The 57671-nt window shown below is 40.9% G+C and carries 65 protein-coding genes (1 of these 65 only partly in view); 31 read left to right on the plus strand and 34 right to left on the minus strand.

Translation table 11 applies throughout. The features are described 5' to 3' along the window. Positions 1 to 150: 150 nt before the first annotated feature. The 6 genes from AABS66_RS14560 to AABS66_RS14585 are packed head-to-tail and all read left to right on the plus strand — an operon-like array spanning position 151 to position 5607. The gene (locus AABS66_RS14560; RefSeq protein WP_206085928.1) at positions 151 to 1338 is read left to right on the plus strand and encodes a phage tail sheath subtilisin-like domain-containing protein; all 1188 of its coding nucleotides are present in this window, start codon (positions 151 to 153) and stop codon (positions 1336 to 1338) included. Positions 1339 to 1341: 3 nt separating this feature from the next. Then, the gene (locus tag AABS66_RS14565) at positions 1342 to 1854 is read left to right on the plus strand and encodes a phage major tail tube protein (protein ID WP_210848729.1); all 513 of its coding nucleotides are present in this window, start codon (positions 1342 to 1344) and stop codon (positions 1852 to 1854) included. Positions 1855 to 1908: 54 nt separating this feature from the next. Further along, entirely contained in the window at positions 1909 to 2208 is a 300-nt protein-coding gene (locus AABS66_RS14570) for a phage tail assembly protein (protein ID WP_222960034.1), read from the plus strand. 44 nt (positions 2209 to 2252) lie between these two features. Next, the gene (locus AABS66_RS14575) at positions 2253 to 2360 is read left to right on the plus strand and encodes a GpE family phage tail protein (RefSeq protein ID WP_264967369.1); all 108 of its coding nucleotides are present in this window, start codon (positions 2253 to 2255) and stop codon (positions 2358 to 2360) included. Beyond that, positions 2357 to 5173 carry a phage tail tape measure protein gene (locus AABS66_RS14580; protein ID WP_430225075.1) on the plus strand — a complete coding sequence of 939 codons (2817 nt, stop codon included), beginning with the start codon at positions 2357 to 2359 and terminating at the stop codon, positions 5171 to 5173. The genes AABS66_RS14575 and AABS66_RS14580 overlap by 4 nt, the downstream gene beginning before the upstream one ends. A gap of 5 nt (positions 5174 to 5178) precedes the next feature. Then, positions 5179 to 5607 (plus strand): phage tail protein, encoded by a 429-nt coding sequence (locus AABS66_RS14585; protein ID WP_165880252.1) that lies wholly within the window; start codon positions 5179 to 5181, stop codon positions 5605 to 5607. 34 nt (positions 5608 to 5641) lie between these two features. Here AABS66_RS14585 and AABS66_RS14590 read toward each other — a convergent pair whose 3' ends face one another. From AABS66_RS14590 to AABS66_RS14670, 17 genes are all read right to left on the minus strand, one after another. Next, positions 5642 to 6286, minus strand: a complete 645-nt coding sequence (locus tag AABS66_RS14590) for a tail fiber assembly protein (RefSeq protein WP_430225076.1) — start codon at positions 6284 to 6286, stop codon at positions 5642 to 5644. Continuing rightward, on the minus strand, positions 6283 to 8061 hold the full coding sequence (locus AABS66_RS14595) for a phage tail protein (RefSeq protein ID WP_430225077.1): 1779 nt from the start codon (positions 8059 to 8061) through the stop codon (positions 6283 to 6285). The genes AABS66_RS14590 and AABS66_RS14595 overlap by 4 nt, the downstream gene beginning before the upstream one ends. Next, positions 8058 to 8669 carry a phage tail protein I gene (locus tag AABS66_RS14600; RefSeq protein WP_430225078.1) on the minus strand — a complete coding sequence of 204 codons (612 nt, stop codon included), beginning with the start codon at positions 8667 to 8669 and terminating at the stop codon, positions 8058 to 8060. Before AABS66_RS14600 ends, AABS66_RS14595 begins: the two co-directional genes overlap by 4 nt. Beyond that, positions 8662 to 9570 (minus strand): baseplate assembly protein, encoded by a 909-nt coding sequence (locus AABS66_RS14605; protein WP_430225079.1) that lies wholly within the window; start codon positions 9568 to 9570, stop codon positions 8662 to 8664. Before AABS66_RS14605 ends, AABS66_RS14600 begins: the two co-directional genes overlap by 8 nt. A 3-nt stretch (positions 9571 to 9573) precedes the next feature. Next, on the minus strand, positions 9574 to 9909 hold the full coding sequence (locus tag AABS66_RS14610) for a GPW/gp25 family protein (RefSeq protein ID WP_430225080.1): 336 nt from the start codon (positions 9907 to 9909) through the stop codon (positions 9574 to 9576). Continuing rightward, positions 9909 to 10538: a phage baseplate assembly protein V gene (locus AABS66_RS14615; protein WP_430225081.1), complete on the minus strand. Its 630-nt coding sequence runs from the start codon at positions 10536 to 10538 to the stop codon at positions 9909 to 9911. Before AABS66_RS14615 ends, AABS66_RS14610 begins: the two co-directional genes overlap by 1 nt. Continuing rightward, positions 10535 to 11176: a phage virion morphogenesis protein gene (locus AABS66_RS14620; RefSeq protein WP_430225082.1), complete on the minus strand. Its 642-nt coding sequence runs from the start codon at positions 11174 to 11176 to the stop codon at positions 10535 to 10537. Before AABS66_RS14620 ends, AABS66_RS14615 begins: the two co-directional genes overlap by 4 nt. Before the next feature lie 13 nt (positions 11177 to 11189). Next, positions 11190 to 11600, minus strand: a complete 411-nt coding sequence (locus tag AABS66_RS14625; protein WP_430225083.1) for a phage tail protein — start codon at positions 11598 to 11600, stop codon at positions 11190 to 11192. Beyond that, a complete protein-coding gene (locus tag AABS66_RS14630) occupies positions 11600 to 11755 on the minus strand; it encodes a hypothetical protein (RefSeq protein ID WP_430225084.1) in 156 nt (51 codons plus the stop codon). Before AABS66_RS14630 ends, AABS66_RS14625 begins: the two co-directional genes overlap by 1 nt. Continuing rightward, complete coding sequence (locus tag AABS66_RS14635; protein ID WP_430225085.1) at positions 11752 to 12156, minus strand: lysis system i-spanin subunit Rz; 405 nt, start codon at positions 12154 to 12156, stop codon at positions 11752 to 11754. The genes AABS66_RS14630 and AABS66_RS14635 overlap by 4 nt, the downstream gene beginning before the upstream one ends. A gap of 94 nt (positions 12157 to 12250) precedes the next feature. Then, positions 12251 to 12796 carry a lysozyme gene (locus AABS66_RS14640; RefSeq protein ID WP_430225086.1) on the minus strand — a complete coding sequence of 182 codons (546 nt, stop codon included), beginning with the start codon at positions 12794 to 12796 and terminating at the stop codon, positions 12251 to 12253. After that, the gene (locus AABS66_RS14645) at positions 12796 to 13077 is read right to left on the minus strand and encodes a hypothetical protein (protein WP_430225087.1); all 282 of its coding nucleotides are present in this window, start codon (positions 13075 to 13077) and stop codon (positions 12796 to 12798) included. The genes AABS66_RS14640 and AABS66_RS14645 overlap by 1 nt, the downstream gene beginning before the upstream one ends. Before the next feature lie 2 nt (positions 13078 to 13079). Then, positions 13080 to 13280, minus strand: coding sequence for a tail protein X (locus AABS66_RS14650; RefSeq protein ID WP_206085895.1), 201 nt, complete (start codon positions 13278 to 13280; stop codon positions 13080 to 13082). After that, a complete protein-coding gene (locus AABS66_RS14655; protein ID WP_430225088.1) occupies positions 13280 to 13765 on the minus strand; it encodes a head completion/stabilization protein in 486 nt (161 codons plus the stop codon). The genes AABS66_RS14650 and AABS66_RS14655 overlap by 1 nt, the downstream gene beginning before the upstream one ends. Positions 13766 to 13858: 93 nt before the next feature. Beyond that, a complete protein-coding gene (gene gpM / locus AABS66_RS14660) occupies positions 13859 to 14656 on the minus strand; it encodes a phage terminase small subunit (RefSeq protein WP_430225089.1) in 798 nt (265 codons plus the stop codon). Between the two features lie 53 nt (positions 14657 to 14709). Further along, the gene (locus AABS66_RS14665; protein WP_430225090.1) at positions 14710 to 15762 is read right to left on the minus strand and encodes a phage major capsid protein, P2 family; all 1053 of its coding nucleotides are present in this window, start codon (positions 15760 to 15762) and stop codon (positions 14710 to 14712) included. 29 nt (positions 15763 to 15791) lie between these two features. After that, positions 15792 to 16640 carry a GPO family capsid scaffolding protein gene (locus AABS66_RS14670; protein WP_430225091.1) on the minus strand — a complete coding sequence of 283 codons (849 nt, stop codon included), beginning with the start codon at positions 16638 to 16640 and terminating at the stop codon, positions 15792 to 15794. A gap of 147 nt (positions 16641 to 16787) precedes the next feature. Between AABS66_RS14670 and AABS66_RS14675 the strand changes: the two genes are divergently transcribed. Together AABS66_RS14675 and AABS66_RS14680 are read left to right on the plus strand one after the other, a co-directional pair. Then, positions 16788 to 18506 (plus strand): terminase large subunit domain-containing protein, encoded by a 1719-nt coding sequence (locus AABS66_RS14675; RefSeq protein ID WP_430225092.1) that lies wholly within the window; start codon positions 16788 to 16790, stop codon positions 18504 to 18506. Next, positions 18507 to 19538, plus strand: coding sequence for a phage portal protein (locus AABS66_RS14680; protein ID WP_430225093.1), 1032 nt, complete (start codon positions 18507 to 18509; stop codon positions 19536 to 19538). A gap of 372 nt (positions 19539 to 19910) precedes the next feature. Here the strand turns inward: AABS66_RS14680 and AABS66_RS14685 are convergent, their stop codons facing one another. The 10 genes from AABS66_RS14685 to AABS66_RS14730 form a co-directional block, all read right to left on the minus strand. Next, entirely contained in the window at positions 19911 to 20549 is a 639-nt protein-coding gene (locus AABS66_RS14685) for a hypothetical protein (protein ID WP_430225094.1), read from the minus strand. Between the two features lie 3 nt (positions 20550 to 20552). After that, complete coding sequence (locus AABS66_RS14690; RefSeq protein ID WP_430225095.1) at positions 20553 to 21548, minus strand: ImmA/IrrE family metallo-endopeptidase; 996 nt, start codon at positions 21546 to 21548, stop codon at positions 20553 to 20555. A gap of 267 nt (positions 21549 to 21815) precedes the next feature. Continuing rightward, positions 21816 to 24212 (minus strand): replication endonuclease, encoded by a 2397-nt coding sequence (locus tag AABS66_RS14695; RefSeq protein WP_430225096.1) that lies wholly within the window; start codon positions 24210 to 24212, stop codon positions 21816 to 21818. Next, complete coding sequence (locus AABS66_RS14700) at positions 24205 to 24528, minus strand: DUF5405 family protein (protein ID WP_094961855.1); 324 nt, start codon at positions 24526 to 24528, stop codon at positions 24205 to 24207. Before AABS66_RS14700 ends, AABS66_RS14695 begins: the two co-directional genes overlap by 8 nt. Continuing rightward, positions 24528 to 25334, minus strand: coding sequence for a DNA adenine methylase (locus AABS66_RS14705; protein WP_369110075.1), 807 nt, complete (start codon positions 25332 to 25334; stop codon positions 24528 to 24530). Before AABS66_RS14705 ends, AABS66_RS14700 begins: the two co-directional genes overlap by 1 nt. Before the next feature lies 1 nt (position 25335). Then, positions 25336 to 25557: a TraR/DksA C4-type zinc finger protein gene (locus AABS66_RS14710; RefSeq protein WP_210847152.1), complete on the minus strand. Its 222-nt coding sequence runs from the start codon at positions 25555 to 25557 to the stop codon at positions 25336 to 25338. After that, positions 25550 to 25771 (minus strand): DUF2732 family protein, encoded by a 222-nt coding sequence (locus AABS66_RS14715; RefSeq protein ID WP_165880734.1) that lies wholly within the window; start codon positions 25769 to 25771, stop codon positions 25550 to 25552. The genes AABS66_RS14710 and AABS66_RS14715 overlap by 8 nt, the downstream gene beginning before the upstream one ends. 71 nt (positions 25772 to 25842) lie before the next feature. After that, positions 25843 to 26277 carry a DUF5347 family protein gene (locus AABS66_RS14720; RefSeq protein WP_377146347.1) on the minus strand — a complete coding sequence of 145 codons (435 nt, stop codon included), beginning with the start codon at positions 26275 to 26277 and terminating at the stop codon, positions 25843 to 25845. A 1-nt stretch (position 26278) separates the two neighbouring features. Then, positions 26279 to 26461: a hypothetical protein gene (locus AABS66_RS14725; protein WP_219245085.1), complete on the minus strand. Its 183-nt coding sequence runs from the start codon at positions 26459 to 26461 to the stop codon at positions 26279 to 26281. Between the two features lies 1 nt (position 26462). Then, entirely contained in the window at positions 26463 to 26735 is a 273-nt protein-coding gene (locus AABS66_RS14730; protein ID WP_231068613.1) for a Cox family DNA-binding protein, read from the minus strand. Between the two features lie 129 nt (positions 26736 to 26864). Here AABS66_RS14730 and AABS66_RS14735 point away from each other — a divergent pair, with 129 nt between their 5' ends. Next, a complete protein-coding gene (locus tag AABS66_RS14735) occupies positions 26865 to 27158 on the plus strand; it encodes a helix-turn-helix transcriptional regulator (RefSeq protein ID WP_430225097.1) in 294 nt (97 codons plus the stop codon). A gap of 66 nt (positions 27159 to 27224) precedes the next feature. Next, positions 27225 to 28202: a phage integrase gene (locus tag AABS66_RS14740; protein WP_430225098.1), complete on the plus strand. Its 978-nt coding sequence runs from the start codon at positions 27225 to 27227 to the stop codon at positions 28200 to 28202. Between the two features lie 274 nt (positions 28203 to 28476). Here AABS66_RS14740 and AABS66_RS14745 read toward each other — a convergent pair whose 3' ends face one another. Further along, positions 28477 to 29052, minus strand: coding sequence for a Spy/CpxP family protein refolding chaperone (locus AABS66_RS14745; protein ID WP_206085858.1), 576 nt, complete (start codon positions 29050 to 29052; stop codon positions 28477 to 28479). Between the two features lie 150 nt (positions 29053 to 29202). Between AABS66_RS14745 and cpxR the strand changes: the two genes are divergently transcribed. The 19 genes from cpxR (at position 29203) to AABS66_RS14840 (ending at position 49721) form a co-directional block, all read left to right on the plus strand. Beyond that, positions 29203 to 29901 (plus strand): envelope stress response regulator transcription factor CpxR, encoded by a 699-nt coding sequence (cpxR, locus tag AABS66_RS14750; RefSeq protein ID WP_206085856.1) that lies wholly within the window; start codon positions 29203 to 29205, stop codon positions 29899 to 29901. Continuing rightward, complete coding sequence (cpxA, locus tag AABS66_RS14755; protein WP_047756819.1) at positions 29898 to 31268, plus strand: envelope stress sensor histidine kinase CpxA; 1371 nt, start codon at positions 29898 to 29900, stop codon at positions 31266 to 31268. The genes cpxR and cpxA overlap by 4 nt, the downstream gene beginning before the upstream one ends. A gap of 485 nt (positions 31269 to 31753) precedes the next feature. Beyond that, positions 31754 to 33193: a capsule assembly Wzi family protein gene (locus AABS66_RS14760; protein ID WP_404461701.1), complete on the plus strand. Its 1440-nt coding sequence runs from the start codon at positions 31754 to 31756 to the stop codon at positions 33191 to 33193. Positions 33194 to 33971: 778 nt separating this feature from the next. Then, the gene (locus tag AABS66_RS14765; RefSeq protein ID WP_430225099.1) at positions 33972 to 34937 is read left to right on the plus strand and encodes a hypothetical protein; all 966 of its coding nucleotides are present in this window, start codon (positions 33972 to 33974) and stop codon (positions 34935 to 34937) included. A gap of 13 nt (positions 34938 to 34950) precedes the next feature. Beyond that, positions 34951 to 36759, plus strand: a complete 1809-nt coding sequence (locus AABS66_RS14770; protein WP_430225100.1) for an aminotransferase class I/II-fold pyridoxal phosphate-dependent enzyme — start codon at positions 34951 to 34953, stop codon at positions 36757 to 36759. Continuing rightward, positions 36760 to 37149: a ParB N-terminal domain-containing protein gene (locus AABS66_RS14775; RefSeq protein WP_272539876.1), complete on the plus strand. Its 390-nt coding sequence runs from the start codon at positions 36760 to 36762 to the stop codon at positions 37147 to 37149. Positions 37150 to 37173: 24 nt separating this feature from the next. After that, a complete protein-coding gene (locus tag AABS66_RS14780; protein WP_430225101.1) occupies positions 37174 to 37812 on the plus strand; it encodes a LicD family protein in 639 nt (212 codons plus the stop codon). 36 nt (positions 37813 to 37848) lie between these two features. Next, positions 37849 to 39087: an oligosaccharide flippase family protein gene (locus AABS66_RS14785; RefSeq protein WP_430225102.1), complete on the plus strand. Its 1239-nt coding sequence runs from the start codon at positions 37849 to 37851 to the stop codon at positions 39085 to 39087. A gap of 15 nt (positions 39088 to 39102) precedes the next feature. After that, complete coding sequence (locus AABS66_RS14790; protein ID WP_430225103.1) at positions 39103 to 39930, plus strand: glycosyltransferase family 2 protein; 828 nt, start codon at positions 39103 to 39105, stop codon at positions 39928 to 39930. 1 nt (position 39931) lies between these two features. Then, positions 39932 to 41188, plus strand: a complete 1257-nt coding sequence (locus tag AABS66_RS14795; RefSeq protein WP_430225104.1) for a hypothetical protein — start codon at positions 39932 to 39934, stop codon at positions 41186 to 41188. After that, positions 41172 to 42020 (plus strand): glycosyltransferase family A protein, encoded by an 849-nt coding sequence (locus AABS66_RS14800; protein WP_430225105.1) that lies wholly within the window; start codon positions 41172 to 41174, stop codon positions 42018 to 42020. The genes AABS66_RS14795 and AABS66_RS14800 overlap by 17 nt, the downstream gene beginning before the upstream one ends. Continuing rightward, on the plus strand, positions 42017 to 43183 hold the full coding sequence (locus AABS66_RS14805; protein WP_430225106.1) for a nucleotide sugar dehydrogenase: 1167 nt from the start codon (positions 42017 to 42019) through the stop codon (positions 43181 to 43183). Before AABS66_RS14800 ends, AABS66_RS14805 begins: the two co-directional genes overlap by 4 nt. Before the next feature lie 6 nt (positions 43184 to 43189). Beyond that, positions 43190 to 43942 carry a glycosyltransferase family 2 protein gene (locus AABS66_RS14810; RefSeq protein WP_430225107.1) on the plus strand — a complete coding sequence of 251 codons (753 nt, stop codon included), beginning with the start codon at positions 43190 to 43192 and terminating at the stop codon, positions 43940 to 43942. 115 nt (positions 43943 to 44057) lie between these two features. Further along, positions 44058 to 45209 carry a polysaccharide export protein gene (locus tag AABS66_RS14815; RefSeq protein ID WP_375083795.1) on the plus strand — a complete coding sequence of 384 codons (1152 nt, stop codon included), beginning with the start codon at positions 44058 to 44060 and terminating at the stop codon, positions 45207 to 45209. A 5-nt stretch (positions 45210 to 45214) separates the two neighbouring features. Further along, on the plus strand, positions 45215 to 45643 hold the full coding sequence (locus AABS66_RS14820; protein WP_430225108.1) for a protein tyrosine phosphatase: 429 nt from the start codon (positions 45215 to 45217) through the stop codon (positions 45641 to 45643). Positions 45644 to 45678: 35 nt separating this feature from the next. Further along, positions 45679 to 47757, plus strand: coding sequence for a polysaccharide biosynthesis tyrosine autokinase (locus AABS66_RS14825; protein WP_430225109.1), 2079 nt, complete (start codon positions 45679 to 45681; stop codon positions 47755 to 47757). Positions 47758 to 47774: 17 nt separating this feature from the next. Continuing rightward, the gene (galE, locus tag AABS66_RS14830) at positions 47775 to 48800 is read left to right on the plus strand and encodes a UDP-glucose 4-epimerase GalE (protein ID WP_430225110.1); all 1026 of its coding nucleotides are present in this window, start codon (positions 47775 to 47777) and stop codon (positions 48798 to 48800) included. A 142-nt stretch (positions 48801 to 48942) separates the two neighbouring features. Further along, positions 48943 to 49446, plus strand: coding sequence for a tRNA (uridine(34)/cytosine(34)/5-carboxymethylaminomethyluridine(34)-2'-O)-methyltransferase TrmL (gene trmL / locus AABS66_RS14835; RefSeq protein ID WP_430225133.1), 504 nt, complete (start codon positions 48943 to 48945; stop codon positions 49444 to 49446). 110 nt (positions 49447 to 49556) lie between these two features. After that, entirely contained in the window at positions 49557 to 49721 is a 165-nt protein-coding gene (locus AABS66_RS14840) for a hypothetical protein (RefSeq protein ID WP_272681558.1), read from the plus strand. Positions 49722 to 49772: 51 nt separating this feature from the next. Here AABS66_RS14840 and cysE read toward each other — a convergent pair whose 3' ends face one another. From cysE to AABS66_RS14860, 4 genes are all read right to left on the minus strand, one after another. Beyond that, positions 49773 to 50594, minus strand: a complete 822-nt coding sequence (gene cysE, locus AABS66_RS14845) for a serine O-acetyltransferase (protein ID WP_206085795.1) — start codon at positions 50592 to 50594, stop codon at positions 49773 to 49775. Positions 50595 to 50656: 62 nt separating this feature from the next. Next, the gene (gene gpsA / locus AABS66_RS14850; RefSeq protein WP_206085793.1) at positions 50657 to 51685 is read right to left on the minus strand and encodes an NAD(P)H-dependent glycerol-3-phosphate dehydrogenase; all 1029 of its coding nucleotides are present in this window, start codon (positions 51683 to 51685) and stop codon (positions 50657 to 50659) included. Beyond that, positions 51685 to 52161, minus strand: a complete 477-nt coding sequence (secB, locus tag AABS66_RS14855) for a protein-export chaperone SecB (RefSeq protein WP_206085785.1) — start codon at positions 52159 to 52161, stop codon at positions 51685 to 51687. Before secB ends, gpsA begins: the two co-directional genes overlap by 1 nt. A 241-nt stretch (positions 52162 to 52402) precedes the next feature. Continuing rightward, positions 52403 to 52840, minus strand: a complete 438-nt coding sequence (locus AABS66_RS14860) for a rhodanese-like domain-containing protein (RefSeq protein WP_206085783.1) — start codon at positions 52838 to 52840, stop codon at positions 52403 to 52405. A 435-nt stretch (positions 52841 to 53275) separates the two neighbouring features. Between AABS66_RS14860 and envC the strand changes: the two genes are divergently transcribed. Both envC and AABS66_RS14870 read left to right on the plus strand, forming a co-directional pair. Beyond that, on the plus strand, positions 53276 to 54568 hold the full coding sequence (gene envC / locus AABS66_RS14865) for a murein hydrolase activator EnvC (RefSeq protein ID WP_430225111.1): 1293 nt from the start codon (positions 53276 to 53278) through the stop codon (positions 54566 to 54568). 37 nt (positions 54569 to 54605) lie between these two features. Continuing rightward, positions 54606 to 55655, plus strand: a complete 1050-nt coding sequence (locus AABS66_RS14870; RefSeq protein WP_430225112.1) for a divergent polysaccharide deacetylase family protein — start codon at positions 54606 to 54608, stop codon at positions 55653 to 55655. A 66-nt stretch (positions 55656 to 55721) separates the two neighbouring features. Here AABS66_RS14870 and tdh read toward each other — a convergent pair whose 3' ends face one another. Continuing rightward, positions 55722 to 56747, minus strand: a complete 1026-nt coding sequence (gene tdh, locus AABS66_RS14875; RefSeq protein WP_430225113.1) for an L-threonine 3-dehydrogenase — start codon at positions 56745 to 56747, stop codon at positions 55722 to 55724. A 10-nt stretch (positions 56748 to 56757) separates the two neighbouring features. Continuing rightward, positions 56758 to 57671: the 3' portion of a glycine C-acetyltransferase gene (locus tag AABS66_RS14880; protein ID WP_272681562.1), read on the minus strand. Its footprint extends 283 nt past the window's final position; only the last 914 of its 1197 coding nucleotides appear in the window; its start codon lies off the right edge, out of view; its stop codon occupies positions 56758 to 56760.

Consider the following 57671-nt stretch of genomic DNA (forward strand, 5'->3'; position numbering starts at 1 on the left):
TCTCCCCGTATGCCGACACTTTCCCACATCGCGCGCGCGAGTTGGTATAGCTTTTCCTTGTCGTGTGAATGTGACAAGTCAAACCGCATGATTTTACAGGTTTTTATTAAGACAATAGTGTGACTGATATTATTCTAGTGAGGCTCAATTATGACTTATCATCACGGCGTGGAAGTCAAAGAGACAACAAAACTCACCACATTAATTCGTGACTTAAACACCTCAACCATTGGTGTTGTCTGTACGGGTGATGATGCGGATGAAAGCTTGTTTCCTCTCGATACGCCCGTATTAATTACGCGTATTAATAATGTGTTAGGTAAAGCAGGTAAAACCGGCACATTGTATAAAACGCTCAAAGCGATTTCTGACCAGTGCAGCCCTAAAGTGGTTGTTATTCGTGTTGCCGATGCTGCCAATGTGAAGCCCGAAAATGGCGAAACAAAAACACAAGACCAACTTGTGATTGGCGGCAATGGTGCAGACGGACGTTACACCGGTATGTATGCCTGGTTAACTGCAAAAGCAAAAGTGGATGAACAGCCACGCATTCTTATTGCACCTTGGCTAGATACAAAACCCGTAGCGCTGCAAATGGCTATCTTTGCCGAAAAACTTAAAGCGTTTGCTTATGTTTCGGCAAATGGCTGCGTCACCATTTCAGAGGCGAAAGAATACCGCAAAGACTTTAGTCAGCGTGAAGTGATGGTGATTTACCCTGATTACTTAGGGTTCAACACTGAAACGGGTAAAAATGAAGTCATTGCAGCGCCGGCTATTGCTGCTGGCCTACGTGCCCGTATTGATGATGAGCAGGGTTGGCATAAATCACTATCAAACGTGCCGGTTAATGGCGTTCTCGGCATCTCTGCTGATGTTTACTGGTCATTGCAAGACAAAGACACTGACTCAAACGACCTTAACGAAAAAGGCATCACCACCTTAATTAAGTACCAAGGTTATCGTTTTTGGGGCAACCGTACGTGCGATGAAGATATTTATGTTTTTGAAGTGTATACCCGCACGGCGCAAATCTTAGCTGAAATGATCGCAGAGGCGCATTTTGCCTATGTTGATAAGCCACTCACTCCATCATTGATAAAAGATGTGATTGACGGCATTCAAAAGAAAGGGGATCAACTGGTTACACAAGGTCGCCTACTTGGTTTTAATTGCTGGTATGACCCATCGGCAAACCCAACAACCCAATTACGTGATGGTCACGCCATCATTAAATATAAATACACGCCAGTACCACCGCTTGAGCGTCTTGGATTAGAGCAGACCTTCACCGATGAGTATTTCGCCGTATTCGACCAATTAGGCTCAGGAGCGTAACACATGGGAATGCCTAAAAAACTCTATATGTTTGACCTTTTCATTAATGGTCAAACCTACCTTGGACAAGTAGAAGAGGTCACGCCCCCGAAACTTACGTTAAAAACGGAAGATTACCAAGGTGGGGGAATGCTCGGCGCCGTTGCACCGCAATTCGGCTTTGAAGCGGGCGCGTTAGATATGGATATCACGATGGGCGGTTTAAATATTGAACTTATCAAAGATTGGGGCGGCACGATTGACGGTACACAGTTCCGTTTCGCTGGCTCTTACTACGATGATTCAACGGGTGAAACCACGGCCTATGAGCTTCAAACCCGCGGACGCTTCAACGAACTTGACCAGGGAACCGCAAAAGCCGGTGATAACACTCAGCATAAATACACTCTGAAAAACACCTACTGCAAGATCACTGCAGATGGTGAAACGCTTATTGAGATTGATTTGCTCAATATGAAATGGATTGTTGGCGGTACAGATCGCCTTGCCGAGCACCGCGCCAATATTGGTCACTGATTTCTGATAGCGTCATGCGTGGCGCTAATACCTTTTTTTGTTGGAGAATAAATAATGTCTATTGTTAAATTTAATACCCCTGTAAAAATCCAAGGTGGACGTGAAATTACAGAAGTCACGATCACTGACACAATGCGCCAAGCGGGTGCATTGCGTGGTTTAAAATTGTGGGAAGTTGCAACCGGTGATGTTAATTCACTGATCACGCTGTTACCTCGCGTCACTCAACCTCGCCTCACGGAACAAGATATTGCCTCAATGCCTATTGATTGTTTTGCTCAGTTAGCCAATGAGGTCGCCACTTTTTTAGCGCCGAGTGCCCCACTCGAAGAGACGGACGCACAGGAAAACTAATCCCCGAAATACCCGCAATCGATATTGATGACATCATCGCCGATATTGCGATGGTGTTTCACTGGCCTCCGGCTTCTTTTGATGAAATGACAATTTCAGAATTGATAAAGTGGCATAGGCTCGCGGCGGCTCGCATAGGACAAAACGAATGACAGATCGCAATCTCAACATTCGGGTATCTCTCAGCGCCGTAAATCGTCTTACATCACCGGTTAGTGCTGCACAACGCAGTGCTGCCGGTTTTGCTTCTCAAATCAGGGCCACACAAAACAGTATTCGAAACCTGGCAGGCCAAGCGAGCACATTTGACCAGCTCTCACAGTCTGTTAAACGTAATAACACGGCGTATGAAGAAGCAAAAACGAAAGTTAAGGCACTACGTGATAGTTACCCCGCATTAAACCAACGCACCGAAGAACAAAAACGCGCACTCGATCAAGCGAGGCTCGCCCGTGACCGTCTAGGCCGATCACTGGATAGTGAAAAAAGAAAGTTACAAGCAACTGCAGCACAGCTATACCGACACGGTATTTCTATTCGCAATAGCGATAACGCTACCGCCCAAATCACTAGACGAACAGAAGCATATAACCGACAACTTGACATGCAGCGGCAACGGCTTACGGCGGTGACTCGCGCACAATCTCAATATCAAAAAGCCAAAGAAACCCGTAATAAGTTAGCAATGGGCGGTGCAACTGCGGTTGCTACCGGTGGCGGGGCACTTTATGCAGCCTCGCGCGTCATGGCACCTGGTCGTGATTTTGACGAGGGTATGTCAGGTGTTCAAGCCCTCACCCGACTAGATAAAAATTCGCCTCAACTGGCGATGCTACGCCAACAAGCGCGTGAACTTGGCGCAAGTACAGCTTATACATCAACGGATGTTGCCTCCGGTCAAAAGTTTCTAGCAATGGCAGGTTTTACCCCCGAGGCCATTAAATCCGCTTTGCCTGGTGTTTTAAATATGGGTTTAGCCGGTGATATGGATCTCGGCGAAGCCTCAGACATTGGCTCTAACGTTCTAACACAGTTCAAGCTTGATGCTGACCAAATGAACCGTGTATCAGATGTCCTTACCGCCACATTCACCCGAAGCAATACCGACTTACGAATGCTCGGCGAAACGATGACGTATGCTGGCCCCGTTGCTGCGCAACTTGGCGTTAGCCTTGAAAGCATGGCAGCAATGGCTGGCACAATGGCAGATAACGGTATTCGTGGCTCTATGGCGGGTACATCCATGCGAGCGGGCTTATCTCGACTCGTAGCCCCATTAGGCAAAGGGCAAGCCGCTATGAGTGCCCTAGGCGTTTCTGTAAAGGATGCCAACGGTAAATTACGTGATACCGGCGATATTTTAAAAGATGTGGGTAAGGCGCTGCGGAAATATGACCAAGCTAGCCAGATCCGCATTAAAAAAGACATTTTCGGTGAAGAGGCTATGGTGGGTATGGGCGCCGTCATTGATGCCACTCTCAGCGGGCGATATGACGAACTTCTCAAAGCCAACCAAGGCGCACTTGGTGAAGCCGATAAAAATGCAAAAATAAAAATTGATAACTTAAAAGGTGACTTGAAACAACTGGAATCAGCCTGGGAAGATCTCGGCATTCAAATGCAAGAAAGTGTTGATTCCCCGCTACGTAGCTTGACACAAGGCATAACCAACGCTGTCTCCAGTATTGGCAAGTGGATGCAAGCCCACCCGCAATTAACTTCTATGTTGATAAAAGCAGGGTTACTCATTGCTGGCCTGACTGCAGCATTAGGAACATTGGCAATTGGCGCCGCCGCAGTGATGCTTCCATTTGCTGCCTTGCGTTTAAGCCTCACACTCTTAACTGGAGGGCAAGGCCTATTAGGTGCTCAAGGTGCATTCTCTAATTTCTTCAATGTGATAAAAATCGGTAGCTCTATTGCTCGTGTTGCATTAACAACAATGTTTGGCCCAATTGGCTTAGTTGTTACCGCCCTAGTCATTGCTGCACTCACTATTTATAAGTATTGGGATCACATCAAGGCTTTCTTTAGTGGTTTCTTTGATGGGCTTATGATTGGCCTTGCCCCAATAAGAGAGGCATTTAGTGGTGCATTTTCTGCCGTTGCCCCTCTTTTCGATGCAATTTGGAACGCTATTAAAAAAGCGTGGCAATGGTTAACTGAATTATTTGCACCTATTAAAGCCTCCGATGAAGCACTAAAAGGTTGTACCGAGGCGGGCAAAACCTTTGGTGAAGTTGTTGGTTTCGCCATTTCTGCATTGATGACGCCGATAACGATGGTTGCCAAAGGGATTAACTGGATACTTGAAGCGCTAGGCATGGCGCCGCAGGTTGCCAGTGATACGGTAAATAAGATTAATAAAATGAAGCCTGTTGAACTGACAGCGGAAACTAAAGCTGTCATGGATTCGTTTAGCTCTCCGCTGCAGGGTATTGCCGCCGTTATCAAAGCAGGAAACCAGGAGCAAACCAAAACAAGTAAAGAAACGGCGAAACACAATGAGAATGTCGAAAACGGCAATATCACACCACCAAAAGTTAAGACCCCTGATTTTGGTACAAAAGTTTATGACCCTGGCGAAGCCAAAAACAAAGGTTCTAGTGGTGGCGGTATCTCCACACCCGATAAAGAAGTGCGGGACCCAAATAAACTGGGTGAAATTGTTTTTAAAAACTTCCCAGCTATTAAAGCGGTCGATGGACTTTACCAAGACCCAACCGTGCGCGGAGTATCAGTACCTAATGTGCTCGCAGCTTCTGACGTTGCGCCGGCTAAAATGGAAATGCAGCGCCCTGTTAAGCAAGATATTAAGCAGGATGGGGACAAATACGAATTTCATTTTCACGGTGTTGATATGAAAGATGCCAAAAGTATCGCCTCCATTGTTCGCCAGGAACTGGAAAAACTTAAACGTGAAACGGATACGCGCCGGCGTTCTCTGTTAACCGATATAGGATAATCATTATGATGATGATTTTTGGTATGTTTGTTTTTATGTTGGAAACCATACCGTATCAAAACTTACAACGTTCAATGAATTGGCGCTATGCCAAAAATGACCTTATTGGTCGTTCGGCATCTTATCAATACATTGGCGCCGGTGAAGATAAGATCACATTAACCGGTGTACTGGTTCCCGAAGTGACCGGCGGTGATATTTCCCTGGAACTATTACGCACATCCGCTTATCGCGGGCGCCCTTATCCACTGATTGAGGGCACAGGCTTAATTTATGGTATGTATGTCATGGATAGCATGAGCGAGGGCAGAACGTTATTTTTTGGTGACGGTAAAGCCAAGCGAATCGAATTTACGATTACGTTGACCAGGGTAAATGAAGATTCAAGAGAGAAGTTAGCCGGTATGGATTTAAACGATATACTTTCACTTTAGTTTATAAATAGTTAAGGGGCGAGAGCCCCTTTTTTTATGCAGGTTTTACAGGCCAATCAATGTCGGGTGCGAGTGAAGTATCGATACGGTTAAGTAAGACTCGATATGTTTTCCATTCGGTTAATTGTGCTTTTTCTTCACCTGTTGCCATACCAAGGTCAACCGCATCTTGCAGAGGTGCAATCGCATTATTCGCCTCTATTAAAAGTGATTGCTTTTTCTGTTCAGCTTCTGCAATTAACTGCTCTTTAGATACTGGAGGATTCAAATACGCATCAACTTCTTTTGCTGTCATTTTTTTCATTACACTGATATTTTCACGCACTTCAAAAAATACAGGCAAAATAGCGTCATATTCCATTTTCAAAGGTTGATATTCAGACTCAATTGGAGCGAATATTGCCATTGCCTGATTATAAACCTCGGTCGTTTTATCGATGTTATTTGTTAATTCTAAAATAACAACCTCAGACTCTTCATTCTCTACAGCATTATTGAGTTGGTTTTTCAATTGCTCAAGCGTATTCGATGCCTCATAGACATTATTACGGGCGGCGATGTACTGTGGCTCAATACCTTGAATGAGCAGTTCTAACTCGCCCATTCTAGCGACTGTAGCAAGCTGCTCATCATCATACGCATAGACTTGCCCCTCTTTTTTATCTCTGTAGTAATTCATGATAATTCACTCCATGCAGTAATAATCGCAGTGCTTTCAACAAAGTATTTACTTCCCGCAGGCACAATGAATGATATACCGCGATTAATGGAATATATTTTAATCCCCCCCAGCGTTGCCACCGTAACATTATCTACAGTGATTTTCGCTGAGCCATCCCCCTCCGCTTGACCTGTTAATGCAACGAAAATTGGTTTTTTCGTCGTGTTTGTGTAAGACACACCAACATTACGGGCACTCGTCACATTTTTCCATGATTGATTAATACCCATAGTTTGTTCAACAAGTGCAATTGTTCCACCTTGATAGGGAACCTCTACAGTACCGCCATAGGTGTTATTGATACGCTTTCTAAAGCCAAAAGCGCCACCCCAAGTGACTAACCCCAACAAGTCACTGCCTGCACCATCACTTGTGACATAAAACGCAGAGTTAACAGCCATGGAGCCTTTAATTACTTGCTCACTCGTCGTCGTTTTATCAACATAATCACCTTTAGGTTGATAATTACCTTTTGGCTGAAACTTATTGTCGGCCTGTGGGATGCTATATACGTTTAATTCCGCTGGCGTTGGAGAATTTAATTTTGTGTAATCTTCATCCCACTTTTCGGCCCATGTTTTTGTAGAGCCGTTATACCGTCGAGTAAACGTTTTTAAACTATGCCACGTTGTGTACACCTGTTTTACACTTGAACTACCCGTTCTAACCACCTCTAGTGAACCCGCTTCACTCATCGGATAATTTTTAGCATTTTCGCCCTGATTACCTGATGCCTGATAAAACAAACCTGCATTTGTGTAATCATTTAAATCCGCATTTAATGGAATACTAACGGCCTGATTAAAAACATCATCGGGTGTAATCGTGATATCTTCCCCTTGACCATAAAAGATATGGCCCGCGATTCGACTGGGTTTTTCAAGTTTCTTCGCTGATGTTGCGGGGTTTTCTATCCGCAAATAAACGCTATCTAACCCCAAATCATTATGTGTTGGCTTATTTTGGGTTGTATAAGTTTCTTCCCAGCCATACCATTTTCTTGCCCCCCCATCATAACGACGGGTAAATGTTTTGAAACTTATCCATGCGGTATATACCTGTTTAACGCTAGTGTTCCCTGTTTTAACAACTTCAAGTGATCCCGCTTCATCTATCGGGTAGTTTTTGGCATTAGTACCAACTTTGCCTCTAGGTTGAAAATATAACCCTGCAATTAGATAGTCATTTAAATCCATATCTACAGGTATTTCCAATGCACTTCTATAGATAACTTGCGAATTAATTGATTGTATTTTTAAATCAACCGCACTAATTAAATTATCAACATATTCCCGCGTCGCCAGTACGACCGATGGGTCAATTTTTAATGTGACCGATTCCGTGTGACTGACAATCAATACCATTCTGATAGATTGCGTACGACCTGACCCCTCGGCAAGCTGTGGCTTATACGTTTCAGGGCAATTCGCTACTGCAATTAAATTACCGGCTTTATCAAATAAGCCAATCTCCCGTATCCACCAACCACCCTCAGATTCAGGGATAATTTGTTCCGCAACAATTTGATTTTTATTATTATCATCAATGAATAATGTATTAATCGCCGCTCGGCGCTTTTCGGCAATCAGCCTTGTTTGATTGGTGTCAGGAGTTGGTAATTTACCGCCACCATCACCCACTGCCATTTGAGTCAATTCAATCTTTGTACCAAGTGCGGTTGCCTGGGCGAGCAGGTTTTCACCCAACTTAGTCAGTAATGCAAAATATTTCATAATGGGTTAATCCTCATTTCGTCAATCAGGTGTACTGCAGCACCTTGAACATCAAGGCCAGAAACAGAAATCAAAGGTGGTGTATAGGCATAAACAGTGAGTGAGTCACCGGTATAGCTAGAAGCTGCACAAAAAAACTTACCGCGTGTTTCAAGTTGAATCGTTAACCCAACAAGGTGACGGCTCACGGGTTTAGCATCAAAAATAAGCGCTTCTAACTCTTGATACATTTTCTCGGTAATACCGGTTTCAAGTACCCCGATATCAAGGCGAAAAGTGCCTGGTGTTTCGTTGGTTTTCCACCATTCAACAACACGAATTAAATAGCCCAATGGCTCAACCACACGGCGTAATGCCCCTATCGTGCCTTTATGTTTATGAATAAACATCGCGGATTTAATCGCATCCCGCTTGGCTTTTTCAGTCCAGTTTTTATCCCAACGGTCAACACTGAACGCCCAAGCTAAATAGGGAAGTAAATGTACAGGGCATAAATCGGGATTCCATAATTCACGAATAGGTACAGGGACTTTCTCAATTTGAGCGCAAGCCTCAGCCGCTGCAATTTCTAGCTTTGATGAACCAACGGGTAACAATTGGCTACTCATCGGAACCACCTAACATCACATTAATATTGGTGCAGTAACTGGCCTGCGTTTTATCCAATTTAATATCGGCGGCAGGTTTCTTAATTTCAACCCGCTGAACACCTTGAACGTGCAAGGCTGCATAAATAGCACTCAGTACAATGTCACGGCCTAACCGGTGTTGTTGTGTGGTATAGCGCTTTAATTGCGCCTCTGCCGCTTCGGTGATGGGTTCATATTCAGGCGCCGGATAGCAATAAATCACTGCCTCAATTTCGTAATTCACTATTGTTGCCGATTGAACGGTCACACGGTCAGCCACTGGCCTAACATCTTCATCGTTTAAAGCCACATTCACTTTTTCAATCAAATCAACCGGTGCGGTGCCGTTCCCCTCACGAGATAACACCGTAACAGTGACATAAGCCGGCTTTGGGCTAATCACGGATGCATCGGCGATACGACCATCAGCGCTACGGGCATGATATTCATAACTGCCAATAGGGCCAGCGACACTTAACGCTTCAAATGCACCAGGTATACGCACACGGAGATCAGAATCGGATTCATACACTGGCGCGATAGGTGGAATAGCAGTTTCATCACCGGCAAATAGTACCAAGCGCTTAACACCATTATTTGCTGCCAATTGGTCAAGGTCTGCCCCTGTTGCAAAGGCTACCATTGAAGCCCTTGCCGCTTCATTCACACGTTGCCGTAAAAGTAACTCACGGTAACAGTTAACTTGTAATAGCTTAACTAGCGGCTCAGACTCTAATTCTAATGTTCGTGCAATAGCGGCTCGCTGTTCTTCTGGCGTGGCTTCAATCAATGCCGCCTTGTGCTCTGCAAATAAAATCTCAAAATCAAGCGATTCCACAACATCCGGCGGCGGTAATAAACTTAAGTCAATAGTTGGCATGGCTTACCTCACGGGGATTGTTGTTGCTAAAGGTTGACCGTCATTTTTCATGCACTGCAGGTAAAGCGTTGTAACGCCCTCATCATTTTGTTTCACTTCAATTTTTTGCAAACTTACACGAGGTTCCCAACGTAATAACGCCATATAGCAGGCACTCATTATTTTTAATCGCAGCGGCTTGTTATCTGCTTGGTCAATCAATTCCATCAAAAACGAACCATATTCACGGCGCATCACTCGCGAACCAATTGGAGTAATCAAAATGTCATTAATGCTTTGGCGAATATGCGCATCATCATTAATTCGTCGCCCTGTATTTCTATCAAATCCGCTATACATTATTTTGGCCCATCCGTTCTACTACCGCCGCTTTGCACACCGCCGTGATCGTGGTCATCAATAACAACACCGTTAGAGGAAAACGCACCGCCTGTATGGGTAATATTTCCGCTCATTTCTCCACCTTTTGTCACATTCAACGTGGCGCACGTGAGGTTATCCGAACATATAACAGTTGGCGTTTTGAAATTAATCTGACTGCTCGCATTAACCGTGACGGTTGGCGCCGTTGCGTCAATGGCATCACTGGCATTAACAACGGCTTGTTTAATACCGGTCACTGATAATTGCCCCGTAGCTGGCTCATATTCAATCACGGCCCCATCACTAAACGTCTTGTGCATTGCCTCTGCTGAATGGCTTGGCGCATCATGAGTAAAGCTATACAACGAGCACAAAATAAATGCGGTGCTTAGTTCACCACCAATCGCACCAATCAACACTTGCTCGCCAACACTTGGCGCCCACCAAGAACGACCCGCACCGGCTCGGTCTGCACCAAACATGATCCAATCGGTGAGATTTTCACCCGTTCTCACGCGACACACTTTTTTCTCCAGGTCGATTTCTTCAACAATACCAACCCGCAAAATATTTGAAATTAGGCGCTCAAGTTCAGTAATACTCATTTTGCACTCATTAGATCGTGGTAAATGATTTCCAGTAATCCAATTCGTTCATGAGGTGATAGCCCCAATAACTCACGTTGTGGATACTGTGTTTTTGCCAGTTCGTTAATCGTTCCGTTAAGCCCGTATTGGTGCTGCCTTGCAATCGCTGCAGCACGACCTTGAAAACCGACAACGGCAGCGGCTGGCGTTGATTGCATCCGTAGAAATCTGGCGGTGCGTAACCGTTGAAACATGGGATCAGGTCGCTTAGTGCTACGCCGTGTTTCTGATAAATTAATCGCTAAAAATCGGTCAATATCACTACGGTAGAATGACCTTAGCGCGCCGCGCTCCTCATCAAATCCTGTTATCATCCGACCATTACGACCTTTCGTACTGCGCCAGCTACGTAACCGGCGAACCTCGCCTTTATACAAAAATTCAACACTTTGCTTTGACCGAAGCACTTTTGTTTTTCGTGCCTGGTACGCTGACCCGTCAGGATTTTTTTGGCTACGAATACGTTTTTGTTGATCTGTTCTAATCGCTTTTGCCAGCCTGGCAGATAATCGGCGACGATAAGCGGGGCTTGTTGTTGAAAGCAACCGTGATAATTCATCATCTAGCTGTGCAAGCAGTGAATTTTCATTACTCACGATTTACCCCACGTTATTTAGGTTGAAATTTCGGTTCCGGTAAGTGCGTGATCACATCTTCACCGCTGGAACTGTCAACGGTGACACGTTCAGTCACTTGCAAAACAATCAAAATGTCGGCGGTATCGTTATCTAAAATATCTGCATCAAAACGAATGCCAGCTTCACGTTTATCTGGGTTGAATATTAAATCAGGCTGCTGTTCACGAACCCACTTCATCACCGGTAACGTTAAGTTATCCAAGGGGTTCGGGTAGTCCATTGCCAATACATTCAATTTGTAGCGATACAAAAATGAATTGCTCGCTGTTCCAGTGGCAATGACTTGCCCCTCAGTCACATAGACTTCAAGTGCTTCGACACTTTGCTGAAAAAAGAGATCGCTTTTTGCGATAAACTCCCTTAATAATTTCGGCTTTAACATCACTGCCCCCTATAATGTTCAATGGCACGAACACAACGTTTTTCAAGGCTTGGCTTATCCACTTTGCAACTGTTATCGATGGAAATGAAAAAGCTAAATCCCCAAAAAATGCACAAATATAAAATGATGCCGATTGCACAAAGTGCTTTTTTCATGGTGTTAACCTGCATTGCTTTTCAAGCTTTATCGCCCTGGCTTGCCAATAATCTAGTTTGGCTTGGTCACTGATAATGCCGGCTCGGATATCGTAAATAAGCTGTCCAGCTTCTGCAGAGAATCGGATTTCGGTTCCATCGTCCACGCTGCCGCTGCTGGTATTTCGACTTGCTGACAACTTACAGGTAGCAAGGTCGGCTTTGGCGAACCGCAACCGCTTATCACCATTAGCCAGGGAACGACGAAGACGATCATTTTCATTAAGTTCATGCTTAAGTTTTCCTGAATATTCCGCATCTAATTCAGCGGCGGCACGTTGTGCTAACTTCATACGCTCAATCACGGCATCACTGTGCATCTTCGCCTCAAGGGCTATCGCGGTGATGGTTGTTTCATGCATTGCCGTTTGTACCGCTATCTTCTTGTCGTAGTGCCATTTGCCTACGATCACCAACAAGGCCAGCCCAATAATGAGGTACGTTGAAAGACCACTTTTATTCATCATCAAGCCCCCAACACGCTAACGCTGATTCTTGCTCACGGCGTAGCACCTGCCCGTAACACCCGTTTTTCTGCCCTTTTGTTTGACGACAATCCTTGCCACCATCAAAAATCCAACGTTTGATTTCTTGGCAAGCCCCTTTTTTATCGCCGCTATTGAGCTTTTTATAAAATGTCGAAGTAAAGCATTTACCAGGGCCGATATTGTAGGGGCAAAAACTGGCAATACCGGCAACCTGTGCATCTGTTAAGGGGACTTTGATATTACGTAGCACCCAGTTAACCGCCTTTTCAGCTTCAATACGGTTAACCTTGGCGCACTGTTCATCGGTCATCGTCATGCCTTTTTGTACGGGCTTACCCTCTATTCGTGCAACACCTCGGCATATTGTCCAGATACCGCCCGCATCTTGGTAAGACGTCAGCAAATTCCCTTCTTTTTCATCAAGGAATTGGTCAAGGATTGCTGTTGCACCAGCTCCACCTAATAACAAGCCAATCATGGCTTTACTGAATAAGTTCACGTTATTTTGTCGCATTACAAATCCTGTTTAGGTGCGGTAATAAAGTCTTTCACTGACTCGGAGGCATTACCTAATTCACTTTGTGTTTTTAAGGTGTTCACATAATCGGCCCATATTTCCGTCCTTTTTTGCTGTGAACGGCGATTAAGCAAATAATTCAGAACACCCAAAACAACACTGACAATAAGCCCAAATAGAAAGCCAACTTCATAAAGTGTAAAACCAGAAAAGAACGCGCCAACGGTGGCAAAAAAATAAGTAAGCTTGCTGTGAAGTTCGCTGTAAAGTTCGTCCATCCCTAATCCCACAATTGAATAATGTCTTTCTGTTTAGGCTCGGTAATGTCGGGCATATCAACCCATTGACCGGCATTTAATTCAGTTGTCAGGCACAACCCCGGGTTAGTTTCTAAAACCTGCTCAACGACACCGTGTGTTCGCCCGTAATAGCGGAAGCACAACAAATCTACGGTATCGCCTTGATGTGCCTGAATTTTCATTACGCTAACTCCGCAATCATGCGTTTCTCGCCGGTCAAATCACGGATTGCATTTTGGGTATCACGTTTTAAATCATCAATTTGCGTGCTCAACGCCTCGGCGTGCTTTTCACCATCTCGCGTTGTGTCAATATCACGATAGTTTTCAATCAAGTACGCTTTGGTATAGCTGTACACCGCATGACGATACAAAAAAGTATGATTGGTTTCGTTATTCACGGGCGGCGACGGTATTTTTTCCAATGCATCAAACGCTTGCTGACTTTGCCAGCGACTTAATAAATTATTGACATAGATAACCGAATTCGTGGTGGCATGTTTTAGCCTGGCAGTTGTAACAGTGCCATTGATACGCATCGCCCAGCGGAGATCTGAAAGCTTAATCTCAGGGTAAAAAGGGATGCTTTTAACCGTTTCGCCCTGGTCATTGATATCGATGGTTTCATCTGTTGTCGCAATGGTTTTCTTAGCAACTAGCCCGTTCATTGGGTCACCTCAATAAAAAACGGCGGTGGACGATGAAACAACGTTATTTACCCTGTTTCACCGTGCCGCCGTGGCACACGGGGGTGCATTCGGTTAAGACGCGGCTTTTTTCCGTGTCGTTGTTGTCTTTTTCGTGGTGGCTTTCTTCACTGCCGCCTTTTTAGGCTCTGGCTTTTCGGCAATGACAGGTTCTTGTGGTGGAGTATCATCTTGTTTTACTGTGACTTTTTTGATTTCTCGCTGCAGTAATTCAATATCACGCTTAACACCCACTTTTTCATGCAGTAACACTGCGCTTTGCATTAATTCAACGGCGCGCGCCTTGTCGTTTAAATCATCGTTTAGTCGTAACGTATAAGCTAATGATTTATAGAGCTTTGCCCGAACTTCATTAGGCACATCGTATGATTTAGTCAGGCCATTTAAACGCTCTAATACATTGATAGAAATTAATTTTTCTTTATCAACACCCGCCGCAAACAGCGTCAGTGCTCTATCACAAATTTCATCAATCACCATCGTTGCCGGTGTGCGGTTATAACGTTCTGGCAACGGCAAGTTATAGGCGAGAACGTAATCAGCCATATCAAGCGCACGGTCATAGTTTTCACAATCAATTTGCCAAACAAGGAGCGTTGTAAAGACTTCGTCTGATTGCCCTGTATTGGCAGATAACACGCCGTCAATCCAAGGTTCGTACTGTTCAAGTATTGTTTTTTTATACTCAACCTTAAATTCCGTCCCTTGAATATTGCTAAGTCGGGTTTGGTCGTGACGTAAACGATGTAAAATTTGTTCGTATGCCGTCATGTTTTCGGTTGTCTGTTCATCGCCTCGGCGTTCTGCCATTGTCTGGCGCCAGTGTTTCTGCGCCGGTGTGAGTTGTTCCATTGCACGCTCCCCGTTAAAATACCGGTGCCACAATGACACCGGTGGTTTTACTGTTACTCGCCGCTGTTAGCACCGGCAAAGGTAATATCTTCAATCAGACAACCTAAGCCGTAATCTTCAACCGCATAGCCGTCATTGCTTTGTGCATAAGTTGCAATACGGTTATATTCCGGTTCATTTTTGATGAAGCGGGTTAACTTCCCTTTCTGCCAGTACAACGATAGATTTTTCATGGTCGTGATAAATACTGCACCATCAGGCATATAAGGCACTTGAACCGTCGGGATTCCCCCCAGGGCGCTGAGTTTTAACAACTCATTACCGGCGAGCAGTTCCATATTTGGATTTTGCTGGCTATGCTGATTGATAACCTTGAAGTTTTTCTGTGTGACCAGTTGGCGACCAACAATTGCAACAAGCCCCACGGCTTGTCTGTGCCAAGGATCAAGCAAGCTATTCACAGCATCGAATACAACTGCATCAATATTGGCATATTGCCCTTTCGTGATAATTTTCCCGTCCTCATCACGAGAAGTCAGGGTGATACCTTTCATCACTCGTTGGGGCGCACGTTCACGCATTAATTGCAGCCAACCGATATTGACATCTTGCAGTAATGGGTAGGTGTTACGGTCAGATTTCAGCGCACATTTCTCACCGTTAAAACCAATCATCAAGCGGTCTAAAGCTTCACGCTGTAAAATTTGCTGATTAATCAAATTCTGAAACTCAGGGTGACCCGCCCAGGCATCTAACTGCGTATAAGAAATCATGGTGTCAAAGTTGGTTTGCTCACATGAATATCGATTTGCAGTTAAATCATGTACCGACTGTGGTTCACGGCGATCAGTTGTCGAAGTGTTGCGACCCGCAATAGGCTTATTTACAGCGATTAAAATCGTTTCGCCTTTTTGCTCGGTGACACCGAACGAGTTGATTTCTTTTAGAAATGGGTGATTTTCCATCACCGCTTTTTCAATTTTTTGCTGTACAGACGGATCAACCGAAAACTGCAGCTTATCATCAGTTCTGACGGTGTTATTTAGACGCGCTTGGTTATCCAAATAGGATAAAAACGCCTTTTGTACTTGTGGTGTATATGACATTGAGGCCATTCCTTAATAGTCGGGTTTAATTAATACTCAGACTGAACAAACCCGCCGTTACCGGTGGAAAGTTGACGTTGTTCACCGCCCGCATCAGAATTACTCAGCTGCGTTTTCAGGGCTTCAAGCTCTTGCGTAAGCTTGCTGATATCACCCGCTTGAGTTTCATTTTTCGCCGTGAGAGCTTCCACCTCTTTTAACGCATTGGCACACGTTGTTGCCGTGAGGTTAATCCCCTCTCTTAGAGCTGAAATTTCTTGTGATGCCGTATCACGCTGAATACCTAATACTTTCTTTATCCCATCCAAGAATTGCTCTGATAATGATTGCTTATCCGCTTTATCTTTCACTGCCGCCGCCGTTAGCTTTACAACGGTTTCCAGGGATGCCGTATACGTGTTGTTTGCATCATCCGGTAAGCCACGTTCGCGATTACTCAGTTTGATAACTTGCGTACCAAATGCCGCCGGTGTGTCTGTTAACGCAACACCAGTCAGATAAGCCCCTTTTGCGGCATCATTCGGGCAATCTGGTAAAAATTCGATACTCGAAAAGATTTTTTGACCACTTTGATTAAGCGCTAATAATCCAGCGTCTTTTACGGGATCAATGGTCGCGGTAATTTCTAATGCTAATTTCCCTTTTAATGGCCCATCTTCCAATTCAAAAGCACGAGCGGAATCAACCATGGAAAAATGGCGCCATTGGCTATCAGGAAAAATACTGGTGATGTGTTCTAAGTTAATTCGTGCAGCATAAAGTTGCGGGCTGTAGTTGTCCGCCATCTGCTGGATTTGGTCACGCGATACAGCAAAGCCGTTAAGCGTTCCACCCTCCGTACAGACGATGACTTGTAGTGTTTTATTGTCCTTTGGCATTGGGTTTTTACTCCGAAGATAGCGACAATTCTGTGTGCTTATATCTTCGCAAGTGATTGTTTATGATTCAAAACCTTTGCCTTGTCGTGTCAATGTGACAAGTTAAAACCGTGGAGGACTACGCGCGCGATGTGGGAAAGTTGATACATGATGACAGACTCATTACGCGATCCGAGACAGGAAGCGAAAAGCCTCTACTGGCAGGCCTACAGCATTTCACAAATTGCCACTCACTTAAATGTGAGTGCGAATACTATTTATTCATGGCGCCGGCGGGATAAATGGGATGAAACCGAGGTAATGCAACGCCTTAGCGGTGAAACCCATGTTCGTATATTGCGTTTAATGTCAAAAGAGAATTTGACCGCTCATGATTTCAAAGTCATTGATTTTTTAGGGCGTCAACTAGAACGCTTTAACAAATCGAATGAGCAGCACGAAACAGAAAAGAAACCGAAAACCCCGAAAAACCATTTCACCGATGAGCAAATAGACCAATTGCGCGACCTCGTATTGGATTCACTCTATGAACATCAAAAGAAATGGTACAAACAAAAACACCGCCGTAACCGGATGATTTTAAAGTCACGGCAAATCGGGGCGACTTGGTATTTTGCCAGGGAAGCATTAATTCATGCGCTAGAAACTGGAAATAACCAAATATTTCTATCGGCTAGCCGCGCCCAGGCATTGCAATTTAAGGTTTTTATTCAGGCCCTCGCACGGCTTGTCGGTGTTGAATTAAAAGGCGGCGATAAAATTATTTTAGCCAATGGTGCAACGCTGTTTTTCCTTGGTACATCGGCTGCTACTGCACAGTCATACACTGGCGATCTCCATTTTGATGAGTTCTTTTGGACAGCTAATTTTATGGAGCTGCGTAAAGTCGCTGCAGCAATGGCAACACAAATTGGCTTGCGCCGTACTTACTTTTCGACGCCTTCATCAGAAGAACATGAAGCTTATCCGTTCTGGACAGGTGATTTCTTTAATAATGCACGTGCTGAAAGTAAAAAAATTCTCATTGATACCAGCCATAAAGCATTAAAAAACGGGCAGTTAGGCGGTGATAATATCTGGCGTCAAATCGTCACGATTCATGATGCGCTTAACTCTGGCTTTGACCTTGTTTCCCTGGAAGAAATCGAAAGCGAAAATACCCCTGATGATTTCGAAAACCTGTATAACTGCCAGTTTGTTAAAGCCGGTGAACGGGCCTTTGATTACAACGCCCTTATTTCCCGTGGTGTTGACGGGTATAACCGTGACGTTTGGCCTGATTGGAAACCTTATACTCACCGCCCTCTTGGCAATAAACCGGTGTATATCGGTGCTGACCCGACAGGCACCGGCGGCAATGGTGACGGCTTAGGGATTGCCGTTCTTTCTCCACCTGCGGTCACTGGCGGTAAATGGCGAGTCGTTGAAGCCCTGCGGTTTCGTGGTATGGCCTTTGAAAAACAAGCCGAGGAAATCAAAAAATTAACCCTGCGCTATAACGTTATCGGGATCACGATTGACGGAACTGGCGGGACAGGTGAAGCCGTCTATGAATTGGTTAAGAAATTCTATCCCGCAGCAACCATGATTGGTTACTCCGCACCGGTTAAACGGCTAATGGTCCTCAAAACACAAATGTTAATTCGTAATGGTCGCCTTGAATATGATGCCGGCGCACAACACATTGCCTCATCGTTTATGACAATTAAAAAGGTAATCACCCCAGGCGGCATTGTTACCTACGTATCGGAAAGAACACGCGGCGTTGATCACGGTGATATTGCCTGGTCAATCATGAATGTTTTATATGGCGAACCTATTGGCAGTGAAACTGCAAATGAAGGTTCCTGCATATCGGAGTTTTAAATGGAAACTGAATTACCCGTTGTCACCAACACAACAAACTTACCTGCTGAAAATCAATGTGCCGCATTCACTTTTGATAACCCCATACCCATTATGGGCGCCTATGATTTACTGGATTGCATGGAGTGTGCCAAAAATGGCAAGTGGTATGAGACACCGCTGGATTTTTACAGCATTGCGCGCGCCTTTCATTCTGCAGTGCATCACCAATCACCGCTATTTTTTAAGCGTAATGTGATAATGAGTTGCTTTATTCCACATAAGGCACTGACCTATAAAGAAATGAGTGCCTATGTTCTTGATTACTTAGTGTTTGGAAATGGGTATTTTGAAAGGCGCAATAATCGCCTAGGCGGTTTGCTGCAGCTAAAACGATCTCCAGCCAAATATACTCGCCGTGGTGTTGACCTGGATAACTATTTTTTCGTTCAAAACTTTCGTGACGCTCACGAATTTAAACGCGGTGATGTGTTTCACTTAATCAATCCAGACATTAACCAAGAAATCTATGGTCTACCTGAATATCTTGCTGGTTTAATCTCCGCTACGCTCAATCGTTCAGCCACAACCTTTCGTGTTAACTATTATGAAAACGGTTCACACGCCGGAGTGATTGTTTATCTTAATGACACACTCGCAGATCCCAACGGTGTCAATGATTTAAAAGAATCGTTGCAGAAATCACGGCAAGGCGGTGCGTTTAAAAATCTCTTTGTCTACGCTGCCGGCGGTAAGAAAGACGGGATTCAAATATTACCGTTCAGCCAAATCGCGGCAAAAGATGAATTCATGAGCGTAAAAGACACAACCCGCGATGACTTGCTCGCCATGCACCGCGTGCCCCCTCAACTTATGGGTATCGTGCCAAGTGGCTCAAGTAACTTTGGCGATATAGAAAAAGCCGCTAAAGTCTTTTCTATCAATGAATTATCCCCCATCATTGAAAGCTTGAAGTCAATCAATGAATGGCTAGGCGAAGAGGTTGTACGCTTCAATACGTACGCTTTGTTAGATGCCCTGGGTAGCAAGTGATAGCGAGATAAAAATACTTATCCTCTGTATCAAGCTGTACGCTATCACACCGCTTTCAATTATTACTTATAGCTAACCTCGTTTTAAATCAAAACGTACCAACCTACCCCACACAGGCGCAAAAAAGCGCCTTTTTTTATGCCTCAAACGTGCGAAAAAACAACCCCACCTACAACCCATTGCGCGCGATTGCTCCCCCGCCTCGCCCGCACACAAAAGGTGTGCTTTTTTGTGCAGTTGTGCCGATCACCAAAACCCGCACCAGTACAGGCACCGAGTAGCAAATCGATTAACGTTAAATTTGTGCAATTTGATGCGAAATTGTGAGGTTATTTTAGGAAATAAAAAAGGGCTCTCATAGCCCTTAATTTTTCACATTCCCCACTCTCTCTCTGGAAGCCGATCCTTGAAAGCGAGGTAATCATAAAACGGACGGGTATAGGAAAAAATGCATTCACACATTGCAGAACCCGAATTTGAAAGAGCCAATGCCAACATACCGTCAGGTTTAGGGTTGGTCACCAAATTCTCATAAACATTAGCTTGTCCTGTATTGTGAATACATAACAAGAGTGACGACTCAAATGTAACGACTGAATCCAGTAAACGCTGATGAACGACAGAAAGAGCTTGTTGGTTGGTAATAATTGCATTCAAACAATTACGATCTCCAGTCATGAAAATTGCACCAGGATTCTCTATGCATGACGCGAGTAATAACTGTTCACCAACATCAATTTTAGGAACGCTCCCTAAAAGTTCGATTAACTGTGAGTCCTGAACCTCTGGAATATCCTGTACAGATTCGATGAAAGCCCCCAACTGTTCATAAACAGCCTCGTTACCACATTTCTTAATTGCCTTATCAGTATTTCTTGGTAGTAGCTGAAAACGAGCAGCAGGATTAATAAAGATCTGTTCGGGTGGCTGATTAAAAACTACTGGCAGTTGTGAAAGTAAATTGCATTGAGCCAGCTTCAAAATGACATCATTGTCAGAAAGAACAATCACTTATTACTCCCCGATTAGATTTTCTAAAACCTTAAGGTCGTCTTCGTTTATATTTTCTAAATCCATCTCGCTTTTCATCATCGTTCTCACTAAATCCTGATCAGGCAATTTACCGGCACGTAACGATTTAACCGCATTAATAGCAGCGCCCCAGCAGTTTTGTGCGAAACCATAATTTAAAGCAATATGAGTAGGGTCAATGTGATTGTCACTACCATACTGTTGAGCAGCCCTAGCTAAAGCAGGTCCTCTCAACAAACCAGCAGTAGGGGCAATACGCAAAGATTTCTGCCCTGAAATGACTTGAAAAGCAAACTCGTTGGCTTCTTTCTCTATATCGTCAGTTGAAGCATTCTCAATTTTCACATCAACATGGCATTGACCGTTTCCTGCGTTTAGATGGCCCCTAGCAATGTGGCCTAACTCGTGCGCAAGATCAAACAGCATATAGCCATACTTTTGTGGTTGAGTAAGGACTATTACTGGACGCCCGTGACTTATCAGTGCTAGTCCTGCCATTTTCTTGGCTGCTTTAGGGAATGATTTTAGATAAACAACAGGGATGCCGATTGAATGACAGTACGATACTAGGCTATCCAATGATACCCATGTTTCCTCAGTAAGGATTTGAGCTCTTATCGCCAGAGGATCCAATACTGCTTTGCTATCATAAGGAACTTTGAAATTAGATGCGACAATTCCTGCTGCAGTATAAGCTACAGCCGTCGCAACATCTAAATCGTTCTCATCTATATTTTGGCGGTGTTTGAATTTATGGTTACCACCAAAATTGAAGCATACCCCTTCACTGCTATCTTTTAAGCTATCTGGAGTAATACTAAACATACGTGCAAGGTGTAGGCACGCATACTGCCGCCCTGATGGGGTTTCTGCAAGCTTTTCATCCCACCATTCTGGTAATAATTTTTTTACATATGAAAGATTAAATCCAGCACTACTGACTCTTTCATATAAGTGACTCATTGGCTTATTAGTCATAAGAGCCTCCTTGTTAGTTCCATATCGGTACTAAAATCCAGTTTCGAATATTCAGTAAACAAAATAGCTGAGTTACTTTATAAAAGTTGCTCAGCTATTTACATTATTTTTATTATGTTGTTATTAATATTATAACCTTTATGGCTTATTTTTACACCACAATCTTCACAAACTCCAATATTTTCACCTTATTATTGCGCTTTTTTTCTCCGGATCACAATATATTGTGTCTTCGAGCTAATATCACCCATAAATGATAGATAATAATTAATTACCCCCTATCAATTTTGTGACTCGTGCCAATGTATCAGCGCACCGTTGTTTATACTTCCGAATCCTAACCTCATTTTGGGCTGCTATTTCTCGTTTTCTTTGCTCTTTTCCATCTTCTGTTAATTCTAACCTCAACCGTTCCCCGTCTAATTTCAGATAATAGTTACCATCACTAACCCCCATGCCTTTCGTAAACATGGTTTCAACGTGCGGAATATCGAAATCAATGCCGACCTCATTGGCAAAAGAGACTATTTCAGACTGAATTTCTTTATCACTCTCACTTAATTCAATTTTTGATATCTGTCTTTGCTGATTACCCTGTGATATTTCGCTGCCTGCGGCGTTATTAGCGTCCGTTTCTATAAACGCGAAACCGTATTCCTTAATGTTGCATACTTCACCTGAACCCTGTTCAGGCTCGTAAAATTGCACATCTGATAGATTGGACGTGATCCGCGATCTACAGTTATTGACAGGACTCCGAGGCGCTCCGCTGTCGCTTCTTAAAAGATTAAGGTCAACGTCAACGGCGCTTTTCTTGACGATTTGATACTTTCTGTCGCGCGTTTTAATGACTGGGGCGCCGGCTTTTAATTGGTTGTAGATACCAACAACTTTCTGAACATCTTCACCGTAGACATTTACATCACTGACTTCACGGGCAACACGTATTGTTTCTTCGCGCCGGCGAATACATGGGCCACCTTGTGACATAACATATTCAAAGAAATCACCACTATCTGCTGCCGCACGTACGCGCTCTGCAACTTCACCAAGCTGATCTGCAATAGAAACACCACGCAAACAAGAACGACGACACTCTCGATAAGCGCCTTTTGATGGAAGTTTATAGAAATGAAATTGTGGTATACGCCAAGTTGAAGCCCACGCGGTAACTGCCGCCGCCATACTTTTTAAATCTTTGCCGGTTTCGTGATCTATCTCACCATCAAGCGCGTAACCATCAATGTTTTTAGCAATATATTTTGCGATATAGCCTACTGCACCACCGCGATTCATGTGTTTACATTCAAAACGGTATTTATGCGCGCCGGCCTCGTCACCATCTTCTTTTAATGCGCGTTTGCGCATGATCTCAATGGCTTTTGCCCGACTTGCTTTATCAACAAATAACAACATGTGCCAATGTGGTGTGCCATCATGATGCGGTTCGACAACACGAACACCATAAACATCAATGTTATTGTCATTAAATGCAGAACGAATACGCGACCAAACTTTAACTAAATACTGTTGCCCGTCCTTTGGTGTGTAAGCCTCATTTTTCCACTTGCTGTTAAGTACTGCGATCACATCTTTTTTGCGTTTACGTAACTTTGTTGGGTGATATTTTGACGGGCAAGTCATAGTAATAAACATACCGATATCACCACGCTCTTTCGCTACGCGTTCAATTCCCGCCATTTGAGCCATAAGCTCCATGCGGCGAATTTCAGGATTTGAAACACTTGCCATAACCTTATCGAACAGATCAAAGCGCTCACCGGTATCAACATCCTGAATATCCATGCCTTGCAGGTATTGCATATTAGATAAACGCTGCGCTTGCACTGCGCGAATAGCTTGTTTACTGGCATATGGGTTGCGATTTTGGCAAACATCCATATTGGCAATCATTAAAGCTTCTAGCCATTGAGTGCGGTGGGCTTTTAACTTTCGGCACCAAAAGTCTGCATTAACCAAGCGCTGTACAGCCGCTATCACTTTTCGAATTTCTAGATTTTGTTTACCTTTGCCTTTTTTGCGATTTTTCAAAACTCGGCAGTAGGCTTTATAATGAAGCGGTGCAATATGTAACCCTTTCACCAACTCAGCCAAACGTCCGTAAATTTCTGTTTGTACTGAATCTTGATAGATAACTTCACGATCACCGTTATTCTGTTCTGTAAACTTATCGCAATATGTTTCATACAAATTAGAGAAACCGGCAGCAATAATTTCAGCAAGCTTTTTCACCGATTTATCATTCAAATCAAACAACCGGTTATATTGGCTAACATCAGGCGATAAACGAGTTGAGATTGTTAATAATGCTTTTGTTTCAATTTCATAACGTGTATTGATAACTAGCAATCTTTGCCATATTTGCTCATGAAAACGGTAATATAAAAAGTCGTAGGCTTTACGTACCCCACTTTCTTTTAATAAGTTGTCATAGTGTTTTTGATAGCGATAGCGCAGAACGCGCGGCAAGGTTTGAATATCATTTAAAATCGCTTGCCCCTGAACAATCTGTTCACGGGTAAGCGGTCTTTCTATATCAGATTTATAGTAATCATTATCTTTTGGCTTATTCCACGGATAAGGAAATACCATATCCGCGGTATAAGTCAGCGGTAACGTAGTGAAATCTAATACCTTAGACATTAAGCGCCCCGCCTAATGTTTCAGGTCTTAAAAGATTAATCGCCGTTTCACACCGGCGAGAAATGATATCTACCGCCTCACGATAAACATCTAATGTTTTAATGCCTCGCCCTTTAACGTTTTGAACATGATAAGAAACTAAATCAATTGCCAGCATCCACGGATCAGAATGACAGCAAACAAGGCTATAACAACGATTACGGCGGTTATATGACAGCAACCGCCAGATAATTTTATTGTTTTCAGTATCAACATGCCGCTGAATAGCAAAACGTGTGCCGCTAATGTAAACACCATTAATGGGATCAAGCATCATTACTTAACCCCCTCTAAAACCGCGATAATTTCTTTTGCCGGTTTACGGCAACCGCTAGCCGCAATCGTGCGGGGCGCTTCTATTTCATGAATAGTGAAACCAAGGTCAGCGTAAAGCGATTTTGCAAGCACGGAATTAGAAACAGTAATCGGATTGCCTTGACTATCATTAATATCTTTTAATGCTATCGCTAACGCTTCATGGTCAGCATCGGTAAAGCCGGCAGTATGATATTGAGTGAAACAATCACGCTCAGCCATATACGGCGGGTCACAATAAACACCATCACCATCATCAACCAAAGAAAGCGTGTCTTGCCATTCAAGACAAACAATGCTTGCATCCATCGCCTTATCGTAAAAAGCAAGGATTTCATTTATTGGATAATATGATTTTTTATAGTGCCCGTAGGGTACATTGAATTCCCCTCTTGAGTTATAACGACACAACCCATTGAAACAATGACGATTTAAATATAGAAACCGAAATGGATGATTGAAACCATCTTTATTCAAGGTATTAAATAAAATACGTTGAGCTTTATAGTTAAACTCAGTATTTAAACTGGGCCATTCAAGTTCTTTTTTTAAAAAATACTCAGTATCGTTCTGTATCATTAAATACAAGTTGATTAAGTCGTCATTAACATCCGCAATTAAATACTGCTCATAGTCAGTATTCATCATCACAGCGCATGAGCCTGCGAACGGCTCGACTAAGCGTTTAGTTTTTGGTAAGTGCGGGCGTAATTTCTCCATGATACGAACTTTAGAGCCAGCCCATTTAAGTATTGTTTTATTAGCCACTTCACACGCTCCGATAATGTTTGCTTTTAAGTTCGGATACCGTTTGGCAGTCAATGCACAAAGTGCAACCAATGGACGCAATACGGCGGCTTTCAGGGATTGGCTTTCCGCAACATTCACAAAAGAAAGCAGACACGCCACGCGGGCGATCAGTAATTGCTTTTATTTGTTGTTCTCGGATTAACATTTCGTGGTCGCTAGCGCGGTCAATTTCTTTAGACATGATTTAGCTCCGCCGCTTGGTTTTCTAAATAGTCAGCTTCACTCATCAATAACTGATGTATTTCTCCATAACTCAGTTTTTCACTTAAAACCTTGTAAGCTAGTGAACGCTGGCGATCAGCAAACCCGCCAATAAGTGATTTGCGCTCATCTTCTCGGTTAGCTTTTATGTTTTCTGCTACAGGAGTAAATATTGGATCAGGAAATGTTCTCATGTTCATTACCTATATTTTGATTGTAAAAAGCCCTGACGAATAAACGTCATTATTTTTAATAATTAAATTAATTAGACTGGCATTACTATATGTGTTGGTAACAATGCATTTAATGCCTTTATTTGATTAAGTGCATTAATAAATTGCTTCTGCTCGCTAATAGTTAATTCATCAAATTTCATTTCTTTTTTATCGCTTAAATTTGCAAGATGAAAAATCATATCTAATATTCTTTTATCTTGTTTACGTAAGTAATCAATGAAACCTGATAATTGTTGATTTGTTGGTTCTTCATTACGGCATTGTAGTAACTGAGTTCTCAACTCTGCCGCTTTGTTCAGTGCTGCGGTGCGCTCTGTGAGTGTTCCTCCATCATTAGAGTACCGATCATAAGACTTTCTTTTTATGTTAGGGGCATCAGCCAGCTTTGATTGAAAACTAATAATCTCGGCTGTATTTACTTTCTCGCCTTTATTATCTATTTCTTTCATCGCCGTGTTACCCATATTAAACCCCGTAAAGTTTATCTATATATTTTGTCGCTTCCGCCATTGCATCAAATAACCCGAATGATTGTTCATTCTGTGAAACTTGATAGCGCGTTATCTGGCGTAATTTATTCCGTGGTATTTTTTTAATCGTGAAACCACGATAAATAAAACAATGAGATTTAAGCTGTAATATTTGCATATTACAGCCCCAACCATAATAACCATGCGTCACGCTGTTCTTTTGGCCTATTTGAATGAGCCTCATCCATGCCTTTATTAAACGCAGTAATACTTATCCAAATTTCTCCAGCCCTGCTTTTTGGCTTCGTTGGATCGCGAAATTCTACGACTGGTAACTTCCCACTCTTTACCATTGACTCAACAGCACCTTTGCTTTTACCGATCATCTCCGCAAATTTTGCCAATGGCACTGCATTAACCGGATATTTGACATTGATTTGCTCTTTGTTCATTTGCTACCCTCGTTAGATCAAACCCTTTAAAACCGTTTATAAGTAGTTTTAAAGGGTTTTCCGTTGCCCGAAACCATCCTAAATAGGAATGTTTCGGATAAATCTACATCCTATATAGGAAGGTGTCAAATGAAATTGAGCGAAAAAGTTAAGGCCATCAGAATTGCGGAGGGTCTTAGCCAAACTCAGTTATGTGAAATGATTGATTTATCTATAAGCACACTAGGTAAATATGAAACTGGAGTATATGAACCTAGCGGATTGAATTTATTGAAAATGACAGAGCACCCCAGATTTGAAAAATATAGCTTATGGCTAATGACAGGTAAGACAGCCCCTGAAGTTGGTCAAATAGCACCGACTCTCGCACACAATGGGCTAGAGAAAGCAACCTCACGCCAATCAGAGAAGAAAACTGGTTAGACGTTTTATATCTATATTCTGATTACTGCTGGTCACAGTCAGTCAGCTACATCGGAGGGCTTACTTATGGCAATTAAGAAGCTCAATGATGGTCGATACGAAGTGGATTTACGCCCGAACGGGAAAGATGGAAAACGATTAAGACGGATATTTGATCGGAAAGTAGAAGCCGTCACATTTGAAAAATACGCGATTGCAAATGCTAAAAAATTCTCAGGTGACATAGAGCATGCAGGAAAGGCAAGACTGAAAGAATTACTTGATAAATGGTGGTTGTATCATGGCCAAACGTTAAAAAATGGTGTTATCGAAAAAAGGCACTTACTCAAAACAGTAAAAGCCCTCGGTAATCCAACGATGAACCAATTAGATAAACACGCACTACTTGAACATCGTAGCTCTCGGCTAATTGACGGTATTAGCCCTGCAACAATTAACAGAGACCTTTATCGTTTATCGGGTATGTTCACTGCTCTTGAAAAATTAGAATTATTCAAAAGCAAAAACCCAATAAATGGCTTACCACCACTTAAAGAGAAACAACCAGAACTTACATTTTTAAATGAACAAGAAATAGCAACATTGCTTAATGCTGTATCTGGTGACTATAAGCTCATAGCACTACTTTGCCTAAGCACTGGTGCGAGATGGAGTGAAGCAGAAACACTGCATAGTGAACAAGTCCAGAATGGGCGAGTTACGTTCTTACAGACTAAGAACGGTAAGAAAAGAGTGATTCCTATTTCTGATGAATTGATAGAACAAATCAAAACGAAGAAGTCAGGAAAATTATTTAAAGTGGATTACAACACCTTTAGAGAAAAACTAAAGGAAATAAAACCCGATTTGCCACGCGGACAAGCAACACACGTCTTACGACATACATTTGCTAGCCATTTCGTGATGAACGGGGGAAATATTGTTGCACTAAAAGAAATATTAGGGCATGCGAGCATTAACCAGACAATGGCCTATGCTCATTTAGCACCTGATTATTTACAGTTAGCAATAAAACTTAATCCACTAAATGGTATGAAAATTTAATTAAATCGAGGTGGGCGACCGTCCACTTTCCGTCCACCTCGGCGAACTTTGATGAACTTTCATAGCCTTTTAAAAATTGATAAGTTGCTGTTTTTAAAGGATTGAGAACATAACTTATTGAAAAAAAAGCCCCTAACAGGGGCTATAAAAGACAGGGATGGTGTCTATGGCAAGGAAAAACTTCATTTATTGCTACTTCACTACTTACTTCAAAATTAAGGATCTGAAATTAACTTACTTACTCAACTACAACTACGGGTACTCTCAATCTGATTTATTGGAACTGCATCGCTTGATATTCAGCCATTTTGTGTTGGTGAATCTGTTCAAGCTCACTTTTCTGCTCTGGCGTCAATAATTGGTATAATTCATGATGAATTCTTGCCATTTCAACGCGTTGTTCCAATTCTTTTTGCATTCTTTTTTCAAGTTGCTGGCGAACCGCTTTATCATCAAAGCTATCCGCTATAATTAATTTATGTAACGCTTCACGCTCTTGCACTAATGCCGTGCTATCAGTGCGATAATGGCGCTGCGTTGCCATCAAATCACGTAGCTGCTGGCGTTGCTTTTCATTTAATGTGATACCATTAAACATAAATGTGCTGGCGCGTTCTTCACTGCTAAACATGTCATGTGACTGAAATGGCACAACGACTTGGTGAGCTGTCGAAGGTACTTCCTCAGGCTGCATCTGCAACATTAATGGCACTGAGCTTTCATCATTCGCAACGTTCTGTGAAACTTCTGCGAAAGCAATTGTTGGTCCGAACACAAATGCAGAAGCTAAAACTAACATTGCGGTTTTATGTACTGTATTATGTACTTTGCTATGTGTTGTTCTTCGCATTTGACACCTTGTCTCCGAACTGTGCTCGTGATTCAATGTGAATAAATATACACCTGTGGCTGCAAACTAGCGTCAGAGCATGTAAAAGAACGTAAAGTCATGGAATCGTACAGATTGTTATCGTATTTTGGCAGTTGGAGGACTTAAAAAATGCATAAAATCCTATTAGTTGATGACGACCGTGAACTCACGTCGCTCTTAAAAGAACTGCTGGAAATGGAAGGTTTCAATGTCGTCATCGCTTATGATGGTGAACAGGCATTGCAACAGATTGACTCATCCATTGATTTGCTTTTATTGGATGTCATGATGCCGAAAAAAAATGGTATTGAGACACTCAAAGAATTGCGCCAAATTCATCAGACCCCTGTCATTATGTTAACCGCTCGTGGTAGTGAGTTAGATAAAGTACTGGGCTTGGAATTAGGTGCGGATGACTATCTACCAAAACCGTTTAATGACCGTGAGCTCGTGGCACGTATTCGTGCGTTATTACGCCGCTCAAACTGGAGTGAACAAACACAGGATAGCAACAGCAATACCCCTGTATTGCAAGTTGATAAACTGCAACTCAACCCAGGTCGCCAAGAAGCCAGTTTCGATAATGAAATTTTGGACTTAACGGGCACCGAATTCACCTTGTTATATCTGTTAGCACAACATTTAGGCCAAGTAGTTTCACGAGAACACCTTAGCCAAGAAGTTTTGGGTAAACGCCTAACACCGTTTGACCGTGCTATTGATATGCATATTTCGAATTTGCGCCGTAAATTACCAGAACGCACTGATGGCCAACCTTGGTTTAAAACCTTACGTGGCCGTGGTTACTTAATGGTTTCTGCCACATGATCAACAGCTTAACCGCAAGGATCTTTGCGATTTTCTGGTTTACCCTCGCACTAGTGCTAATGCTAGTGCTGATGGTGCCCAAGCTCGACTCTCGGCAAATCACCGTCCTGATGGAAAGTGAACAACGCCAAGGCGAGATGCTTGAGCAACATATTGAAGCCGAACTCGCACAAGCTCCCATGAATGACCTACTTTGGTGGCGTCGGATTTCCAACGCCATCAAAAAATGGGCGCCGCCGGGTCAGCGGCTAATTATTGTCACCAGTGAAGGCCGTGTTATTGGTGCAATGCCAAGTGAAATGCAGGTGATCCGTAACTTTATTGGTCAATCCGATAACGCCGATCACCCCAAAAAGAAAAAATATGGCCGAGCTGAAATTCTCGGGCCGTTCTCTATTCGTGATGGCGAAGACCACTATCAACTCTATTTAGTGCGCCCAGCCAGCAGCCCGCAATCTGACTTTATTAACTTATTGTTTGATAGGCCATTCTTGCTCTTAATTGCCACCATGTTAATCAGTGCCCCACTGTTATTATGGCTATCTTGGAGCTTAGCTCGACCCGCTCGAAAACTGAAAATGGCAGCCGATGATGTGGCCAAAGGGAATTTGCGGCCGCACCCTGAACTGGAAGCTGGGCCTCAAGAGTTCCTCTCCGCAGGGAACAGTTTCAATCAGATGATCAGCGCACTTGATGGCATGGTGAGTGCACAACAGCGCTTAATTTCTGATATTTCACATGAACTACGCACCCCACTCACTCGCTTACAACTGGCAACCGCCCTATTACGCCGTCGCCATGGTGAAAGTAAAGAGCTGGAGCGCATCGAAACCGAAACGCATCGTTTAGATAGCATGATCAATGACTTGTTGGTGCTCTCACGTAGCCAACATAAAAATGAAATTCTGCGCGAAAATATCAAAGCCGATGAACTTTGGGGGGATATTTTAGATGATGCTAGCTTCGAAGCGGAACAGATGAACAAAACGCTCGATATCACCTCAAACCCAGGCCCTTGGCCGTTGTATTGCAATCCTTCAGCGGTGGGTAGTGCGTTTGAAAATATTGTCCGTAATGCGCTGCGTTATTCACATACCCATATTGCTGTTGATTTTAAAGAAGAAAACAACGGTATTTTGATTACTGTGGATGATGATGGCCCAGGTGTTAGCCCTGCAGACCGTGAGCATATCTTCCGCCCATTCTACCGTACCGATGAAGCGCGAGACCGTGAAACTGGCGGTACAGGGTTAGGCTTAGCAATTGTTGAAACTGCGATTACACAGCATAAAGGCTGGGTGAAAGCCGATGACAGCCCTCTGGGCGGGCTAAGGTTACAAATCTGGCTACCTGAGCACGGCCGTTAAGCCATTTCAAACATTACTCCCAAAAGCCTTCTATTTAAAATAGAGGGCTTTTTTATTTCTATTCCCCAAATGGATTTATAAGCACCTAATATAGAATATTCTTATATTGAGTTCCCATAGCAATAAACCCTAAACCATCTCACAAAATATTAATCTGTTTATTTTAAATTAAAATAACAAAGTAAAATTAAATTTCAATAAAATTGAAATAATAGACACACAAATCTAATACATATCACATTGCTATATATTTTAATAAGTTACTCTTTCCTATCCCGAATAGTTTAATCTGATATTCTATTTTACTTAATTTAATTGTGATGATTGCTTCTCGACATAACACGGGTGGCTCACCCGTTAAAATTAGCATACTTATAATAAAGCAAAATATCACTACACTTTATATTGGTTTAATTTTTAGAAATTTATTTATCTTTATTGACCTGTTCAATATTAGGCGAACTCAACTTCAAACGGATTTATCAATGAAAAAATTCAAGCTTACCAAGCTGGCAATGCTTGCGGTATTAGGCGCAATAAGCGCACACAGTGTGGCGGGGGGATTAGTCCTACCCAATGATAACTTACGCAGTGATTTAGCATGGCTTTCAGAGCGTAACGTCATTCAAATTAGCTTATCCACTTGGCCACTCTCCCAAGAAGAAATTACCCGCTCGTTGAATAATGCAAATATTACCAATAGCGAACAAGAAGCGATTATTCAGCGTATTAAGAAAAACCTAGACCGTAAAAAGAACAGTGTTCAACTGGAAACGCACTTTGCCTCTAGCCATAACTCTATGCCGCAAGGCTTTGCCCAAAGTGAAAAAAGTGACATTCGTTACACCGTTTCAGGTAACTACAGCACAGACGATGTGGATTTAAACCTCACCGCTAATGGTGAGCGCGCTCTGCGCGTTGAAAATGGTTCTGACTACAACCTCAATGGCTCATATGGTGGTGTAAAAATTTGGAACCAATGGGTCACTTTTGGTGAGATCCCACAATGGTGGGGCCCTGGTCACGACGGCAGCTTAATTCGCACCGATGCGGCTCGCCCTGTTACTGGCTTTTTGCTGCAACGCGCCGACCAAAGCCCATTTGAAACCCCATGGCTTTCTTGGATTGGCTCGTGGCAATATCAGCTCACCGCTGGCCAAATCAAACAATACTCATCCCAGCCAAACACTAAACTGATTGGTTTACGCATGACCATGAACCCAACTGATTTCTTTGAACTCGGCGGTTCCCGCGTGGTGATGTGGGGAGGCGATGGCCGTCCTAATAACTGGAATTCTTTCTGGAATGCCATGGGCGGAAGGGATAATACTGGTGATGTAAATGACGATCCGGGTAACCAACTGGCTGGTTTAGACTTTAAACTGAAACTTTACCCATTAATCGATCTACCTGTCAGCTTATATGGCCAAATGGTCGGTGAAGATGAAGCCAACCTTTTTCCATCGAAAAATGCCTTTATGGGCGGTATCGAGGGCTATCACACGCTATGGGGTCAACCATTAAATTGGTATATTGAAGGCGCGAATACTCACACTGAGTGGGATAAAGACGGCGTTATGTATCGCCACTTTATTTACAAAAATGGTTATTACCAACAAGGTGCATCATTAGGCCATGGTATGGGTGGTGATGGACGTATGTTAACCACCAAAGTGGAATATACCCTTGATGATGATAACCGTGTTAGCACACGTTTGATGTATGCGAAAGTGAATAAGTCTAACTTTGACGGCAACAAGTTATTCCCTAAATCTGAAACCATCAAAGGTGTTGATATGGGTTGGTGGCATAACTTTGACAATGACGTCAGTACTGACGCAAAAGTGTGGGTTTCAAAAACCGATTATGAAACACGCAATGATGTCGGTGCCGCAGTGACGGTAAACGTGCCATTTAAGTGGTAATCATCTTATAGTCACAAGCCATGCTTATTATTGAAATGGATTATGGGTAAACTATAATCCATTAGGTTGCTGACAAAGCAGGATAAAAGCGTGGTTTTTCCTGCTTTGTGTTATCAGCCGAAAATCAATTCTTTGATTTTCCTTTGTTTTTTCAAAACCTATCCAACCTGCAGCCAAACCTAATCGGTTTGGCTGCAGTCTGACGGATTATAGGTAAACTATAATCCGTTTTTTTCGCCAATTTGTTTCTGTTTTGCAGAAAAACATATCTGGCTGAAAAATAAACGTAAAAATTGGGTAAATTAATATTATCAATCACGCATATTATTAATCCATCGTAACGCCAAATTCGCGTAAAAATAGGTATGTTTTATTTTTGAGCTAATTATATCCACATTAAATGCAATGATATAAAAGACTTAACTTAAGCAAAATATTTAATCACGGCACAAGCGTATAATAAGAATTATAACCTGATAATTTAAAATAACTTATTCATTTGATACTCCTATTAGGACTATTCTCTAAGACAATCGCAGTGATAGTCACTACCTAGGTTTGGTGGTATTATTAAGCGCTTTTGCTTGACCCGATTCGCCATGAGGCATACTCTTTTGGCGGCTAAAAACAATAAGCCATACTTATCAATTGAACGCGATAGCAAAAAATGTAACGTTTTCAATTAATAAGTATGCATTTACAAATTCAATGGTGCTCTGGGACCCGACAACCCAGTGCGGTAGCTATTATCTAAAACTATCTAATCATAGGCTATCTTATGCAATTATTATCGTTTCAAAATATATTGGAACTAGATATCTCTCCGCAAACAATTTATAGCTGGACATGTCAATCAATTAGCCAAAAAAATGACACTATTCTGCCACCTAAAATTAGCTTAAAGCCTAAAGAGGATATCTTTTATAATTTCATGCCTTCTCTTTTGCTAAAAGAAGAAACCGCAGGTATAAAAATTGTTAGTAGATACCCAAATAGATCACCTGTATTAGATAGTCAAATATATCTTTATGATATGAAAGATGGCAATCTAGAATGCATTATGGATGGAAATTTTATTACTGCAATGAGAACAGGTGCTATAGCAACGCATTCAATCCTTTCATTTTCTAAAAATGACTTTCGCTCTTTATCATTCATCGGTGTTGGAATACAGGCTAGAGCGACATTAAAAATATTTGCTTGCATGTATGACCAGCGTGATTTAATTATTAAAGTTAAGAAGTATAAAAATCAACATGTTGAATTTATTGCATTCGCAAAACAGTTGCTTCCAGAAAATACACTATACGTTATATGTGATACATACGATGAGTGCATTGAAAATACAGATATAATTATTTCATCTGTAACTTATTTTGAAAGCGATATTTGTAATGATGATAAATTCTCGGCTGGGTGTTTAGTTGTTCCTATTCATACCAGAGGCTTTACCAACTGTGATTTATTTTTCGATAAGGTGTATGTTGATGATATTGGACACGTATCGGGATTTAAGTATTTTGAAAAATTCAAACATAAAGCAATAGAAACAACATCCTATGTTAAATCTCCTGATAAATTAGGAAGAGAAAATCAACTAGAAAAAATCATATGTTATAATATAGGATTATCTATACATGATTTATTTATTGCAAAAAATATACATAAGTTAGCAATAGCTAATTCTATAGGGCAAGAAATTTCAATGTCTGTACCTAACACAAAATTCTGGCTAGAAAAATAATTAAGGATAAACTATGCAAGTTTTAATTCCTGCTGCAGGAATGGGCAACCGTTTGGGAAAATATACTAGTGATAAAACTAAATGTATGGTATCTGTACATGAAATTACACTAATTGAACGTTGTTTAAGTATTTTATCAAAATATGATATTAATAGAATTATCCTCGTAGTTGGCTATCAAAAAGACAACTTGAAAAAATTTTTAGGCAATCAGTATAATGGCATAGAAATAGTATATATTGATAATGACATATATGATAAAACAAATAATATATATTCAATATACCTAGCTAAAGATGAATTAATAAAAGATGATACCATTCTATTAGAAAGCGACCTAATTTTTGAAGAAAAAATCATAGAAAATCTAGTATCAAATCAATTTCCAAATATAGCGGTAGTTGATAAATACCAACCATGGATGGATGGTACAGTAGTTGAAATTAATAATCATTTTGATATTGTCAACTTTGTTCCGAAAAAAGATTTTGAATTTAGTAAAAGTGATTCATATTACAAGACAGTCAATATTTATAAATTCTCTAAAAATTTTCTGGAGAATACATACGTTCCTTTTTTAGAAGCATATTCAAAAGCATTAGGTCAAAACGAGTACTATGAACAGGTATTACGTGTTATTACTCTACTAGAAACCCAAGAGCTTAAAGCGTTACCATTACAAGGTGAAAAATGGTATGAAATAGATGATGCTCAGGACCTTGATAATGCAAATGTTATTTTTGCCCCAAAAGACGAAAAATTAAACCTTCTAGCTCGCCGTTATGGTGGTTATTGGCGTTATAGCGATATTATTGATTTTTGCTATCTAGTAAATCCTTATTTCCCTAATAAAACATTTATGGGAGAAATGAAAAACTCGTTCGATACTTTAGTTCGCGAATACCCATCAGGTGCTAATGTACAATCGCTTTTGGCTGCGAAAATGTTCAAGTGCAGCCCAGATCAAATCGCCGTAGGAAATGGAGCAGCAGAGCTGATCGATATACTGGCTCAATATAAAAATGAAAAACTAGGTCTTTTTATTCCAACATTTGAAGAATACTCATCAAGGTTCAAATCTGTAACTCTGCAAAAACTTAATAATCAAAATTTCACATATGATAAGAATGACATTATTAAATTAGCTCAAGAAAATGATGGCGTTATTCTAATTAATCCAGATAATCCATCTGGAAATTTTATCCCATACAAAGATTTGCTAGAACTAATTGATTGGTTTAAAGCAAATAAAAAAACATTTATAGTAGATGAGAGCTTTGTAGATTTTGCCGAAAATGGCCTAGACTCAACATTAATGAAAGAAGAAATTCTTAATTTATACTCAGGGTTAATTGTTATAAAAAGTATTAGTAAAAGTTATGGTGTCCCTGGAATTCGTTTAGGTGTTATAGCAAGCTCAAACATTGAATTAATTTCATTAATTAAAAAAGCAATTCCAGTATGGAATATAAATTCTTTAGGTGAATTTTTCTTTCAAATTATTGGAAAATATGAAAAAATATATGCCAACGCTTGTAGTCAGATAATTACTGAAAGAAACTCATTGTTTAATGCATTATCAAAAAATAAATTACTGTCTCCTATTAAATCTCAAGCCAACTATATTCTATGTAACGTTAATCTGATTCCATCTAAAAAACTTATTGAAATACTTTGTACTGAATATAATATCTTAGCAAAAGATTGTTCAGAGAAAAAAGGATTCGATGGCCAGTCATATGTAAGGCTTGCAGTTAGAGATAGCATTGATAATCAATATTTGATCGATAGTTTACTTGAAATAGAGTCTAAGGTTGCATAAGTGTACCGTTTAGAATTAGTTAATATTGAAAAAATTCAAATTACGGAAGAACATATACCTGAACGTGTTGAATGGCTTGTAGAAAAAATTAAATCGGAGGCACTCTGGCGAGTGCCTTTACTTCTAGAAGAAAATTCATATGCTATTATGGATGGTCATCATCGATTTGAGGTTGCAAAACGCTTAGGACTAAAACGAGTTCCTTCAGTCATGTTAAGCTATGACTCACCTGCTGTTAATGTTGTGTCATGGCGTGATGATTTTGAGGTTAATAAAAAAATAGTACAAAATTATATAAAACAGAAAAAAATCTTTCCACATAAAACAACTAAACATATCATTGAACCGTATCCTGATGAAATATCTATCCCCATATCCTTTTTATACTAAAACTCTATGCCTACAGGTAGCAAAGTGATTACTAAATATTTAAAAAATATAAAAAGAAATCTATCTTTTTACAAAAGATCTAGAGTTATAAATAAAGAAAAAGATCAGATGCTAGATAAAATGTATCTTTTTTTCAAACATCAGAAAATAACTTATTGGTTAGAATATGGCACATTATTAGGAGCAGTGAGAAATAATAAAATCATTCCTCATGATTATGATGTTGACCTTGGATTACTACAATCACAATGGAGTATAGGCATACGCAACGAATTAAAAAAACTAGGTTTTCAGTTTATCAGAGAAATAGCAGTAGATGGTATTGTCTATGAAGAGTCTTACAAATTTAATGGGATAACTGTAGATTTTTTTTATTGTTCTATAATAGATAACATAGTAAATACTCCTGTATTCCGCCCTTTTAAAAATATGACTTGGGATGAGTCATTGAAACAAAAAGGTGGATTTGAACTTTATCTCTTTAAAAATCCATATAATGGCGTACAAGAAATATTATTTGAAAATGAGTACTGGAATGTACCTAAAAATTCTAATCTACACCTGATCAGCTACTATGGTAATAACTATATGATCCCAGAAAAAAACTGGAAGGGCGAAAATGCTGCAGTTGCTATGGATCGCGTCGGTAGAGTTAGTTATTAGTTCTCTTACTAAACTCTTAAATAAAAATCATATATAATGTTCAATAAAAAAATAGTTAGTAATTTTTCATACCTATCTCTAATTCAGATAATCACATTATTAGTTCCTTTTATATATTATCCATACTTAATTAGAAAATATAATATTGCTGATTATGGCCTTGTCGTCTTTATCCAAAGTATAATTATGCTTTTAGCTATTATAGTAGATTTTGGATTTAATATTTCAGGAACCCGCAGCGCTGCTGAAAACCGAGATAAAAAAACAAGATTAAACATTATATACAGCAGTATTACATATATAAAGATTATTCTTTTTTTTATTTGTCTAGCTGTATATCAAGTATTTATCCTGCTGAATAGTAAATTAAGTCAAGAATATTTCTTATCTAATTTTTTATTTTTAATAGTTCTGGGAGAAGCATTATTTTCACAATGGTTATATTTAGGTCTGGAAAAAATAAAATTCGCCGCTGTGATAAATTTATTTTCTAGGTTTATGTTACTTTTAATCATACTAATTGGAACTAATACTAGTTTAGGTTTTTTCTCATTTCCATTAGCTCTAGTTATTACATCTATGTTAAATGGTGTCATTTCACTTTATTTCGTCAGAAGAAAACTACAGATTAAGTTTGTACGCGTTTCCTTTTTTAGAATGAAAAGAGACCTACTAAAATCTTACTCTTTTTTACTATCTAGATCTGTTGGTGTTATTATCTTAAAATTAAATACCTATCTTATTGGTAACTACATAGGCCTAGCTCAGGTCGCCTATTACGACCTAGCTGAAAAATTAATAAATTTAGCTTTAATGCCATTAAATATTTTAAATCAAATACTATATCCCCATATCGCAAAAACAAAAAACTTCAGCCTAGCATTTAAAATTATTTTTGTACTTCTTATTATATACCTAGCAGCATACCCATTTATATTCCTCTTCGGTGAAGATGTCATAGCTCTATTTGCTGGTGATGACATGCGAGATACTTATCCTTATTTATTAATTCTTTATATTATTCCTATAGCAAATATAGTCACCTATTTTTCTGGAAACTGTGCTTTAATTCTTATTAATAGAAAAAAAGCTTTCAACAACAGTATTTACATATCAGCTTTATTTTATTTATTAGCGATACTATATTTATTACTTACAGAAAACTTTAATATTATAACACTTTGCTGGGCTCTAGTATTAAATTCAATAGTTACCTGCCTATATAGAGCAATTGCATGCTTTAAAAACAAAGAATTATTTAAAAAATCAGTTTAGAACGGCTATTAAATTATGAATGAAAATGAACTAGTTTCAGTTATATTACCTGTATATAATGCTGAAAAATTTCTTTATGAAGCAATTGACTCTATCGTCAACCAAACTCATAAAAATTTACAAATAATAGTAATTAACGATGGTTCGAGTGATAAATCATTAAACATCATAAATAGTTTTATCGATGATAGAATAACAGTGATTAATCGTGATAATAAAGGATTAATATATAGCTTAAATGAAGGTCTTAATATAGCTAATGGAAATTATATTGCTCGAATGGATGCGGATGATATATCTGCAAATAATCGAATTGAGAAGCAATTATCTTTTTTAAAAAAAAATAAAAAAGTTGGTGTAGTAGGTTCTTATGCAAAAATAATAAATAAAGAAGGTAGAATGATTGCATTACGGAAACCTGCTAGATTTAATTTCATGTTGAAAGCCACATGCTTTTTGGGGGCGCCATTTATACATCCCGCTGTTATGTTCAACAAATCAGTCCTTGGGGATAATTTGTACTACTCTGATGAATATATACATGGAGAAGACTACGAGCTATGGGCACGACTAGTTCATATAAACAATATAAAATTCTCTACAATCCCCGAATATCTATTATCGTATAGAATATTGGAAACATCTATCAGCAGGCAAAATAGTTTAATCCAAAATACCACAAAAATTAAAGCTCAAAAACAAAATTTAATGGGAAATAAATATAAAAATACCGAAATAGAAAATACCAATAGTTTATATAGTATATTGTTTTTACAAAAAAACAAAAAATACATTCCATTACAACTAATATTTAAGCTAAAATTATTTTTAAGAAAAAAATAAAATGATGAAATCCTCAACATATAATATATTACTTTTTTTATTTATATTTAACATACCTATATATTCGTTCATCGGTTCTGGGTATGTATCAGCAGCTATTTCATTATTAATTTTAATTATAGTCCCAGGCTATTTTAAAAATTTGACTGAGCTAATGAAAGATAAAGTGGTATTCATCACACTAATAATATATTTAATGTTTTTACTATCTACAATATCCAGCACTACATTCCATAACGTTTATGATTTCACAATTCAAAAAACTATTATTAATGGGGCTCTATCTTTCATATCTTCAATTATTTTTTCTGCTCTATTTTATTCCTATTTTAAAAACAAAAAAATAGAAAGGAATTTTTACTTTGTTTTATTAATTCAATCTGTCATAATAATATTGATGCTAGTTTCCCCAGAAATTAGAGATATAATTCAAAGTAAAATACGTTCTGATGAAGATATCGAAAGAATGGCTATATATGGGGGGGTCAGAGGATTAGGTTTATCTGACTCAGTTGCTTTTGGTTTAGCGGCCACAATGGGCTTACTTGGCTATATATTTGTTTTTTACCTTAAATCCATCAAAGCTTGGAGTATTTATAAAATAATAATATTCCTCATGTGCTTTATCGCTGCCCTTTCTGCTGGTAGAACTTCTTTCTTAGGTTTTGCTCTAGGTATTAGCATGGTAATTTTTCAATCAATTACACCCAAAACAATTTTTACTTATATTAAATATTCACTTCTAACTCTATTAGTTTGTATTATAATATATTTCATTCTAATTAATTTACCATCCATTGGCTCAACTATACAAAGTTATTCTGCCTACGCATTTCAACCAATCATTAATTATATAGAGCATGGAAGCGTCTCCGTATCCTCTACTGAAAGACTACAAAGTATGTATTTTCTCCCCGATAATGCTACCACAATATTTTTTGGCGATGGAAAATATACAAATAGTGATGGGACATACTATATGCATACTGATACTGGTTACATGCGATTTATGCTTTACTTTGGAGCACTCGGAAGCTTAATACCTTATACAGCTTTCTTATACTTTTTATATTATTCAGCTACTAGAATAAAAGAAAAAAACAATTCTTTTTTCATCGGGATAATAATTTTATCTTTCATATATCATTATAAAGGTGAAATAGTATTTTTTAATGTTAATTATATGAAAGTTATTTTCTTATTTTCACTTTCCTATATCTTAATTAACAAAATGGAACGCATTGAAGCAAGACGGTGAATTTAAAATGAAATTAGACATGTTGTATTCAACTCATGAGGATAGAATTCATTCCTTGATTGAAAAGCTACCATTATCGAATAGCTGTGTTAATATAGTGATTGTTCATCAAATGAATATAAATAGTAACTATGACTATATAATGGAACCATTATTAAAAGAGCGAAGTGATATAAAGTATTACAAATCCTTTACAAAAGGAGTCACTAAAAGTAGAAATATAGCACTAAAGAACGCCACGGGGGACATTGTTTTATTTTGTGATGACGATGTAATTTATAGAAAAGACATTCAAAAAATAATAATTGAGCAATATAGGATAAATCCCGAAATAGGGTTCATCACTTTCGCTTATAGCAATCAAACCGACATGCAAAATGCCGCAAAAAAATTCCATTCTTCAAGTTTCAAACATAACCTAAAAACAATTTTAAAAGTTGGAACTATAGAAGTAACAGCTCGCAGGGAACCAATCATAAAAAATAAAGTTTGTTTCCCTGAAGATATGGGGGCTGGTGCAACATATTTCTTATGTGATGAACCTGTTTTTTTATCTAAATTATTAAAAAATAGTATGAATGGAATATATAAACCTTTAATTATTGGTTATCACCCTGCAGATTCTAGCGGCCAGATATTTAATAAAAAAGAGGCTTTCGCCTCAAGATATTTATGCTTTACTCGAATTTTTGGATTGTTTTTTGGACCCAGTCTTTATTACCTTTATTTAGTAAAAAATCTAAATAAATTTAAAACCATTAATGACCTCAATAATGCATTTTTTATTATGTTTAAAATTAAACATAATAAAAATATAAGGACTAAACTTTGAAAATAGCAATCGCAGGAACTGGCTACGTCGGCCTATCTAACGCCATGTTACTGTCACAACACCACGAAGTGGTTGCGGTGGACATCATCCCTGAAAAAGTGGCAATGTTAAATAATCATCAATCACCGATTGTTGATGCCGAAATTGAACAGTTTTTAACGGAAAAAACCCTCAATTTCCGGGCAACGGAAGACAAAGTCGCCGCTTATCACGGTGCACAATATGTGATTGTTGCGACACCCACCGACTATGACCCAAAAACTAACTATTTCAATACTAAATCGGTGGAATCTGTTATTCATGATGTAAATGAAATCAACCCAACCGCCACGATTATCGTGAAATCGACCATTCCTGTCGGTTTTACCGCACGTTTACGGGAAGAATTTGGCTACACCAACGTGATTTTCTCCCCCGAATTTCTACGTGAGGGCCGCGCATTGTGGGATAACCTGCATCCGTCCCGTATTGTGGTCGGTGAGCGCTCTGAGCGCGCGCAGATTTTTGCCGATTTGTTGCTGGAAGGTGCCATCAAAAAAGATGTTCCGGTGCTATTCACCGATGGAACGGAAGCGGAAGCCATTAAACTGTTTGCAAACACTTACTTAGCGATGCGTGTAGCCTACTTTAACGAGCTAGATACTTACGCAGAAAGCCGCGGTTTAAATGCACGCCAAATTATTGAAGGTGTTTCGTTAGACCCGCGTATTGGTAGCCATTATAACAACCCGTCGTTCGGTTACGGCGGTTATTGCTTACCGAAAGATACTAAACAGTTGTTAGCTAACTACGATGACGTGCCGAATAACCTGATTAACGCGATTGTAGAATCTAACCGTACCCGTAAGGACTTCATTTCTGACGCCATTATTGCTAAAGCGCCACGCAAAGTCGGTGTCTATCGCTTAGTGATGAAAGCAGGCTCAGATAACTTCCGTGCCTCTGCAGTACAGGGTGTGATGAAACGCATCAAAGCCAAGGGTATTGAAGTGGTGGTGTATGAACCAGTGATGAAAGAAATTGAGTTTTTCCATTCAAAAGTGGTCAATGACTTGGCTGAATTTAAAAACCAATGCGATATCATCTTAGCTAACCGTATGGTGCCTGAAATCGAAGATGTGGCGGATAAAGTCTATACTCGAGATTTATTTGGGAACGATTAAATAAATATGGAAAAAAATAGGCCTTTAGTTTCTGTCATTATGCCCTGCTATAATGCACAAAATAATATTCTGAATGCTATCCAGTCCGTTCTCACTCAAGATTATCAAAACTTAGAACTAATTATTATTGATGATTCTTCAACAGATGATACGATTAATATCTTAAATCAACTAAAAGATCCTAGAATTAATCTAATTTTCTCAAGGAAAAATCAAGGTGCTGGTGTATCCCGTAATATTGGAATTGAGCAAGCCAAAGGCCGGTTCATTGCTTTCTTAGATAGTGATGATTTGTGGCTAAAAACAAAATTAAGTGAGCAAATTAATTTTATGTTGGAAAACAATTACCGATTTACTTTTAGTTACTACCAACATTTGAGTGAAGCTGGACTAGGAAAAGTTATTACTGCACCTAAATTTACCACTTATCATAGATCGCTATATGGTAATGTAATAGGCTGCTTAACTGTAATTTATGATACTGCACATTTCGGAAAGCAATATATGCCTTTGATCCGTAAACGGCAAGATTTTGGCTTATGGTTAAAATTGCTTTCATTAGAAGAAAGAGCCTACTGCTATCCAAAAGTGTTAGCTCACTATCGTACTGATTCAGGGATGACTCAAAACAAATTGAATGCGGCTAAACATCAATGGTTATTTTATAGGGACACATTGAAGCTGAGCATTATTCGATCTACTTGGTATTTTTCATTTTATTCTCTTTATGGCTTTTTAAAGCATTATACCTCAAGATAGTAAAAAGCTTAAAAGAAATGCTACTAAATACATTTGTATCGAAGTAATATCAATTTTTAATAATAATACATCTAAACCAATATTTTTACATATTTATTATAGGAATAGCTCATTTATGAAGCTGAAACGCCTTTCTATTACTGTACTTATGCTAGCTGCATTAACAGGCTGTACAGTCACCCCTGGTGCCTATATGTCAACTTCAGGCAAAAATGTTGTTGATACGGGTGACCGTGACATTACTAAATTGGTTGATATCTACCCAATTTCACCAAAGTTGTTGGATGATATGTACACTGCACCCACCATTGCTAAACCGAATGCGCAGTTAGAAAAACAGCTGACTCACTATGAATACCGTGTAGGTGCGGGTGATGTATTAACCATTACGGTTTGGGACCATCCTGAACTGACTATCCCTGCGGGTTCATACCGTAGTGCGCAAGATTCCGGTAACTGGGTACATTCCGATGGCACCATTTACTACCCGTATATTGGTAAAGTTAAAGTGATCGGTAAAACCGTTACTGAAATCCGTACATTAATCAGCAACCGCTTAGCCACCTATATTGAATCCCCACAAGTGGATGTCAGTATTGCCGCCTTCCGCTCACAAAAAATGTATGTGTCAGGCGAAGTCGCCAAACCGGGTACACTGCCAATTACTAACGTGCCGTTGACGATTTTAGAAGCCTTTAATAATGCCGGTGGCTTAACCGAAAAGGCCGATTGGGATAATGTGGTTCTTACCCGCAATGGCAAAGAAATTAAAGTCTCATTACAGGATTTAGTCCAATATGGGGATTTAACCCAAAACTACCTCATGTTACCAGGTGATGTGCTGTATGTGCCACGTAATGACTCACAAAAAGTCTTCGTGATGGGTGAAGTTGGCCAACCAACAACCTTAACTATTGACCGTGCAGGTATGAGCATTACTGAAGCACTCAGTAAAGCAAGCGGCCTTAACCAAACAACCGCCAATGCAACTGGGGTATTTGTCATCCGCCCAATTAAAAACCAGCCAGCGGAAGACAAAGAACTCGAAGCACTATTACCGAAAAAAATGGCAGCGGTCTATCAGCTAGACTTATCAGATGCAACATCACTAGTCATGGGCACTGAATTTAAACTGCAACCTTATGACTTAGTGTATGTTACCGCTGCGCCTGTAGTGCGTTGGAACCGCTTGATTACTCAACTGTTACCAACTATCGCTTCGTATAATCAGTTAACCGAAGGTACCAAGCGTATTCACGACTGGTAATCGATATGTTTAATAATATTCTCGTTGTTTGTATGGGAAATATCTGCCGCTCTCCTACGGGGGAGCGTTTATTGCAACAGCATTTTCCCCAAAAAACTGTTCACTCTGCAGGCATTATTGCTAAAAATGGCATGCCCGCTTATGACAGTGCCATCCGGATTGCCGAGCAACATCAGCTTTCCCTTGAAAACCATCAATCACGTCGATTAACTAGCGAAATATGCCATAAAGCAGACTTAATCCTAGTGATGGAAAACGACCATATTGCTAAAATTCACCAACAGTTTCCTGAAGCGCGCGGTAAAGTGATGTTATTTGGGCAATGGATCAATAAAACCGAAATCCCAGATCCGCACAAACGCAGTGATGAGATGTTTGAGCACGTTTACCAGTTGATGGAAAAAGCCGCGCTTGCTTGGCAAGGCAAAATTTAATTTTATTTATTGGATGACTTAACATTTAACCTATTATGAACACAACAAAAAATAGCTCCCCAGCCTCAGATGAAATCGATCTGCTCGCTCTGTTTAAAGTTTTGAAATCCAACACGATTAAAATTGGGTTTTTTACTGTTATTTTTGCAGCTATCGCCATCGCATACAGTTTATTAGCAACCCCCATCTACCAAGCCAACGCCACCTTACAGTATGACAAGCTTGGTCAAGTTTCATTACTCGACCAAATGAGTGATGTGATGCCATTTGGTAACAGCAATAACCAAGTCGACTCTGAAATTGAAGTCATCAAATCACGCATGGTGTTAGGTAAAACCGTTACTGACCTAAACTTAGACACTCAAGCAGCTCCTGAAGGCTTTGTCAGTAAATTACTTGGTGAAGTCGCTCCCGTTCATATTACCCTATTTCAATTACCTGAAAGTTTAATTGGCCAGCCATTTACCCTAACTTATTTAGGGGATAACAATTATTCTCTCAATGTAGATGGCCAAGTCTTACAAGGTAAAGTAGGTGACGTCCTCAAACAAGGGGAAATTAACTTATTGATTTCTAGTTTCACGGCTGAAGCTGGCGAAGAGTTTTCATTAATCAAAAATGCCCGTTATTCCACCATTGAAGACTTACGTAATACTTTGACTATCGCTGAAGTGGGTAAAGGTACTGGTATTATCAGCTTAGCCATTAAAGGTGCGGATAAAGTTGAGAATGTTAACATCCTCAACAGTGTTATCCAAAACTATGTAGACCAAAATACCGAACGTAAAAAAGAAGTGACTAACAATACGCTCGTATTCTTAGATGACTACTTGCCTACGATTAAAAAGAAATTAGATAACTACGAAAACCAGCTCAATGCGTTTCGTAAAAAGAATGAATCAATTGACCTCTCTTTAGAAGCCAAAGCCGCTTTAGATACTGCATTGCAAGTAGAAGAGAAACTTAACGAACTAACCTTTAAAGAGGTGGAAATCCAGCAACTGTATACCCGCAACCACCCTGCGTATCAGTCCTTGTTAGATAAACGCCAACAGCTGTTACGTGAAAAAGAAAAAATCAGTAAAAATATTCAAAAGCTGCCCAATACCCAACAAGAAATCGTTCGTTTAACTCGTGACGTCGAAGCAGAACAAGCGATTTACACTCAGTTAGTCGCTAAACAACAAGAGCTCAGCGTGCTCAATTCCGGTATTACCGCAGATGTACGTATTATCGACTCCGCTGAGTCCCAACCGAATGCCGTTGCACCGAAAAAATCCCTGATTGTTGTACTTGCCACAATCCTCGGCTTTATTGTCGGCTGTGCCTATGTGATTGCCCGCGAGTTCTTTAATAATAAGATTAAGAGCACGGAAGATATTGATGCATTGGGTGTCAATGTCTACGCCACCATCCCATTCTCTACCTATGAGAAAAAACTGATTGAGGCGGGCAATAAGAACCCATTAGCGATAGAAAACCCAGCGGATACCGCCGTTGAAGCTATCCGTTCATTACGTACCAGTGTTTATTTCTCGGTCATGAACCAAGGTAATAACTTGGTGATGGTCACCAGTGCGTCACCAGGGGTAGGGAAAAGCTTTGTCACCTCCAATATGGCGGTGGTACTAGCTAATGCCGGTAAAAAAGTATTATTAATCGATACCGACTTACGTAAAGGCCGCCTGCATAAAGCTTTTGGGTTAAGTAATAAAACAGGGCTATCTGAATACTTATCTCAACCAAACTTAGAATCGCCAACTATTCATGCCAACGTGATTGAAAACCTCGATGTGATCTGCCGTGGTAAAAATGTTACTCACTCTTCTGAATTACTGATGGGTGAACGTTTTAAACAGTTGCTGGATAAAGTGAAAAACCAATACGATATTGTGGTGATCGATACCGCGCCAATCTTAGCAATTACGGACTCGGCGATTATCGGTAAATATGTTGGCACTTCATTGCTCATTGCCTTCTACGGGGTAAATACCGTGAAAGATGTCGATTTATCACTCAAACGCTTTAAGCAAAATGATATCGAAATCACTGGTGTGATATTAAATGGTATCGACGCAAGATCTGACGATTATAACTACCATTACGAATATTAAGACTCAGGAATATTGAGATGAATAATCAACACGTTCTCGTTACTGGTGGTCTTGGCTACATTGGTAGCCATACCTGTGTACAGATGATCCAGCAAGGGATGCAACCGGTTATTTTAGATAACTTGCATAATGCTAACCTTGAAGTGCTTAACCGTATTGAAGCTATTACAGGTGTTAAACCAGCCTTTTACCAAGGTGATGTGCGTAATAGCCAAATTTTAGACACTATTTTTGCCAATCATCAAATTCATTCAGTGATCCACTTTGCAGGCCTTAAAGCCGTGGGTGAGTCGGTTGAAAAACCAATTGAATACTATGATGTTAACGTCAATGGCACACTGGTATTAGTGGAAAGCATGAAAAAAGCGGGTGTAAAAAGCCTGATTTTTAGTTCATCGGCAACCGTATATGGCGAACCTGAACATATCCCATTAACAGAAGAAGCATCGGTGGGTAATACCAATAGCCCGTATGGTACCAGTAAATATATGGTTGAGCGCATTTTGACTGACTTAAATATTGCAGATAGCGAATGGTCTATCTCATTACTGCGCTATTTTAACCCTGTAGGTGCTCATAACTCAGGTTTGATGGGGGAAGACCCGAATGGTATTCCAAATAATCTGACACCATTTATTGCGCAGGTCGCGGTAGGTCGCCGTAAAGAGCTCGCGGTGTTTGGTGGAGACTACCCAACTAAAGATGGTACGGGTGTGCGTGATTATATCCATGTGATGGATTTAGCAGATGGCCATATTGCTGCTTTAAATAAAGTTAGTCAGCAAGCAGGCCTACATATCTATAACCTAGGAACAGGGACTGGGACAAGTGTCTTGGAAGTCGTTGCTGCTTTTGAAAAAACAGTCGGTAAACCCATCCCTTATACTATTTCAGCACGTCGTCCTGGTGATATTGCAGAATACTGGTCAACGCCAGCGAAAGCACAACGTGATCTAGGTTGGACAGCAAAATACTCCATCCAAGATATGGCTGATGACGTTTGGCGCTGGCAGTCCATGAACCCAAATGGTTATAAAAGCTAACCTCAATTAGCAACTTTAAAAGCGCGCCTCTGTGGCGCGTTTTTTGTTTTTAGCACGCAACTAAAAGTTCCGCATGAAAATAATGCGATTTGCGCGTACACTCTTCCCATCATTTTTATCATCACAATATCAGTTAAACGCTATGCCACACATTGTTTTATTCGAACCTGAAATACCACCAAACACGGGTAATATCATTCGCCTCTGTGCCAATACGGGCTTTAGTTTGCACCTTATCCACCCGCTCGGGTTTACGTGGGATGATAAACGCCTGCGCCGTGCTGGGTTAGATTACAGTGAGTTTGCCGATATCAAACATCACCATGATTATTATGCATTTTTGAAAAGTGAAGGGCTGAATCCTGATAATAATCAGTCTGAAAGTGGGGCGCGCGTGTTTGCCTTAACCACCAAAGGTAAGCCAAGCCACGGTAATGTCAGCTATCAAGAAAATGACTATTTAATGTTTGGCCCTGAAACGCGCGGGTTGCCACCTTATGTACTCGACAATATGCCAATGGAGCAAAAAATTCGCATTCCAATGTTGGCCGATAGCCGCAGTATGAATTTATCCAATTCAGTGGCCGTGGTGGTGTTTGAGGCATGGAGGCAGTTGGGTTATCCAGGAGCTCTACTAAAAGACTAGAATTACTCAATATACCTCAAGCGGTATGAGTGTGGCTTCACGCCAATACCCAAGCTACATACCGCTCGAATTATTTAGAGGATAGCTCTAAACATAAGCGAGATATATCCATGAAAGAGACAGTTATTAAACAATCTAAGCAACCCACTAATGCACCACTGGATAATATCGATGAAACCACTTATTTATTACGTTCACCCGCTAATGCCGAACATTTAAATAAATCGATTACTCAGTTTAAAATGGGAAATATGTTTAAAAAAACATACTATTGAAGAATAGCAACGATAGTGAGCAACTCACTACCTTTTACGCCTACCTACAACTCAAATCCCGTCCCCATTTTCAAAACCCCAAATACTGCCATTAAAGTTTTGATCCATTTCTAAGGATGGCTTATCGCTAGTTGGTTTGCCAACAATGCGTGCAGGAACCCCCGCCACTGTGGTATGAGGAGGTACAGGGTGAAGAACAACCGAACCCGCGCCAATTTTTGCACCGCGGCCAATTTCAATATTACCTAGTATTTTTGCCCCTGCCCCAATCATTACCCCTTCCCTGACTTTGGGATGGCGATCGCCACAGGTTTTGCCTGTCCCGCCAAGGGTAACCGACTGTAAAATCGACACATCATTTTCCACGATGGCGGTTTCACCAATCACAATACCCGTTGCATGGTCGAGCATGATGCCACAACCAATACGAGCAGCAGGGTGAATATCCACACCGAAAGACACTGATATTTGGTTTTGTAGGTAAACCGCGAGTGCTTGGCGGCCTTCTTTCCACAACCAATTGCCTATGCGATAGGCTTGCAAGGCGTGGAAACCTTTTAAGTACAATAATGGAGTGGAATATTTATCAACGGCAGGGTCACGTAGGCGAACCGCAGCTAAGTCCATAGCCGCAGAGAAAATCATACTTTCGTCATTGCGATAGGCTTCTTCAACGATTTCGCGCACTTCCAGAGCAGGCATGATAGGCGAGCTGAGCTTGTTCGCCAGCATATAGCTGAGCGCACTGCCCAAGTTGTCATGCTTTAATAATGTCGCGTTAAAAAAACTGGCTAGGAGTGGTTCGCAGTCAGCAAGCGACTTCGCTTCTTCTTTAATGAAGCCCCAAATTCTATCCAATTCTTCACGCGACATAATCACTCACCTATCTATTTTTATATTTACCCTATTATGTAACTTAACCAGACTAATTTTTATTAATCCTGCAGTTTTGGCATATCTGCAATTTCATCTTTCGTCGCTCGGCCTAATAGCGCTTGCGCCGCCTCTAACACATTTTTATGACGGTAAAGGATTTGATAAATTTGCTCTGTAATTGGCATTTCGACACCCGCGCGTTCAGCGAGTGCACGGACTTCTTTGGTATTTCTATATCCTTCAACCACTTGACCAATCTCTTTTTCCGCTTCTTCAACGGTAATGCCATCGCCGAGCATCATGCCAAAACGGCGGTTGCGGGATTGGTTATCGGTACAGGTTAACACAAGGTCGCCTAAGCCTGCCATTCCCATAAAGGTTGCAGGGTCTGCTCCCAAAGCTGCACCTAAACGGCTCATTTCAGCTAAACCACGGGTAATCAATGCAGTACGTGCGTTTGCCCCAAAACCCATGCCATCAGAAATCCCCGCACCGATTGCGATGACGTTTTTTACTGCGCCACCCAGTTGCACCCCAACCATATCCGGGTTTTTATAAACACGGAAACTTTTGCCACAATGGAATAATTGTTGTAAATCATCACCAAATTGGCTGTCGCTCGCCGCTACAGAAATTGCCGTTGGTAAACCTGCGGCTAATTCTTTTGCAAACGTTGGGCCAGATAATACCGCCAGAGGAATTTCATTGCCTAATACCTCACGTGCCACTTCTTGCAACAAACGGCCAGTATCCCTTTCTAAGCCTTTCGTTGCCCAAATAATGCGGGAGTCAGGTCGTAAATAAGGTTGGATTTGTTTGAGTACATCACCAAAAACATGGCTCGGTACGACTATCAAGATATTGGGACTCGCCTCAACGGCGCGTTTTAAGTCCGTTTCGAGAGATAAACTATCAGGGAAAGAAACGCCAGGCAAAAATGCCTGATTGCTGCGATCTTGTTCTAATTGATGAATGTGTTTTGGGTCATGGCCCCATAACACCACCTGATGTGCATTACGTGCAAGTGTAATGGCTAAAGCGGTGCCGTAAGAGCCGGCACCGATCACTGTCATTGAAGCAGTATTCATTAAGCGTCCTGTTGAACTTCTGAGTTCTGCGCTTGTTCACCTTGTTGCTGCTGTAAATAGTTCATGAACAGTGCATCAAAGTTAACTGGCGCTAAGTTCAATTGTGGGAATGTGCCACGGCCCACTAAGCTGGTGATCGCTTCACGTGCATATGGGAACAGAATGTTCGGGCAGTATGCACCTAAGCAATGCGCCATTTGAGTGCCTTCGATACCTTCGATAGAGAAAACACCAGCTTGCTGGACTTCACACAGGAAAGCGGTTTCTTCACCTAAAGTTGCTGTCGTAGTGACACGTAAAACAACCTCATAAACGCCTTCTGACAGCTGAGTTGAAGAAGTATCTAAATCTAATTTAATTTCTGGCTGCCATTCTTGTTGAAAGATGTGCGGCGCGTTAGGTGCTTCAAATGAAACGTCTTTTGCGTAGATACGTTGAATTTGAAAAACCATTTCTGAGTTGTTTTGTTCTGACATAGTTTATGTACCTTTAACTTCCATATGAATTTTCCCTGTTATTCTTTGAGCTACAGGGGTGTTCGCTGCATTGCGCTACCCAAGTCACATACTGATGTATGCTCCTTGGATATCTTCACTTGCTGCCTACCTGTAGCCCAAATAATTTAAGGGAAACCCTGTTATTCTGAGCTACTGGGGTGTTCGCTGCATTGCGCTACCCAAGTTACCTATTGATATAGGCAGCTTGAGGTAACGGTAACTACTTCTTACCACGAGCCAGTGGAAGGTTTTCACCTGCCCAACCAGCAATCCCTTCTTTCAGGACAAAGACTTTTTCAAAACCGTGTTGCACGAGTTGCTCTGCGGGTTTGTTTGATTCCATGCCACTTGCAGAAACGATAATCACAGGTTTCTGTTTGTGTTTATCTAACTCACCTAAATTATTATCTTTAATTTCAGACGGCGTTAAATTAATAGAATCAATGATATGGCCTTTACGGAAGTCGTCACGAGAACGCAAATCCACAATAACCGCTTCTTCTTTATTAATCAGTGTAATCGCTTGTGAGCGAGCAATCACTTTCGTTTTAGAAAAGAGGCCTTTAAAGGTCATGACGACCACAGCAACTAATAGCGCTATCCAAACCAGACTCAATAACATGTTCCGGCTTACAAATTGCATGATTTCTTGGATCATGGGGGGCAATCACTCCCGTTAGTTAAAATCGAATATCAAAGGGTTCAGAGTATACCTGTGTGTTGAGCTAATTACAGCCAATTCACGCAAACTACTGTGTTTTTTTTGCGGTAATGTACGCAAAATTAATACCATTTTACTGAAAAATAGAATTTCTTTCTCGAAGCGGTACGCAAATATTTTACCATAAACATGCCTAAACGGGACTAACCTGTAGATTAAATAGGCGTTCAATAATAAAAAACCGTTCAAAACTAGCTATACAAAATAAATCAGTGATAATAAAACTATATTATTTGACTTAATTAGCCTTTGTTTCAGGGCAAAAGTCCGAATTTATAAGTGTTTTCAATACTATTTATTAGAGAGTGCTGGAAACCATCACTTGCAGATGAAATAATCAGTTATTGCATTTAATTGAGGTGATCTATCACAATGGCCAATACACAATATCGAATGAAAACAACATTTCTTCGTCAGGCTATTACATCCGCCCTACTTGGTTTAGGGCTCTTTGCGCTTGCCCCTACACATACCGCTCTCGCAAACCAGATCACTGAAAATAAAGGGCAATTACACGATTTACTCAAAAGTATTGCTGAAAAAGAAAAAAGTGTTAAAGAACAGCAGGCTAAGCGTTCTAACTTACTGGAACAGCTCAAACAGCAAGAACAAAGCATTTCCGCTGCGGGGCGTAGCTTACATGAAACACAAAACCAATTAAAACAGCTAGATAAAGAAATTGTTTCCTTAAATAGCAATATCAAACAGCTACAAACTAAGAAACAACAACAAGAAAAAATGCTTGCAGATCAGCTCGATGCCGCTTTTCGTTTAGGTAAACACCAAGGCCTAACCCTGATGTTTAAAGGGGAAGAAGGCCAACGGGAAGAGCGTATCTTGGCGTACTATAGTTATTTAAATCAAGCGCGTGAAAAAAACATTGTTGCACTTGAAGAAACAACTAAAGAGCTACAACAACAAAAACAATTAGAACAAAAAAAACAGGCGGAACAAAAAAGTACACTTACCCGCCAACAACAAGAGAAGCGTAAATTAGATAACGCCCGAGCCTCTCGGCAAAAAACCCTGACAGCCCTTGAAAGTACCTTAAAAGAAGACCAAAAAAATCTCGCGGTTTTAAAACAAAATGAAGCAAGGTTGCGTGACAAAATTGCTCGTGCAGAACGCGAAGCCAAAGCTAGAGCCGAACGCGAAGCCAAAGAAGCGGCACGTATTCGCGCCCAAGTGGCAGAAAAAGAACGCCAAGCAAAACAGAAAGGGGCGACTTATAAACCTTCTGAAAGTGAGCGATCACTTATGTCCCGTACAGGTGGTTTAGGGCGTCCCGCAGGCCAAGCCATGTGGCCAGTTCGTGGCTCCCTACTTCACAATTATGGTGATGTCATTTCCAGCGAACTACGTTGGAAAGGCATGGTTATTGCCGCCAATGAAGGCACACAAGTCAAAGCCATTGCAGATGGTCGCGTTTTACTGGCAGACTGGCTACAAGGTTATGGCCTTGTTGTGGTCGTTGAGCATGGTAAAGGTGACATGAGCCTGTATGGTTATAACCAGAGTGCCTTAGTCAATGTGGGCCAAGAAGTTCGTGCTGGCCAGCCAATTGCTCTAGTCGGTAGCAGTGGTGGTCAAGAGCGACCATCCTTGTACTTTGAAATTCGCAGGCAAGGTAAAACTGTTAATCCTCGCCCATGGTTAGGAAGATAACCCAGAAAACTTAAAATCAAACGATTAGGATGAAATTATGTTGAAGCGCTTACCCTTTAGATTATTCATTAGTTTACCGCTGTTACTGATGAGCCTGCAGGTGAGCGCCGCAAAACTCGCGATAGTCATTGATGATTTTGGCTATCGCGCTAAAGAAGATAACCAAATTTTAGCACTTTCCCCCGCGGTCACGATTGCGATTTTACCCAGTTCGCCCCATGGCCGTGAAGTGGCGGAAAAAGCCTACCAGCAAGGGCGGGATATTCTGATCCACATGCCCATGAAACCATTGAGTAAGCAGCCCTTAGAAAAAGACACTCTCGCCCCCTCAATGAGTGCGGCGGAAATTGACCGTATTATTAAAAATGCTATTTCCCGTGTACCCCATGCAAAAGGCATGAATAATCATATGGGTAGCGAAATGACATCCAACCTGCCAGGTATGCGTAATGTGATGCAGAGCCTCTCGCAATCAAATTTATTTTTTCTCGATAGTGTGACTATCGGCAATACCCAGGCAGGAAATGCAGCAAAAGAATTTGGCGTCCCAACACTGCGCCGTAACATCTTTATTGATAACCACCAATCAGAAGAAGAAACACGTACCCAACTAAATAAAGCCGTTGCTTATGCGCGAAAACACGGTAGCGCTGTAGCGATAGGTCACCCGCATCCCTCTACTGTGCGTGCACTGCAAAAATATTTGCCACAACTGCCCGCTGATATCGAACTGGTTGCAGTAAGTGCATTGGTTAACCCTCAAGATCCTGCAAAGCAACCTGTGACATCACTCAGAATGCTCTCTGAAGAAGCACAGAAAAAACCTGAGCAACCTAAAGAGAAACAGCCTGACAGTGAGCAGCCAAAAGCACCAGAGTCAACTGAATCGATTGAAAGCAAACCAGAAGATGGACTTATTGTCGAAGAGTTAGGCATTTGTGAGGTCACAATACCTGAAACGAAATTACAAGGTATCGATTTAATTATGTCGATTGTCGAAAATATTTATCAAGACAAAACATTGCAACCATTGCTTACACAAGAAGCACCAACGAAAAAGCGCATGCTTTTTAAAACCGAATCTTAGAGGTTAGCTCCCACATACATCATTCCCTTCTGAAGGTAATAACCTCAGAAGGGAATAACTCGCTAATTAATCCCAGTTTAAAATCACTTTTCCGGCTTGGCCTGAGCGCATAACATCAAAGCCTTTTTGGAAATCATCAATGGAAAATTGATGAGTGATGATGGGTGATAAATCTAATCCTGATTGGATCAGTGTCGCCATTTTATACCAAGTTTCGAACATCTCTCGGCCATAAATACCTTTAATAAACAGTCCCTTGAATATAACTTGGCTCCAATCTGTTGCCATTGAGGCTGGAGGTATCCCTAATAATGCAATACGTCCACCATGGTTCATGGTGTCTAACATGGTTTGAAAAGCCGCAGGCGCCCCCGAAACTTCTAATGCCACATCAAAACCTTCTTTCATGCCAAGTTCGTTCATCACATCTTTTAGGTTTTCACGACTCACATTGACTGCACGGGAAACACCCATTTTTTTCGCTAATTCAAGACGATAATCATTCACATCCGTAATAACTACATGACGAGCGCCAACATGGCGACAGACCGCGGCAGCCATGATGCCAATCGGCCCAGCCCCAGAAACCAGCACATCCTCACCCACTAAATCGAACGAAAGCGCTGTATGCACAGCGTTACCAAATGGGTCAAAAATAGCGGCTATTTCATCGGGAATATTGTTGGGTATTTTGAATGCGTTGAAAGCTGGGATCACCAAATACTCGGCGAAACAGCCTTCTCGATTCACGCCTACACCAATTGTATTACGACAAAGATGGGTACGGCCACCACGGCAGTTACGACAGTGACCACATGTAATATGCCCTTCCCCTGACACTCGGTCACCAATTTTAAAGCCTTTGACTTCCTGCCCAATCGCAACAATTTCCCCTATATATTCATGACCGACCACCATCGGGACAGGAATGGTTTTTTGTGACCATTCATCCCAGTTATAGATATGTACATCTGTACCGCAGATAGCGGTTTTACGAATTTTGATCATCACATCATTGTGCCCGAGTTCCGGTTTCGGAACGTCCGTCATCCATATACCTGGTTCAGCTTTTAGTTTGGACAGTGCTTTCATAAAAGACCTTTTATTTGATTATTTTTAGTTTTCTACCAATGCGGGTGAATGCTTCAACGGCGTGTAAAATATCCTCCTCACTGTGGGCTGCGGACATCTGTGTACGAATTCGTGCCTGACCTTGCGGCACAACTGGGTAGAAAAAGCCAGTGACATAGATACCTTCATCAAGTAGCTCTTTCGCAAAAGTTTGGGCGAGCTTGGCGTCACCTAACATAACAGGGATGATAGCGTGGTCGGCTCCGGCAAGCGTGAAACCCGCTGCCGTCATTCTTTCCCTAAATAACACCGCGTTACGCCATAGTTTTTCACGTAGTGATTGGCCTTCTTCCATCATATCAATCACTTTGATAGACGCGGCAACAATCGCAGGCGCAAGGGAATTCGAGAATAAATAAGGGCGAGAACGCTGACGTAGCCACTCAACGACCTCTTTTTTCGCTGCCGTATAACCACCGGAAGCACCGCCAAGTGCTTTACCTAACGTTCCCGTAATAATATCGATACGCCCCATTACATTGCAGTATTCATGGCTACCGCGGCCATTTTCGCCGACAAAACCCACGGCATGGGAGTCATCAACCATCACTAACGCTTGGTACTCATCCGCTAAGTCACAAATAGATTGTAAATCAGCAATCACACCATCCATTGAAAAAACGCCATCAGTGGCAATTAAAATATGACGGGCACCCGCCGCTTTTGCTTCTTCTAGGCGTTCTTTTAACTCAACCATATTGTTATTGCTGTAACGGTAGCGTTTAGCTTTACTTAACCGCACACCATCAATAATTGAAGCATGGTTTAATGCATCAGAAATAATGGCATCTTCTGGCCCCAATAAGGTTTCGAATAGGCCACCGTTAGCATCAAAACAGGATGAATAGAGAATAGCGTCTTCCATGCCTAAGAAATCAGCCAGTT

The sequence above is a fragment of the Providencia sp. SP181 genome, from assembly GCF_050446505.1.
Taxonomy (GTDB): Bacteria; Pseudomonadota; Gammaproteobacteria; order Enterobacterales; family Enterobacteriaceae; genus Providencia; species Providencia vermicola.

What these genes read in the sequence shown, in the direction of transcription:
- AABS66_RS14560 (WP_206085928.1), top strand. Translation starts at nt 151, where the DNA reads ATGACTTATCATCACGGCGTGGAAGTCAAAGAGACAACAAAACTCACC.
- AABS66_RS14565 (WP_210848729.1), top strand. Translation starts at nt 1,342, where the DNA reads ATGGGAATGCCTAAAAAACTCTATATGTTTGACCTTTTCATTAATGGT.
- AABS66_RS14570 (WP_222960034.1), top strand. Translation starts at nt 1,909, where the DNA reads ATGTCTATTGTTAAATTTAATACCCCTGTAAAAATCCAAGGTGGACGT.
- AABS66_RS14580 (WP_430225075.1), top strand. Translation starts at nt 2,357, where the DNA reads ATGACAGATCGCAATCTCAACATTCGGGTATCTCTCAGCGCCGTAAAT.
- AABS66_RS14585 (WP_165880252.1), top strand. Translation starts at nt 5,179, where the DNA reads ATGATGATGATTTTTGGTATGTTTGTTTTTATGTTGGAAACCATACCG.
- AABS66_RS14590 (WP_430225076.1), bottom strand. Translation starts at nt 6,286, where the DNA reads ATGAATTACTACAGAGATAAAAAAGAGGGGCAAGTCTATGCGTATGAT.
- AABS66_RS14595 (WP_430225077.1), bottom strand. Translation starts at nt 8,061, where the DNA reads ATGAAATATTTTGCATTACTGACTAAGTTGGGTGAAAACCTGCTCGCC.
- AABS66_RS14600 (WP_430225078.1), bottom strand. Translation starts at nt 8,669, where the DNA reads ATGAGTAGCCAATTGTTACCCGTTGGTTCATCAAAGCTAGAAATTGCA.
- AABS66_RS14605 (WP_430225079.1), bottom strand. Translation starts at nt 9,570, where the DNA reads ATGCCAACTATTGACTTAAGTTTATTACCGCCGCCGGATGTTGTGGAA.
- AABS66_RS14610 (WP_430225080.1), bottom strand. Translation starts at nt 9,909, where the DNA reads ATGTATAGCGGATTTGATAGAAATACAGGGCGACGAATTAATGATGAT.
- AABS66_RS14615 (WP_430225081.1), bottom strand. Translation starts at nt 10,538, where the DNA reads ATGAGTATTACTGAACTTGAGCGCCTAATTTCAAATATTTTGCGGGTT.
- AABS66_RS14625 (WP_430225083.1), bottom strand. Translation starts at nt 11,600, where the DNA reads ATGTTAAAGCCGAAATTATTAAGGGAGTTTATCGCAAAAAGCGATCTC.
- AABS66_RS14630 (WP_430225084.1), bottom strand. Translation starts at nt 11,755, where the DNA reads ATGAAAAAAGCACTTTGTGCAATCGGCATCATTTTATATTTGTGCATT.
- AABS66_RS14635 (WP_430225085.1), bottom strand. Translation starts at nt 12,156, where the DNA reads ATGCATGAAACAACCATCACCGCGATAGCCCTTGAGGCGAAGATGCAC.
- AABS66_RS14640 (WP_430225086.1), bottom strand. Translation starts at nt 12,796, where the DNA reads ATGCGACAAAATAACGTGAACTTATTCAGTAAAGCCATGATTGGCTTG.
- AABS66_RS14645 (WP_430225087.1), bottom strand. Translation starts at nt 13,077, where the DNA reads ATGGACGAACTTTACAGCGAACTTCACAGCAAGCTTACTTATTTTTTT.
- AABS66_RS14650 (WP_206085895.1), bottom strand. Translation starts at nt 13,280, where the DNA reads ATGAAAATTCAGGCACATCAAGGCGATACCGTAGATTTGTTGTGCTTC.
- AABS66_RS14655 (WP_430225088.1), bottom strand. Translation starts at nt 13,765, where the DNA reads ATGAACGGGCTAGTTGCTAAGAAAACCATTGCGACAACAGATGAAACC.
- gpM (WP_430225089.1), bottom strand. Translation starts at nt 14,656, where the DNA reads ATGGAACAACTCACACCGGCGCAGAAACACTGGCGCCAGACAATGGCA.
- AABS66_RS14665 (WP_430225090.1), bottom strand. Translation starts at nt 15,762, where the DNA reads ATGTCATATACACCACAAGTACAAAAGGCGTTTTTATCCTATTTGGAT.
- AABS66_RS14670 (WP_430225091.1), bottom strand. Translation starts at nt 16,640, where the DNA reads ATGCCAAAGGACAATAAAACACTACAAGTCATCGTCTGTACGGAGGGT.
- AABS66_RS14675 (WP_430225092.1), top strand. Translation starts at nt 16,788, where the DNA reads ATGATGACAGACTCATTACGCGATCCGAGACAGGAAGCGAAAAGCCTC.
- AABS66_RS14680 (WP_430225093.1), top strand. Translation starts at nt 18,507, where the DNA reads ATGGAAACTGAATTACCCGTTGTCACCAACACAACAAACTTACCTGCT.
- AABS66_RS14690 (WP_430225095.1), bottom strand. Translation starts at nt 21,548, where the DNA reads ATGACTAATAAGCCAATGAGTCACTTATATGAAAGAGTCAGTAGTGCT.
- AABS66_RS14695 (WP_430225096.1), bottom strand. Translation starts at nt 24,212, where the DNA reads ATGTCTAAGGTATTAGATTTCACTACGTTACCGCTGACTTATACCGCG.
- AABS66_RS14700 (WP_094961855.1), bottom strand. Translation starts at nt 24,528, where the DNA reads ATGATGCTTGATCCCATTAATGGTGTTTACATTAGCGGCACACGTTTT.
- AABS66_RS14710 (WP_210847152.1), bottom strand. Translation starts at nt 25,557, where the DNA reads ATGTCTAAAGAAATTGACCGCGCTAGCGACCACGAAATGTTAATCCGA.
- AABS66_RS14715 (WP_165880734.1), bottom strand. Translation starts at nt 25,771, where the DNA reads ATGAGAACATTTCCTGATCCAATATTTACTCCTGTAGCAGAAAACATA.
- AABS66_RS14720 (WP_377146347.1), bottom strand. Translation starts at nt 26,277, where the DNA reads ATGGGTAACACGGCGATGAAAGAAATAGATAATAAAGGCGAGAAAGTA.
- AABS66_RS14725 (WP_219245085.1), bottom strand. Translation starts at nt 26,461, where the DNA reads ATGCAAATATTACAGCTTAAATCTCATTGTTTTATTTATCGTGGTTTC.
- AABS66_RS14730 (WP_231068613.1), bottom strand. Translation starts at nt 26,735, where the DNA reads ATGAACAAAGAGCAAATCAATGTCAAATATCCGGTTAATGCAGTGCCA.
- AABS66_RS14735 (WP_430225097.1), top strand. Translation starts at nt 26,865, where the DNA reads ATGAAATTGAGCGAAAAAGTTAAGGCCATCAGAATTGCGGAGGGTCTT.
- AABS66_RS14740 (WP_430225098.1), top strand. Translation starts at nt 27,225, where the DNA reads ATGGCAATTAAGAAGCTCAATGATGGTCGATACGAAGTGGATTTACGC.
- AABS66_RS14745 (WP_206085858.1), bottom strand. Translation starts at nt 29,052, where the DNA reads ATGCGAAGAACAACACATAGCAAAGTACATAATACAGTACATAAAACC.
- cpxR (WP_206085856.1), top strand. Translation starts at nt 29,203, where the DNA reads ATGCATAAAATCCTATTAGTTGATGACGACCGTGAACTCACGTCGCTC.
- cpxA (WP_047756819.1), top strand. Translation starts at nt 29,898, where the DNA reads ATGATCAACAGCTTAACCGCAAGGATCTTTGCGATTTTCTGGTTTACC.
- AABS66_RS14760 (WP_404461701.1), top strand. Translation starts at nt 31,754, where the DNA reads ATGAAAAAATTCAAGCTTACCAAGCTGGCAATGCTTGCGGTATTAGGC.
- AABS66_RS14765 (WP_430225099.1), top strand. Translation starts at nt 33,972, where the DNA reads ATGCAATTATTATCGTTTCAAAATATATTGGAACTAGATATCTCTCCG.
- AABS66_RS14770 (WP_430225100.1), top strand. Translation starts at nt 34,951, where the DNA reads ATGCAAGTTTTAATTCCTGCTGCAGGAATGGGCAACCGTTTGGGAAAA.
- AABS66_RS14785 (WP_430225102.1), top strand. Translation starts at nt 37,849, where the DNA reads ATGTTCAATAAAAAAATAGTTAGTAATTTTTCATACCTATCTCTAATT.
- AABS66_RS14790 (WP_430225103.1), top strand. Translation starts at nt 39,103, where the DNA reads ATGAATGAAAATGAACTAGTTTCAGTTATATTACCTGTATATAATGCT.
- AABS66_RS14795 (WP_430225104.1), top strand. Translation starts at nt 39,932, where the DNA reads ATGATGAAATCCTCAACATATAATATATTACTTTTTTTATTTATATTT.
- AABS66_RS14810 (WP_430225107.1), top strand. Translation starts at nt 43,190, where the DNA reads ATGGAAAAAAATAGGCCTTTAGTTTCTGTCATTATGCCCTGCTATAAT.
- AABS66_RS14815 (WP_375083795.1), top strand. Translation starts at nt 44,058, where the DNA reads ATGAAGCTGAAACGCCTTTCTATTACTGTACTTATGCTAGCTGCATTA.
- AABS66_RS14820 (WP_430225108.1), top strand. Translation starts at nt 45,215, where the DNA reads ATGTTTAATAATATTCTCGTTGTTTGTATGGGAAATATCTGCCGCTCT.
- AABS66_RS14825 (WP_430225109.1), top strand. Translation starts at nt 45,679, where the DNA reads ATGAACACAACAAAAAATAGCTCCCCAGCCTCAGATGAAATCGATCTG.
- galE (WP_430225110.1), top strand. Translation starts at nt 47,775, where the DNA reads ATGAATAATCAACACGTTCTCGTTACTGGTGGTCTTGGCTACATTGGT.
- trmL (WP_430225133.1), top strand. Translation starts at nt 48,943, where the DNA reads ATGCCACACATTGTTTTATTCGAACCTGAAATACCACCAAACACGGGT.
- AABS66_RS14840 (WP_272681558.1), top strand. Translation starts at nt 49,557, where the DNA reads ATGAAAGAGACAGTTATTAAACAATCTAAGCAACCCACTAATGCACCA.
- cysE (WP_206085795.1), bottom strand. Translation starts at nt 50,594, where the DNA reads ATGTCGCGTGAAGAATTGGATAGAATTTGGGGCTTCATTAAAGAAGAA.
- gpsA (WP_206085793.1), bottom strand. Translation starts at nt 51,685, where the DNA reads ATGAATACTGCTTCAATGACAGTGATCGGTGCCGGCTCTTACGGCACC.
- secB (WP_206085785.1), bottom strand. Translation starts at nt 52,161, where the DNA reads ATGTCAGAACAAAACAACTCAGAAATGGTTTTTCAAATTCAACGTATC.
- AABS66_RS14860 (WP_206085783.1), bottom strand. Translation starts at nt 52,840, where the DNA reads ATGATCCAAGAAATCATGCAATTTGTAAGCCGGAACATGTTATTGAGT.
- envC (WP_430225111.1), top strand. Translation starts at nt 53,276, where the DNA reads ATGGCCAATACACAATATCGAATGAAAACAACATTTCTTCGTCAGGCT.
- AABS66_RS14870 (WP_430225112.1), top strand. Translation starts at nt 54,606, where the DNA reads ATGTTGAAGCGCTTACCCTTTAGATTATTCATTAGTTTACCGCTGTTA.
- tdh (WP_430225113.1), bottom strand. Translation starts at nt 56,747, where the DNA reads ATGAAAGCACTGTCCAAACTAAAAGCTGAACCAGGTATATGGATGACG.